At 38.1% G+C, this 57,671-nt stretch carries 48 protein-coding genes and 1 pseudogene (2 of these 49 cut by a window edge); 8 read left to right on the forward strand and 41 right to left on the reverse strand.

The genetic code is table 11. From position 1 onward, the window contains the following. Window positions 1-858 carry the 3' portion of a sucrose-6-phosphate hydrolase gene (locus tag HMPREF1514_RS05820; RefSeq protein ID WP_037597952.1) on the forward strand. It extends 597 nt beyond the left edge of the window, so 858 of the gene's 1,455 nt are visible here — the last part of the coding sequence; its start codon lies beyond the left edge, outside the window; its stop codon occupies window positions 856-858. Next, window positions 839-1,804 carry a LacI family DNA-binding transcriptional regulator gene (locus HMPREF1514_RS05825; protein WP_006268416.1) on the forward strand — a complete coding sequence of 322 codons (966 nt, stop codon included), beginning with the start codon at window positions 839-841 and terminating at the stop codon, window positions 1,802-1,804. The genes HMPREF1514_RS05820 and HMPREF1514_RS05825 overlap by 20 nt, the downstream gene beginning before the upstream one ends. Window positions 1,805-1,860: 56 nt before the next feature. Here HMPREF1514_RS05825 and HMPREF1514_RS05830 read toward each other — a convergent pair whose 3' ends face one another. The 15 genes from HMPREF1514_RS05830 to truA all read right to left on the reverse strand — a co-directional run bounded on the left by HMPREF1514_RS05830 (window position 1,861) and on the right by truA (window position 19,535). Then, window positions 1,861-2,697, reverse strand: a complete 837-nt coding sequence (locus HMPREF1514_RS05830; protein ID WP_037597953.1) for a Cof-type HAD-IIB family hydrolase — start codon at window positions 2,695-2,697, stop codon at window positions 1,861-1,863. Window positions 2,698-2,881: 184 nt separating this feature from the next. Then, window positions 2,882-3,805: an ATP-binding cassette domain-containing protein gene (locus HMPREF1514_RS05835; protein ID WP_003070566.1), complete on the reverse strand. Its 924-nt coding sequence runs from the start codon at window positions 3,803-3,805 to the stop codon at window positions 2,882-2,884. A 10-nt stretch (window positions 3,806-3,815) separates the two neighbouring features. Continuing rightward, complete coding sequence (locus HMPREF1514_RS05840) at window positions 3,816-4,883, reverse strand: ABC transporter ATP-binding protein (protein WP_006268109.1); 1,068 nt, start codon at window positions 4,881-4,883, stop codon at window positions 3,816-3,818. 8 nt (window positions 4,884-4,891) lie between these two features. Then, window positions 4,892-5,818, reverse strand: coding sequence for an oligopeptide ABC transporter permease OppC (gene oppC / locus HMPREF1514_RS05845; RefSeq protein ID WP_006270263.1), 927 nt, complete (start codon window positions 5,816-5,818; stop codon window positions 4,892-4,894). Beyond that, the gene (locus HMPREF1514_RS05850; RefSeq protein WP_037597954.1) at window positions 5,818-7,314 is read right to left on the reverse strand and encodes an ABC transporter permease; all 1,497 of its coding nucleotides are present in this window, start codon (window positions 7,312-7,314) and stop codon (window positions 5,818-5,820) included. Before HMPREF1514_RS05850 ends, oppC begins: the two co-directional genes overlap by 1 nt. 363 nt (window positions 7,315-7,677) lie before the next feature. Next, entirely contained in the window at window positions 7,678-9,657 is a 1,980-nt protein-coding gene (locus HMPREF1514_RS05855; protein WP_037597957.1) for a peptide ABC transporter substrate-binding protein, read from the reverse strand. A 195-nt stretch (window positions 9,658-9,852) separates the two neighbouring features. Next, the gene (locus tag HMPREF1514_RS05860; protein WP_003070579.1) at window positions 9,853-11,829 is read right to left on the reverse strand and encodes a peptide ABC transporter substrate-binding protein; all 1,977 of its coding nucleotides are present in this window, start codon (window positions 11,827-11,829) and stop codon (window positions 9,853-9,855) included. 158 nt (window positions 11,830-11,987) lie between these two features. Beyond that, a complete protein-coding gene (locus HMPREF1514_RS05865; RefSeq protein ID WP_037597959.1) occupies window positions 11,988-12,677 on the reverse strand; it encodes a B3/B4 domain-containing protein in 690 nt (229 codons plus the stop codon). A 162-nt stretch (window positions 12,678-12,839) separates the two neighbouring features. After that, entirely contained in the window at window positions 12,840-14,450 is a 1,611-nt protein-coding gene (locus HMPREF1514_RS05870; RefSeq protein ID WP_037597962.1) for a CTP synthase, read from the reverse strand. Window positions 14,451-14,693: 243 nt separating this feature from the next. Further along, window positions 14,694-15,281 (reverse strand): DNA-directed RNA polymerase subunit delta, encoded by a 588-nt coding sequence (gene rpoE, locus HMPREF1514_RS05875; RefSeq protein WP_003070583.1) that lies wholly within the window; start codon window positions 15,279-15,281, stop codon window positions 14,694-14,696. A gap of 235 nt (window positions 15,282-15,516) precedes the next feature. After that, window positions 15,517-16,800 carry a trigger factor gene (tig, locus tag HMPREF1514_RS05885; protein ID WP_037597966.1) on the reverse strand — a complete coding sequence of 428 codons (1,284 nt, stop codon included), beginning with the start codon at window positions 16,798-16,800 and terminating at the stop codon, window positions 15,517-15,519. A 120-nt stretch (window positions 16,801-16,920) separates the two neighbouring features. After that, window positions 16,921-17,484, reverse strand: coding sequence for a TIGR01440 family protein (locus tag HMPREF1514_RS05890; RefSeq protein WP_037598201.1), 564 nt, complete (start codon window positions 17,482-17,484; stop codon window positions 16,921-16,923). Between the two features lie 84 nt (window positions 17,485-17,568). After that, window positions 17,569-18,045: an ECF transporter S component gene (locus tag HMPREF1514_RS05895; RefSeq protein WP_037597969.1), complete on the reverse strand. Its 477-nt coding sequence runs from the start codon at window positions 18,043-18,045 to the stop codon at window positions 17,569-17,571. Further along, window positions 18,023-18,796 carry a bifunctional hydroxymethylpyrimidine kinase/phosphomethylpyrimidine kinase gene (locus tag HMPREF1514_RS05900; RefSeq protein WP_037597972.1) on the reverse strand — a complete coding sequence of 258 codons (774 nt, stop codon included), beginning with the start codon at window positions 18,794-18,796 and terminating at the stop codon, window positions 18,023-18,025. Before HMPREF1514_RS05900 ends, HMPREF1514_RS05895 begins: the two co-directional genes overlap by 23 nt. Beyond that, a complete protein-coding gene (gene truA, locus HMPREF1514_RS05905; RefSeq protein ID WP_003070588.1) occupies window positions 18,786-19,535 on the reverse strand; it encodes a tRNA pseudouridine(38-40) synthase TruA in 750 nt (249 codons plus the stop codon). Before truA ends, HMPREF1514_RS05900 begins: the two co-directional genes overlap by 11 nt. 110 nt (window positions 19,536-19,645) lie before the next feature. On the opposite strand from truA, the gene HMPREF1514_RS05910 reads away from it, so the two are divergent. Further along, window positions 19,646-20,131: an NUDIX hydrolase gene (locus HMPREF1514_RS05910; RefSeq protein WP_037597974.1), complete on the forward strand. Its 486-nt coding sequence runs from the start codon at window positions 19,646-19,648 to the stop codon at window positions 20,129-20,131. 31 nt (window positions 20,132-20,162) lie between these two features. Here HMPREF1514_RS05910 and dnaJ read toward each other — a convergent pair whose 3' ends face one another. The 20 genes from dnaJ to HMPREF1514_RS06010 form a co-directional block, all read right to left on the reverse strand. Further along, a complete protein-coding gene (dnaJ, locus tag HMPREF1514_RS05915) occupies window positions 20,163-21,296 on the reverse strand; it encodes a molecular chaperone DnaJ (protein ID WP_037597975.1) in 1,134 nt (377 codons plus the stop codon). 473 nt (window positions 21,297-21,769) lie between these two features. Then, window positions 21,770-23,593 (reverse strand): molecular chaperone DnaK, encoded by a 1,824-nt coding sequence (gene dnaK, locus HMPREF1514_RS05920; RefSeq protein WP_037597978.1) that lies wholly within the window; start codon window positions 23,591-23,593, stop codon window positions 21,770-21,772. 451 nt (window positions 23,594-24,044) lie between these two features. Then, window positions 24,045-24,581: a nucleotide exchange factor GrpE gene (gene grpE, locus HMPREF1514_RS05925; protein ID WP_037597979.1), complete on the reverse strand. Its 537-nt coding sequence runs from the start codon at window positions 24,579-24,581 to the stop codon at window positions 24,045-24,047. A 35-nt stretch (window positions 24,582-24,616) separates the two neighbouring features. After that, window positions 24,617-25,651: a heat-inducible transcriptional repressor HrcA gene (gene hrcA, locus HMPREF1514_RS05930; protein WP_037598203.1), complete on the reverse strand. Its 1,035-nt coding sequence runs from the start codon at window positions 25,649-25,651 to the stop codon at window positions 24,617-24,619. A 172-nt stretch (window positions 25,652-25,823) separates the two neighbouring features. After that, window positions 25,824-26,543: a transaldolase gene (locus tag HMPREF1514_RS05935; RefSeq protein WP_003070595.1), complete on the reverse strand. Its 720-nt coding sequence runs from the start codon at window positions 26,541-26,543 to the stop codon at window positions 25,824-25,826. Window positions 26,544-26,559: 16 nt separating this feature from the next. Beyond that, window positions 26,560-27,936, reverse strand: coding sequence for a PTS ascorbate transporter subunit IIC (locus HMPREF1514_RS05940; RefSeq protein WP_003070596.1), 1,377 nt, complete (start codon window positions 27,934-27,936; stop codon window positions 26,560-26,562). A gap of 19 nt (window positions 27,937-27,955) precedes the next feature. Then, entirely contained in the window at window positions 27,956-28,234 is a 279-nt protein-coding gene (locus tag HMPREF1514_RS05945) for a PTS sugar transporter subunit IIB (RefSeq protein WP_003035564.1), read from the reverse strand. After that, window positions 28,227-30,284, reverse strand: a complete 2,058-nt coding sequence (locus tag HMPREF1514_RS05950) for a BglG family transcription antiterminator (RefSeq protein WP_003035577.1) — start codon at window positions 30,282-30,284, stop codon at window positions 28,227-28,229. Before HMPREF1514_RS05950 ends, HMPREF1514_RS05945 begins: the two co-directional genes overlap by 8 nt. 205 nt (window positions 30,285-30,489) lie before the next feature. Beyond that, window positions 30,490-31,185, reverse strand: coding sequence for a histidine phosphatase family protein (locus HMPREF1514_RS05955; RefSeq protein WP_037597981.1), 696 nt, complete (start codon window positions 31,183-31,185; stop codon window positions 30,490-30,492). A gap of 135 nt (window positions 31,186-31,320) precedes the next feature. Further along, entirely contained in the window at window positions 31,321-32,016 is a 696-nt protein-coding gene (locus HMPREF1514_RS05960) for a histidine phosphatase family protein (protein ID WP_037597982.1), read from the reverse strand. Between the two features lie 46 nt (window positions 32,017-32,062). Beyond that, window positions 32,063-33,400: a PFL family protein gene (locus tag HMPREF1514_RS05965; RefSeq protein ID WP_037597985.1), complete on the reverse strand. Its 1,338-nt coding sequence runs from the start codon at window positions 33,398-33,400 to the stop codon at window positions 32,063-32,065. A gap of 13 nt (window positions 33,401-33,413) precedes the next feature. Beyond that, window positions 33,414-33,680 carry an ACT domain-containing protein gene (locus HMPREF1514_RS05970; RefSeq protein WP_003035507.1) on the reverse strand — a complete coding sequence of 89 codons (267 nt, stop codon included), beginning with the start codon at window positions 33,678-33,680 and terminating at the stop codon, window positions 33,414-33,416. Window positions 33,681-33,791: 111 nt separating this feature from the next. Further along, entirely contained in the window at window positions 33,792-34,796 is a 1,005-nt protein-coding gene (locus HMPREF1514_RS05975) for a LacI family DNA-binding transcriptional regulator (protein ID WP_037597987.1), read from the reverse strand. An 82-nt stretch (window positions 34,797-34,878) separates the two neighbouring features. Then, a complete protein-coding gene (locus tag HMPREF1514_RS05980; protein WP_037597988.1) occupies window positions 34,879-36,777 on the reverse strand; it encodes a heparinase II/III domain-containing protein in 1,899 nt (632 codons plus the stop codon). Between the two features lie 261 nt (window positions 36,778-37,038). Beyond that, a complete protein-coding gene (locus HMPREF1514_RS05985; RefSeq protein ID WP_003035584.1) occupies window positions 37,039-37,347 on the reverse strand; it encodes a preprotein translocase subunit YajC in 309 nt (102 codons plus the stop codon). Beyond that, a complete protein-coding gene (locus HMPREF1514_RS05990; RefSeq protein ID WP_003035586.1) occupies window positions 37,347-38,162 on the reverse strand; it encodes a PTS system mannose/fructose/sorbose family transporter subunit IID in 816 nt (271 codons plus the stop codon). Before HMPREF1514_RS05990 ends, HMPREF1514_RS05985 begins: the two co-directional genes overlap by 1 nt. Beyond that, window positions 38,149-38,928 carry a PTS mannose/fructose/sorbose/N-acetylgalactosamine transporter subunit IIC gene (locus HMPREF1514_RS05995; protein ID WP_003070605.1) on the reverse strand — a complete coding sequence of 260 codons (780 nt, stop codon included), beginning with the start codon at window positions 38,926-38,928 and terminating at the stop codon, window positions 38,149-38,151. Before HMPREF1514_RS05995 ends, HMPREF1514_RS05990 begins: the two co-directional genes overlap by 14 nt. A gap of 16 nt (window positions 38,929-38,944) precedes the next feature. Further along, the gene (locus tag HMPREF1514_RS06000) at window positions 38,945-39,436 is read right to left on the reverse strand and encodes a PTS sugar transporter subunit IIB (RefSeq protein ID WP_025271640.1); all 492 of its coding nucleotides are present in this window, start codon (window positions 39,434-39,436) and stop codon (window positions 38,945-38,947) included. A gap of 10 nt (window positions 39,437-39,446) precedes the next feature. Then, window positions 39,447-40,637 carry a glycoside hydrolase family 88 protein gene (locus HMPREF1514_RS06005; protein WP_037598206.1) on the reverse strand — a complete coding sequence of 397 codons (1,191 nt, stop codon included), beginning with the start codon at window positions 40,635-40,637 and terminating at the stop codon, window positions 39,447-39,449. A 13-nt stretch (window positions 40,638-40,650) separates the two neighbouring features. Next, window positions 40,651-41,085, reverse strand: coding sequence for a PTS sugar transporter subunit IIA (locus tag HMPREF1514_RS06010; RefSeq protein WP_003035587.1), 435 nt, complete (start codon window positions 41,083-41,085; stop codon window positions 40,651-40,653). A 289-nt stretch (window positions 41,086-41,374) separates the two neighbouring features. Between HMPREF1514_RS06010 and HMPREF1514_RS06015 the strand changes: the two genes are divergently transcribed. From HMPREF1514_RS06015 to HMPREF1514_RS06030, 4 genes are read left to right on the forward strand one after another with little or no spacing between them, the layout of a single operon-like run. Then, a complete protein-coding gene (locus HMPREF1514_RS06015) occupies window positions 41,375-42,190 on the forward strand; it encodes a gluconate 5-dehydrogenase (protein ID WP_003035431.1) in 816 nt (271 codons plus the stop codon). A 15-nt stretch (window positions 42,191-42,205) separates the two neighbouring features. Further along, on the forward strand, window positions 42,206-42,847 hold the full coding sequence (locus tag HMPREF1514_RS06020; protein WP_009569354.1) for an RpiB/LacA/LacB family sugar-phosphate isomerase: 642 nt from the start codon (window positions 42,206-42,208) through the stop codon (window positions 42,845-42,847). 31 nt (window positions 42,848-42,878) lie between these two features. Then, window positions 42,879-43,880, forward strand: a complete 1,002-nt coding sequence (locus tag HMPREF1514_RS06025) for a sugar kinase (RefSeq protein ID WP_037597994.1) — start codon at window positions 42,879-42,881, stop codon at window positions 43,878-43,880. Between the two features lie 9 nt (window positions 43,881-43,889). Further along, the gene (locus HMPREF1514_RS06030) at window positions 43,890-44,519 is read left to right on the forward strand and encodes a bifunctional 4-hydroxy-2-oxoglutarate aldolase/2-dehydro-3-deoxy-phosphogluconate aldolase (RefSeq protein ID WP_037597998.1); all 630 of its coding nucleotides are present in this window, start codon (window positions 43,890-43,892) and stop codon (window positions 44,517-44,519) included. Between the two features lie 151 nt (window positions 44,520-44,670). On the opposite strand, the gene HMPREF1514_RS06035 is transcribed toward HMPREF1514_RS06030, so the two are convergent. Together HMPREF1514_RS06035 and HMPREF1514_RS06040 are read right to left on the reverse strand one after the other, a co-directional pair. Continuing rightward, window positions 44,671-46,698 (reverse strand): SpaA isopeptide-forming pilin-related protein, encoded by a 2,028-nt coding sequence (locus HMPREF1514_RS06035; RefSeq protein ID WP_037598000.1) that lies wholly within the window; start codon window positions 46,696-46,698, stop codon window positions 44,671-44,673. A 318-nt stretch (window positions 46,699-47,016) separates the two neighbouring features. Next, window positions 47,017-50,298 carry a polysaccharide lyase family 8 super-sandwich domain-containing protein gene (locus HMPREF1514_RS06040; RefSeq protein WP_037598003.1) on the reverse strand — a complete coding sequence of 1,094 codons (3,282 nt, stop codon included), beginning with the start codon at window positions 50,296-50,298 and terminating at the stop codon, window positions 47,017-47,019. A gap of 275 nt (window positions 50,299-50,573) precedes the next feature. On the opposite strand from HMPREF1514_RS06040, the gene HMPREF1514_RS06045 reads away from it, so the two are divergent. Beyond that, window positions 50,574-53,783, forward strand: a complete 3,210-nt coding sequence (locus HMPREF1514_RS06045) for an LPXTG-anchored zinc carboxypeptidase (RefSeq protein ID WP_037598005.1) — start codon at window positions 50,574-50,576, stop codon at window positions 53,781-53,783. Between the two features lie 62 nt (window positions 53,784-53,845). On the opposite strand, the gene HMPREF1514_RS06050 is transcribed toward HMPREF1514_RS06045, so the two are convergent. From HMPREF1514_RS06050 to wecB, 4 genes and pseudogenes are all read right to left on the reverse strand, one after another. After that, entirely contained in the window at window positions 53,846-54,949 is a 1,104-nt protein-coding gene (locus HMPREF1514_RS06050) for a glycosyl hydrolase family 8 (RefSeq protein ID WP_003070614.1), read from the reverse strand. An 8-nt stretch (window positions 54,950-54,957) separates the two neighbouring features. Further along, complete coding sequence (locus tag HMPREF1514_RS06055; RefSeq protein WP_037598007.1) at window positions 54,958-56,268, reverse strand: glycosyltransferase family 2 protein; 1,311 nt, start codon at window positions 56,266-56,268, stop codon at window positions 54,958-54,960. 143 nt (window positions 56,269-56,411) lie between these two features. Further along, a complete protein-coding gene (locus tag HMPREF1514_RS06060; protein ID WP_037598008.1) occupies window positions 56,412-57,200 on the reverse strand; it encodes a hypothetical protein in 789 nt (262 codons plus the stop codon). A 1-nt stretch (window position 57,201) separates the two neighbouring features. Then, a pseudogene (gene wecB / locus HMPREF1514_RS06065) lies at window positions 57,202-57,671 on the reverse strand (non-hydrolyzing UDP-N-acetylglucosamine 2-epimerase); it runs 662 nt beyond the window's last position.

Consider the following 57,671-nt stretch of genomic DNA (forward strand, 5'->3'; position numbering starts at 1 on the left):
AACGACTATATAAACTGGGAAGAAGTCGGCGATTTAGACTTTGAAAATGACAATACAGCCTATATGATGGAATGCCCCAATCTTGTCTTTATTGATGAAACACCTGTTTTGCTCTACTGCCCTCAAGGTTTATCAAAAGAAGTTGCTCCTTACGACAATATTTTCCCAAACATGTATAAGATAGGTCAATCGTTTGACACAGCAAAGACAGCAATTGTCGATCCTAGTCCTCTGCAAAATTTAGATTATGGATTTGATTGCTATGCCACCCAAGCTTTCAATGCTCCAGATGGCCGTGTCTTAGCAGTCAGCTGGTTAGGTTTGCCGGATATTGCTTACCCATCTGATCGTTTTGATCATCAAGGAATTTTCTCGCTTGTCAAGGAATTAACACTAAAAAAAGGAAAACTCTATCAATATCCTGTTCAAGCAATCCAAAACCTGCGGAAAGAGAATAAAGTATTCACCAACCAAGCAAAAACAAAAAATAGCTATGAACTGGAATTAGAATTTGCAAGTGATTCACAAACTGAAATCGTCCTCTTTGCAGATCAAAAACACAAAGGCCTCCGTATTCGCTTCGACATCAAAAATGGTCAAGTAACAATTGACCGTAGTGAAGTTGGCGAACAATATGCTCTTGAATTTGGGACAGTTCGCCGCTGTATGATTGAAAACCAAACTACAACTGCCTCAATTTTCATTGATAAGTCAGTTTTTGAAATTTTTATTAACAAAGGAGAGAAAGTATTTTCAGGTCGCATTTTCCCACATAATGACCAAAACGGCATTTTTATCACTGAAGGAAATCCAACCGGAACTTACTATGAATTAGATTATGGTCGCAAAACTAACTGATGTAGCAAAACTAGCAGGGGTCAGCCCCACAACTGTTTCCCGTGTGATTAACAGAAAAGGCTACCTCTCAGAAAAAACAATCACAAAAGTAACCGAAGCTATGCGAGAATTAGGCTACAAGCCTAATAATCTCGCTCGCAGCTTACAAGGAAAATCCGCTAAATTAATTGGACTGATTTTTCCAAATATTAGTCATATATTTTATGCTGAACTCATTGATAAATTAGAACACGAGTTATTTAATAGAGGTTACAAAACAATTATCTGCAACAGCGAACACAATTCAAGCAAAGAAAAAGAGTATCTGGAGATGCTAGAAGCCAATCAAGTCGATGGCATTATCTCTGGCAGCCATAACTTGGGAATTTCGGATTATGACCGCGTAACAGCCCCTATTATCTCTTTTGACCGCAACTTGTCTCCTTCTATCCCTGTTGTATCTTCTGACAACTATGCTGGTGGGACCCTAGCCGCAGAAACATTGGTCAAATCTGGAGCTAAAAAGATCATTATGATTACCGGAAATGATAATTCCAATTCACCAACAGGTCTCCGCCATGCAGGCTTTGCCTCTGTCCTACCAACCGCTCCTATTATCAATGTATCTAGTGACTTCTCACCCATTCGCAAAGAAATGGAAATCAAAAATATCTTAAAAGATAAGAAGCCTGATGCTATTTTTGCTTCAGATGATTTAACTGCCATTTTAATCATGAAAGTCGCTCAAGAACTGGGGATCAACATCCCAGAGGAACTAAAAGTTATTGGTTATGACGGAACTTATTTTGTGGAAAATTACTATCCACAGCTCGCCACTATTCAGCAACCATTAAAAGATATAGCTTGCTTACTGGTCGATTTATTGCTGCGAAAAATTGAAGGAGAAAAAGTTCCAACAACGGGCTACTTCTTACCTGTTCACCTTTCTTCAGGAAAAAGCATTTAACACTGTAAAATAATGAAAACCCACTTAATTTCTCCATACTTAAGTGGGCTTAGCGTTTATTCCTTATTCTTATATTTTTCTTCAAAAAGAAATTCATCAATTGCCTGCGCACAGCCATCATGATCATTATCAGCTACGATGACATCCGCCAATCCTTTAATACTCTCATTAGCATTTCCCATAGCAATGCCCAAGCCTGCTTCACGAATCATACTTTCATCGTTATCTGCGTCACCAACAGCAATGATCTGTTCCATAGGAAGTTGCAAATATTGAGCCAGGTGAGCTAAACCTTGCCCTTTTTCAACACCCCGCGCTGTTAGTTCAAGACCACTTACTTCTGATTTTATCATGGCAATATCCTCAGATAACAAAACCTCATACGATTGATCTCGTTCATCAGCTGTTAAATGATAGATGTTGATCTTACCAAAATTTTCTCTTTCCTTTGCTAACAAATCACAGATATTATCTACTAATACCGCTGTTTCGTCATACAGTTCAGTATAAATTTCCATATAGTAGTTCGCAATGTTCTCAAAATTAGAGCGCTGAAGATAGCCTTGTCCATTGATCATACCGACCACCATTAAATCGTGAGCTTCTGCCAACGCCTTCACTTTATCCACCACAACAGCAGGTAATGTTTGCTCCGCTAAAGTTTGCTTCATTTCCAAATCATAAATCAATGCACCACTAGCAAGAACGGCATAGCGAATCCCTTGCAAATCTTTTTTATAAAGACCTAGTTCTGACAGAGAGCGCCCTGTTGAAAGTGCAACTTGTTTTCCAGCTGCATGCACTCTGTCAATAGCTGCAATACTACTTTTAGCAATCGTCTTTTGACTGGTCAAAAGCGTTCCATCCATGTCAAATGCAATCAATTGATACATAACATTTCTCCTTTTTTTACTAAAATTAGTATAGCATAAAAGCTCAAAAATAGTAAAAAAGCTTAAAACCATGTTATCAAAAATGTTGGTTTTAAGCTTTTTTATTGTCGTTCATTCCTTAATTTTAACTAGAGACTAAGTTCTTATTTAACCTCTTTAATTGTCAACAAAGTTGAAGATCTATTTACAATTCTTTTTTATACTTTTCAACTTCTGCTTTATTAGCCCAGACAAAGTGTCCTGGACGAATTTCAACCATTTCTGGCTTATCTACTGAATAATCATGTTGAGCAGCATCATAAACCTTCAATACTTTCTTCCGCTCCAATATTGGGTCTGGAATTGGAACAGCAGATAGCAATGACTGCGTATAAGGATGGATTGGATTATTGAAGAGTTCTTCTGTTTCAGCCACTTCTACAATCACACCCTTATAAATAACAGCAATACGGTCTGAGATAAAACGTACAACTGATAAATCATGGGCAATGAAAAGATAAGTCAAGCCTAGATCTTTTTGGAATTTCTTAAGAAGATTCAAAACTTGTGCGCGCACAGAGACGTCAAGTGCTGAAATCGGCTCATCTGCAATCACAAAATCTGGCTCCATAACAAGCGCACGAGCAATCCCAATCCGTTGACGCTGACCACCAGAAAATTCATGCGGATAGCGGGTCAAATGCTCTGACAACAACCCCACCTCATGAATAATATCTTTCACCTTTTTCTGACGTTCTTCTTCATCTTTAAACAGATGGAAATTATACAGACCCTCTGAAATAATATAATCAACTGTCGCACGTTCATTCAAACTAGCAGCAGGGTCTTGGAAAATCATTTGAATCTTGCGAATCACTTCTGATTCTTCCTCTTTTGATTTCTTACCATTGATTCTCTTTCCATCAAAGAAGATATCTCCTTTGCTAGTATCGTTCAAACCAATAATGGCACGACCGATTGTTGTCTTACCAGAGCCGGATTCTCCTACAAGTGAAAACGTTTCTCCTTTATTGATAAAGAAATTAGCATTTTTTACAGCAACAAATTTCTTGCTTCCTTCACCGAAGGAAATTTCCAAATCTTTAACTTCTACTAATTTTTCAGGCATTTCCTTCCTCCTAAGCATCTAAATGAGCAAAGCCCATTTTTGAGCTAATTTTTTCATGTAAATCATCAATAACAGCAGGTTTATTCACTTTTGGAGCATTTTCATGAAGCAACCACGTTTTTGCCCAATGTGTATCTGATACATAGATTTGAGGTGGTTTTTCCTCAAAATCAATTTCCATCGCATAATCTGAACGAAGAGCGAAAGCATCTCCTTGCAAGTGTGAATAAAGAGACGGCGGTGTGCCAGGAATAGAGTAAAGCTCTCCTTTATCATCTGCCAACTGTGGCAAGCTTGATAACAAGCTCCAAGTATAAGGATGACGTGGATCATAAAAGACGTCTTCTACTGTACCATACTCGACGATTTCTCCAGCATACATAACGGCAACTTTATCCGCAATACTTGCTACCACTCCAAGGTCGTGGGTGATAAAAATAGTAGTGAATTGATACTCTTGTTGCAATGATTTCAACAAATCAATGATTTGTGCTTGAATGGTAACATCAAGCGCTGTTGTAGGTTCATCACAGATTAGGATATCAGGACGACAAGCAAGCGCAATGGCAATAACGATCCGTTGACGCATTCCTCCTGAATATTGGAAAGGATACTCACTAAAACGCTTTTCAGCATCAGGAATACCGACTTTATTCATATAGTCAATAGCCATTTCCTTCGCTTCTTTTGCCGTTTTCTTTTGATGTTTTACAATAACTTCTGTAATCTGGCTACCAATCGTGTTAATTGGGTCTAAACTTGTCATTGGGTCTTGGAAAATAGTCGCAATTTTAACACCACGAATAGGTTCCCAATCTTTATTGGATTTCAATTTTGTCAAATCTTGTCCACGATAGTTAATCGATCCTTGCGCTACTCGACCATTATCCTCTAACATTCCAGTAAAAGTCTTTGTTAAAACAGATTTACCAGAACCTGACTCTCCTACGAGAGCAAGAACTTCACCTTCGATGAGGTCAAGTGATACACCACGAATGGCGGTTAAGACTTTATCACGAACGTCAAATTCCACGACAATATCGCGGGCAGTCAATATTACATTTTTTTCTTGTGTCATATTTACTCCTATCTATGTGTACGTGGATCACTAGCATCCGCTAAGTTCTGACCGACAACGAATAGGGAAAGGGAAACCAAAATCAACGTTGTTAATGGAATCCAGAAAAGATATGCATTTGTTGTAACATTTTGTGAATAATCCGAAATCAAACGCCCTAAACTTGGCACCGTCACAGGAAGTCCCAAACCAAAGAAAGACAGAAAGGCTTCGTATGAAATGAAACTTGGAAGTAATTGTGAAGCAGTTGTCACAATCACAGAAACCAACTGTGGCATAATATTTTTTACAATGATTTTAACAGTCGGTGTTCCCAAAGTGCGACTGGCAAGGTTATACTCTAAATCACGATAACGTAGAATTTGGATACGAATATTGTAAGCAATCCCAATCCAACCAGTGATGGTCATAGCAAAAATCAAATTCCAGAAACCTGCACCAATTGAGTAAGTCAAGACAATGACAATCAAAAGCGGTGGAATGTTAGAAATGATATTATAAATCTCAATCATCACACGATCGACAGTCTTTGAAATTCCCCAGATACCACCAATAACAATACCAATCACAAGGTTAATCATGGTTGCAATAACTGAAATAAGAATAGAGTTACGTGCTCCAAACCACACTCCGTCAAAGAGGGATTTTCCGTTACTATCTGTACCAAACCAATATTGGGCATTCGGTTTGATATAACGAGCACTAAAATCATTTACTTTACTTACATCATTAAAATCGAAATTTGAAAAAATCGGATAGATGAAACTCATCAAAACAATTGCAACAAGAATACCCAACATAGCAATTGTTGATTTTTTCCTTAAGAATTGACGCATAACAGATTTCCAGTAAGAATAAGCTGGCGCATCAATTATTTCAGAGGCAAAATCATCGCGTTTTACAAATGTGAACTTACTTTTATCAATTGTAGCCATTATTTACCTCCTTTTGATGTTAATTTAATACGTGGGTCAAGCATGGTCATCAGAATATCACCCAATAGAAGAGCGAAAATAGAAAGACATGTAAAGATAAATACAAGACCAACGACCATAGAATTATTAGATGCTTTAACAGAGTCAATCAGCATTTTACCCATTCCAGGGAAAGCAAAGATTGTTTCGGTCAAAGTCGCACCTGTGATAACTCCGATAATAGCACCAGGTATACTGGATACAAGTGGTACCATGGCGTTTTTAAAAATATGTTTATTTGAAATTTCTTGTTCAGAGAGACCTTTTGCCCGTGCAAAACGAACAAAGTCTTGTGATTGCAGGTCAATCATATAACGACGAATCCAAACAGCTGTCCAAGGCGCACTCAAAAGCCCAAGAATAACTGCCGGAAGAACATAGGAACGCCAATCTCCCGCTCCCAAAATAGGGAAGGAATCCGGCAATCCAAGAGCCGAACCAATCAACCGAATGATATAAACCAAAGCGATGGTTGGCAATGACATCAAGAATGTCAAGGCTCCTGTTGAAATACTATCAAACAATGTATTCTTAAAGCGAGCCATGTAAGATCCAAGCGGAACAGCAATTAAGTAAGATAAAGCCAGACCAATCAAACCAACAATTGAAGAACTTACAATCATTGATGGATATTGGTAGTTACTTTCTGTTGCCGTATATGGATCATCTTTTCCATAATTGGCAACATCACGCGCATCGGCTTGTTTTGGAGATTTATAAGTTCTTGTATAAATGTTGACAGACGAAGTTTTCTTACCTGTCGGGAATTGAACTTCAGAAGTTTTCGTTTGTCCTTGCCCTTGCGAAATAACTTGTAAAACAGGAAGATTCGCATAAGTTGGATAAGAAATACCTAGATTTAATCTCACAAAATTCTGATGAACAAACGGAAATTGCCCATTAAAGTACAATAAATACTTATGTTTCGTTCCAGAACCAACAACAGACCAACCAATAGCAGGATCATTTTCAATACGAAGATAACGCTTCAAGTTTGGATTAGAAGCATCTTTCACAGCACCTGTATGGTCAATTTGAATCAAATTGCCATAGAAACCAAGAACGCGTTCATAAACTGGAACCTCTCGAGTTGCATAAAATTGCTTACTTTCTTTGAATTGCTGCAATTTCCAACCACGCCCCAACTTTTTGATGTAAGCTTCATAGATTTTTTTATTTGCATTACTAGGTTCTACTGTTACAGAAGGATTCTCTTTACTAGCTTTTTCTTGTAATTCCTTCGTATCATAGTAGTCAATGTAACCCATACGCTCAAAAATTGTATTTTCATAATTAGTCTTTTTATCAGGAGTTGTAGCTATTTTATTATAGTTCGGATCCTGCTTGAAAATCAACTTTCTTGGCACCATAGTATAGATAATGGTGTAAGTCAATGTTGTTACCATGAAAATAGATACTAAAGAGCGTAAGATACGCATAAAAATATATTTCTTCATTTACCGTTTCCTTTAAAATCCCAAAAGAACTTTCTCCCCTGTTAGAGAAAGTTCTGATGAGAAGTTTATTTTACATGATCTGCTAATTCTTTGGTATTTACTGATTTAGCATGAGTCACATCAGATATTCTACTTCAATCACTATGATTAAGTTATTAAACCTAACCTGTCAGTCAAGACCGAAGGAAGGGATAGAAAAATGTCACGCGTTACGACAAATACCTATTTTCGATTTTAGAATACCTTCAATTTTAAACTGATTGTTTAAAATTATACCACAATTCTAGTCAATTGTAAAATCAATTGTCAGAATATTTTTATCATAAATGAACCCTTTTTGTTTTTCTGTTAAATTTTTTTCAATTATTTAACATGATCTGCAAGTTCTTCTTGAGCTTTTTTATTAGATTTTGATCGCTCTTTATTCCATTTAGTCATAGCTTTCTTGTACTGATCTTGTGTAACAGGCTCATCTTGGAGTTCAAGATATTTATATAGAATGATTTCACTATTCCCTTTGTTTCCTGACCAAGCAAATGAATTAGTAAATGGCACTGTGCGAGAAAGAATTGGGCGACCCGTTAGCGTTGTTGTTGGAATAACTAATGCATTATCAGTCAACCAAGCTTGGGCTGCCGCATATTTTTCATAGCGTGCATTCGTATTAGTGGTTTCTTTTTCAGCCTCGTTCAACAGCTTTTCATATTCGTTCATACCGACTTGTGCTGCTGCAGCGTTATTCGTACCTGCATCAAATCCTAGATAAGTCTTTGTGCTTTCACCGCTTGAAGGTTTGATGATATCAAGATAGGTAGATGGATCTTGGAAGTCTGGACTCCAACCAACATTATCAGAAAGATCCCAATCTTCTGCAGCTGCAGATTCAGCAAAGTAAGTGATATTATTTACATCGTCTTTAGACATTTGTTGAATGTCAATCACAACATTTTCTTTGCCAAGATTTTTTTCAATCGATTGTTTCAATGATTGTACACGTTGAACTTTATTCGTTGCCGTTTGGTCAACTGGCATGTCAATGTGGATTGGGAATTGAACACCGTCTGCTTGAAGCGCTGCTTTCGCTTTGGCTAATTTTTCCTTGGCTTTCGTTGGATTGTAAAGACCGTCTTGCGCATCATTTAAGTTGACATCTTTCCAACTTTCATCGTAGCTGACTAATTTTTCTTTGACCAATTCTCCAAAGTTCTTATCATCTGTTTGAACAAAAGTTGGTGGTACAAAGAGATTACGAAGCATCTTTGTCGCACCATCTTTCCCATTTACTTGTGACGCATAAGCTGTGCGGTCAAATGCAAATGTAATTGCTTGACGGAAATCTTTATTTAATAATGCTTTCTTAGTAGATGTCTTTTGAGCATCTGTTGTCTTTGATGTATGATTGTAAGATTGACGATCGATGTTTGTAGCCACTAGATAAGTGGTTGCATCTTGTGGAGTATAAACGATGTTGTTTTTGTATTTCTTGCTGACGGAAGCATAACTTGGACTAGTTGGAAATACTTTTGCATTGGTAAATGAACCGTCACTAAATCCTTTAGCAAGTTTATCTTGGTCTTGACCATCATAGTAAGACAATTTGATGTTATCAATGTGTACATTTTTCTTATCCCAATAGTTTGGATTTTTAGCCAATTCAACAGATGATTTTGCAGTGATAGATTTTAGCAAGTATGGTCCATTATAAAGAAGACTAGATGGGTCTGTTGCTTGTGCAAATTTATTTCCTTTTGATTTCAAAAATTCTGCATTAACTGGCGCTAAAACGCCCATTGTTGTTTTTGAGTTCCAAAAGCTTTCTGGTCGATTCAGAGTATATTGAACCGTATAATCATCAACCGCTTTGATACCGACAGAAGAGAAATCTTTATTTTCACCCTTCATGTAAGCATCCAGGCCTTTGATTGAATCTTGTACCAAATAAATAGCATCGGATTTCTTATCTGCAGCGTGTTTCAAACCAGTCACAAAGTCTTGCGCTTTGACTTCGGCATACTCTTCACCTTCGGATGTATACCATTTGACACCTTTACGAAGTTTATAAGTGTAAGTCAAGCCATCTTTGGAAACCGTCCAATCCTTTGCCACAGAAGGGATTAAATTTCCGTAACGGTCATTTTCTAAGAGTCCATCGATGACATTACTTGTAATATTTGAAGTAGAAGCCTTCCCAGTTGTCAAATAATCCAAATTATCTGGATCTTGCTCATAAACATATGAAAATGTTTTGTTGCTAGAACTTGTTTTAGAACCAGAACAAGCCGTTAAGGCTCCTGCTGCAAGTAGGCTAACAGCCGCTAAAGCAATGATTTTACTTTTCTTCATGAATATTCCTCCCAAATTCATTATTTTTATACATTCTAGCACACAAACAGTAAAAAGTAAATAGAATTTTCTAAATTTTACGACATATTTTGAAAGCTGATTTAATAAGGTTTATATTAATCTATTAACCTTTAGAAATTAAAAAAGCAGGTTTTCCTCACCTTTTAGTGAGTTTTACCTGCTTTTATCATTGTATTATTTTACATGATCAGCTAATTCATCTTGAGCTTTTTTATTAGACTCGGCTTTTTCTTTTTGCCATTTCTTCTTAGCTGCTTCATAGTCCTTCTTCGTGACAGCATCTTTACCGACTTTAATGTATTTATAGTAGGTTGAGCTACCTTTACTACCTGTTTGCGCAAATGCACCTGAGAACGGTTGAATGCGCGACACAAAAGTTCCGGCACCTGTTGAAGCCATTGTTGGCAAGACAAGCGAACTGTCTGTTAACCAAGCTTGTGCTGCTGCATATTTTTCATAACGTTTTGCAATGTCTGTTGTTTCTGCACCTGCTTCATCGACTAATTTATTATATTCGTCCAATCCAACTGCTTTAGCACCGGCATTTTCACTACCAGAGTCAAAACCAAACCAAGTCTTCGTATTGTCAGAAGCCGTTGATTTCAAAATATCAAGATAAGTAGATGGATCTTGATAATCAGGACTCCAACCAACAGCACCTGAAATATCCCAGTCTTCTCCAGCTGCATTTGGAGCATAGTAAGTGACGTTATTAAAGTCGTCTTCTGACATCATATTCAAGTCCATGACAACATTTTCTTTGCCGAGTACTTTTTCAACAGATTGTTTTAAAGACTGCATCCGAGCAACGTAGTTCTTAGAAGTTTCTACAACAGGAACGTCTAAGTGAATTGGGAATTTCACACCTTGAGCTTGCAAAGCTTCTTTTGCTTTTGCAAATTTTGCTTTTGCTTTTGTTGGATTGTACAAGCCATTTTGTGAATCAGCTAGTTTGACACCCTTCCAGTCATCGCCATAGCTTGCTAATTTTTCTTCTACAACATCACTAAATGATTTTTCACCAACTTGAACAAAATTAGATGGTACAAACATATTACGGATTGCTGTGGCAGCACCATCTTTACCATTTACTTGTGCTGCATAAGATTCGCGGTCAAGTGCAAAGTTCAAAGCTTGACGGAAGTCTTTGTTCAACAATGCCTTTTTCGTTGAATTTTTTTCTTCATCTGTTTTCTTAGCCGTATGGTTGTAAGATTGACGGTCAATATTAAGGGCTAAAGCAGCCGTTCCAGAGCCTGCTTCTGCTGTATAGATATTGTCCTTGAATTGTTTTTCAAAAGTTGCAAAGTTTGAACTTGTTGGGAAGAGGCGTGCGTATGAGTATGCCCCATCTTTGAAATTACGAGCCAATGAGTCCTGGTCTTGACCATCATAGTAAGCAAGTTTAATGCTATCAACTTTTACTTTATCTTTATCCCAATAATGTTTGTTTTTAACATATTCTACCGCAGATTTTGCTGTGATAGCTTTCATCAAGAATGGTCCATTATAAAGGATTGAGTTAGGGTCTGTTGATTGGCCAAATTTATTTCCTTTAGATTTCAAAAATTCTGCATTGATTGGCCACATAATGGCAGAGGTTGTCTTAGAATTCCAATATGGTTCTGGCTTGTTCAATGTATACTGAACAGTATAGTCATCAACCGCTTTCACACCTACCGTTGAAAAGTCTTTTGTTTGACCATTCACGTAAGCATCTAAACCTTTAATTGAGTTTTGAACCAAATAAAGAGCCTCAGATTTTTTATCGGCAGCATGTTTCAGTCCAGTTACAAAATCTTGCGCCTTGACTTCAGCATACTCTTCACCTTCTGATGTGTACCATTTGGCACCCTTACGAAGTTTATAAGTATAGGTTAAACCATCTTTTGATACAGTCCATGACTTAGCCATTGATGGTACAAGATTTCCATATTTGTCATTTTCTAACAATCCGTCAACTCCATTTGTCACAAGATCGCTAGTGGTTGCTTTTCCTGATGTTACATAATCCAAAGTTTCTGGATCACCAGAATACACATAACCAAATTTTGTTTCAGCTGAGTTCGATTTCGAACCCGAGCAAGCTGTTAAAAAACCAGCAGTTAGTAGGGCTACCCCTGCTACTGCAATAATTTTACTTTTTTTCATAGGTACCTCCGAAAACTATGATATATTCTAATTATACTATATCTTACTAAAAAGTAAAGAATTTTCAAACAAATCTTTTACTAAAAAATGTGATTGTATTCCAAATGCCTTCAAAAAATAGATTTGCTTCTCGTATCTTATCAGTGAATACACTGTTTTTATGTCTTTTTCTCTGAACAAATGACATACGTTTCAAACTCCAGATTCGGCATACATTCTGCTAAATCGTTCTCAATGCGCTTCAGTGCTTCTAAACGCATTTCAACAGATGTATGAGCATTTCCTTGAATGATAAAAATAGCATTCTTTGTCTCGTCATCAAATTTATAGTTTTCTCCGTCACGAACATCTAGCCATGCTAAAATTCCTTTTTGATCACGATAAACATAATCAGTCTGTGAAACGTGTTTTTCCGTAGATAAAATAGGTAGAAAAACATCTTCTTTTTGACTAACCGTAAATTCAATTTGCCCCGCTATTTTATCCAAATCATGCCCACCGATGGCTAATAAAGAATGTAAAGATTCAACATTATAAATATCAATAATACTATTAATATTCGGGAAGGAGCCACGATGTCGAATATTCCGAATAAGCGCCAAAACGGTAGGAGGATTCTTCTTGACACTACGTCCGACACTTTGCAACAAATCCTTGTAGCCTTGAATGACTGGAGTATCAGACACCTCATCGATATCGCAATTCAATGCCCACTTTTCCATCTCTTTTTGCTTTTTCAAAAATGAAGCAGGTAAAGGTGCATGTGGGTCTACATTTTTAGCGATGCCAATAACCACATTTTTAATCCCAAGCATTGCAAGACTTTCATTCAGTATAAATTTCATCATGATCCACCTCCGGTTCATTATTTATTGAGCTCATCAACTATTCAAATTGTATCATTTTTAGGAGAAAATTTCTTACTTTAGTTTTAAAATGCTGTCTTTCATTCATATTAACAAATTTTTCTCCTATGAGAAATGCTAAAAAGACTGGAATTGCTTCCAATCTTATTTCTCACTATTTTCAACTGCTGCTGTAACAAAAGCTGTATAAAGTCCTTCTGGGCGATTAGGACGGCTAGATAATTCTGGGTGGTATTGACAAGCCACAAAGAATTTATTTTCTGGAATTTCAACAATTTCCACCAAGCGATTGTCCGGTGAAACTCCTGAGAATACAAAACCGGCATCTTCAAATTGTTGACGGAATTCATTATTAAATTCGTAACGGTGGCGGTGGCGACGCTGAACAACTTCTTGATTATCATAAGCTGCAGCTGCTTTGGATCCACGTTTTAGTTTAGACGGATAAAGTCCTAAGCGAAGTGTCCCTCCCATATCTTCCACATCAATCTGATCACGCATCAAATCAATAACAGGATGTTGCGTATCAGGGTTCAATTCTGAAGAATTAGCGTCATTAAATCCTAGCACATGGCGAGCAAATTCGACACAAGTCAACTGCATGCCGAGGCAAATTCCAAGCATTGGCACATCATTTTCACGAGCATATTGAATCGTCGCAATCTTTCCTTCCGTTCCACGATGACCAAATCCACCCGGCACAATAATCCCGTCCGCATCATTCAGCAACTCGGCGACATTTTCAGTTGTGACATCATTCGCATTGATCCAGCTCAGTTTAATTTCTGCATCATTGGCGTAACCAGAATGTTTGAGAGCTTCCACAACAGAAATGTAAGCATCTGGTAATTCCACATATTTCCCAACCAGCGCAATTTTTACTTGTTTCTTCAAGTTCATGACTTTATCAACCATAGCAGACCAATCCGTCATATCTGCTTCTGGCACATCCAACTTCAAGTGATCACAAACGATTTGGTCCATGTTTTGCGCTTGCAGATTCAATGGAATCTGGTACAAATGTTCCACATCTAGCGACTCAATCACTGCTTCTGGTGCTACATCACAAAATTGTGCCAATTTGTTCTTAATATTTTGGCCAGCCGGTTTTTCAGTACGAATAACAAGCATGTTCGGTTGAATTCCAAGACCACGCAATTCTTTTACAGAATGCTGAGTGGGCTTCGTTTTCATTTCCCCAGCAGCTTTCAGATAAGGAAGCAATGTCGTGTGGATATACATCACATTATCTGCACCAACATCTGCCTTCATTTGACGAAGTGCTTCTAAGAATGGCAAACTTTCAATATCTCCTACAGTACCACCAACCTCAGTAATGATAACATCTGAATCGGTTGTCGTTGCAGCGCGTTTAATTTTTTCTTTTAGAGCATCTGTAATGTGTGGAATGACTTGAACAGTTGCTCCAAGGTACTCACCTTTACGTTCTTTACGAAGAACTTCGCTATAAATCTTACCTGTTGTCACATTTGAATATTTATTTAAGTTGATATCAATAAAGCGTTCATAATGCCCGAGGTCTAAGTCAGTTTCTGCACCATCATCCGTCACAAATACTTCACCGTGTTGATAAGGGCTCATCGTTCCTGGGTCAATATTGATATATGGATCAAACTTTTGAATGGTTACCTTAAGACCACGATTTTTCAAAAGACGACCAAGACTTGCTGCCACAATCCCTTTACCGATCGAACTAACTACACCACCTGTAACAAAAATATATTTTGTTGCCATACATTCTCCTTATCTAAGATACAAAACTCATTTAGAAAACACACGAAAATGGGAAACGACTATTCATAAATCAACCTTTGCTTTTTCGATGTTTTCAGGCGTGTTCACTTCTAATAGCAAAAACAAAAACAGCTCCCTAGAGCTAGGGAGCTTTTGACTTCTTAAAAGAAGTGCCCGATATTATAATATCGCAGAATAAATTTTTTGTCAAATAAGAACAGAAGCAAACGTTAGCGGACTTAACTATTCTTCATCCTCTGAATCCACCTCATCATCTGAATAGTCTTCATCCTCTTCATTGAGTTCGACTTCTTCACCTAAATCATCAGGTGCAATTTCATTGATTTCAGCATCATACGCTTCTACTTCACTCTTTTCGTCGTCCGGATTATCCTCGTCATAATTAAGGGCAGGATCTGCTTCATATGAGTCTTCATCTTCTGGATCATCGTCATTGTAATCAATGGCATTTTCATCTCCGTCCATAAAGGCATTCACACGTTTTTTCTTCCGTTTCTTAGGAGTTTCTTCATCGTTATCTTCAAGGGCGATAATTTCCTCATCCACCTCGTCAATCGCATACCATGAACGCAAGCCCCATTTGTTATCTCCTAGAGGAATGAAACTGCCGTCTACATTTAACTCTGTATAAAAAAGCGGCAAGGCTTCACGAATATCACTATTTGATTTTTCAAGGTAATTTTGAATTTCATTGACAAGGTCATTAAAATACATTTCATGATTGCGACCACGTGTCTCTAAAATAGCACGCGCCACTTCAATCATAGAAAGTTCACTTTTTTCTTGTCCAGCAAATACTTCTAATTCCAAAATTGATCTCCTTTTAAGGTTTAAGAGCTTTTTTAGACTTGCTCTTAAAAATTAATTTGTTGAATTTTCGCTACTTTTTATTGTACGATAAAAATCTTCTTTCGTCAAAAAGAATTTTATTTTCCAATCAAGAAAATCACTCTTTTTCATCAAAATGACTTCTACTTTTATATAAAAGAAGCAAAAAGGCAATTCAGTCGAATCTCCGACTGAATTTGCCTTATGTATCATTAGATTATTTTACTTTTGCAGTACTTGTAATCAATTCAACGGCTTTTTTAATAACAATATCATGTTTCAACATATCTGTTGAAAGAAGTTGACGAACACGCTCCACTTCCATGTTGTAGTCAGTTGCAAGTGAAGAAATTTCTGCTTCGATGTCTTCATCGCTCGCTTCAAATCCTTCTGCTTTTGCAACAGCTTCAATCACAAGATTAGTCTTAGTACGTTTTTCAGCGTCAGCTTCATGTTGTTTATGAAGATCTTCTTGAGTTGTACCAGTGATTTGGAAGTACATGTCTGGTGAAATACCTTGACGTTGCATGTTCCCAAGAAATTCATTTACAGAGCGATGAACTTCTTCATGAACCATTTCCTCTGGCAATTCAACGATTTCTGCATTTTCTACTGCAAGGTCAAGTGCCGCAGATTCAACTGCATCATCAAACGCAATTTCTTTTGATTCAGCCAATTCTTTGCGGTATTTTTCTTTTAATTCATCCAGTGTTTCAACATCTTCATCAATATCTTTGGCAAGTTCGTCATCTACTTCTGGAACTTCTTTTTCTTTGACTTCATGAATCGTAGTTACAAATTTAGCATCTTTACCTGCAAGATCTGTTGCTTGATAGTCTTCTGGGAATGTCACGTTTACTTCTACTGTTTCACCAGCAGCATGTCCAACTAATTGGTCTTCAAAACCTGGAATGAATTGACCGCTTCCAAGTTCAAGTGAGAAGTTATCTCCTTTACCACCATCAAATTCAACGCCGTCAACTGTTCCAACAAAATCAATCACAACTGTATCACCATTAGCAGCCTTATCTTCTTTCAATACAAGTTCTGCTAAATTATTGCGTTCGCGTTCAATTCTTGCATCTACATCTGCATCAGATACTTCTTTAGAGACATCAACAGATACTTCTAAGTTTTTATACTCACCTAATTTTACTTCGGGTTTTGTAACCACTTCCGCAGTAATGGTCCAATCTTGACCTTTTTCCATAGACGCCACATCAAATTGTGGTTGAGCAACAACTTCGATCTCTGCTTCTTTAACAGCAGCTTCATAAGCAGCTGGGAGAAGAGCATTTAATGTATCTTGGTAAAGAGCTTCTTCACCAAATCTTTGATTAAACACTGGACGAGGAAGATGACCTTTACGGAAACCTGGTACATTCAGATTTTTCTTAACTGAGTTAAATACACGATCCAATTCTGGCTTGATTTGTTCTTGACTAATTGTAAATGTCAAAACTCCGCGATTTGTTTCTTTGCTTTCAAATGATACAGACATTCTGTCATTTCTCCTTAAAATTTATTGAATACAATCAATTATACCATAAATACACGTTATTTCACAAATTTTCTAATGAAAAATTTAACGATTTTTCCGTCCATTTGCTGATTTTGCTCTTTATGCTTTCCGAATTTTATCCTTTTTGTAAGCAGCTCGCGCTCCACCGATTAGCTTTGGACGACTGGCAAGCGCAGTCACATGCGCTTCTCCGAGTTCTCTCAAAATTGGTCGTACCGGAATTTGGACGTGCTTAATATGCATACCAATTGCTGTATCTCCGATATCCATCCCTGCTTGAGCCGTAATAAATTCCACTTCAACTGGGTTGTTCATATATTTAAAAGCTGCTAATTGACCACTTCCACCAGCATGAAGAGTTGGCAACACATTGACAATTTCCAGATTTTGTTTCTGCGCCAATTCTTTCTCCACGACCAAAGCACGATTGACATGTTCACATCCCTGAACTGCCAAGTAAATTCCACGAAGTGACAACATATCCAACATAGTTTTGACAATAGCCTCTCCCACTTCTTGACTGGAATTTTTTCCAATATGCCCTCCAATCACCTCACTGGAAGACAAGCCCAGTACAAAAATATCACCTGAAGATAGTGCTGATTTCTCTAAAACATCTGCTAAAATGGTTTGAGTTTGTTTTTTCAATTCTTGTAAATTCATCATTTTACCTCGTTTCATTTTGTCATAAATACTTCTGAATATATTTACAAATAGAGCTTTTAGAAGCCCAAGAGGACACCGCCCTTATTTGTTTGACTTTTTCAAAACATCTGTCAACAGTTTATTCAAAATAGATCCGACAATTATCCCTAAGGTATTTTGGCAAAAGTTAGGAAATATTTCTGGAAAAGCCGCTCCCCAACCATGCATGATAGTGGAAGCAACAGCATAACCTCCTACCATAACAAACGTAGCCAACACCAAACCGAGATAACGACTTCTTCCTTTAAAACCTGCAAAATATCCTTGTAAACTATGAAAAATCAAGCTAAAGAACATCCACTGTGGATAACCCGAAAGCAAATCAATGAGAAACCCAGCTAAACCACCGACGATTGCTCCTTCTTTTCTGCCAAAATAAAAGGCAGTAAAAAAAATGCCTGCATCGAGGAACGTTAAAATCCCCGTTGGTGTTGGAATTTTTAAATAGTAGCCCAAAACAACTGTCAACGCAGCAATCATGGACAAAAGGACAAGTTTATATGTCTGATTTTTTTTCATATTGAACAACCCCATATTGATCTGAATGTTGGATGGCTTGATAAACAAATTTTTTTGAAATTTGAACAGCTTCAACAATTGATTTTCCTAGTAATAGTTGACTGGCAATGCTAGAAGCAAAGGTACAGCCAGCGCCCGTGTTATTGTTGTCTAAAACAGATGATTCCAGAAATTGAAACTGCTCTCCATTATAAAAAACATCAACTGCTTTTTGAGAATCTAGACGATTCCCTCCTTTGATAACAACGGATTTAGCACCTAAGAAATGGAAAATTCTAGCCGCTTCTTTTACATCCTCCAGTGTTCGCAACTCTTTTTGAGCCAATAGTTCGGCTTCTGGTAAATTAGGCGTGATAATACTTGCATAAGGGAAAAATTTAATCAGTTCCTCTCGAAGTGCTGAGACCTCGACATCATGAGTTTCCTTGCAAACCAAGACAGGATCTAATACGACAGGAATGCCTGCATGAGCTTTCACAAAATCCAAGGCCAAATCTGCTATTTCAACATTTGGTAAGAGTCCTAGTTTGATGGCTGAGAAAGGCACATTCTTGAGAGAATGAAGCTGCTGAGAAAAAACAGTAGAATCAACAGGAATGACTTCAAAACCTTGCTCTGTCATGGCTGTCAGGCAAGTCACTGCCACAAAACCATGTAGTTGATTGACTGTATAAGTGGCTAAATCAGCGTGCAATCCGCCACCGCTAAAGATATCATTCCCTGAAATTGCCAGAATAAGATTATTCCTCATATCGTATCTCCTTTAGATAAAGTCCGTTTGGTGCTGCTGTTGGTCCAGCCAAATGACGATTTTTCTCTGTTAAAATTCTATCAATTTGCTCAACTGGCATTCGTTTATTTCCAATTTTCAATAAAGTACCGACCATATTGCGAATTTGCTTATACAAGAAGCCATTGCCAGAGAAAGTAAAAATCAGAAAGTTGCGTTTCTCATCAAAGTCTAAGTATGCTTTTGTAATCGTCCGAACTTTATTTTCCACACTAGTCCCTGAAGCTGTAAAACCCGTAAAATCATGAGTTCCTTCTAACTTTTCAATAGCTTCTTCAATCAAACTCAAATCAAGCGGATAAGGGTAATGGGTTGCATAATGGCGCATCATAGGATTTTTAGGACGCCCGATATCCACTATAAATTCATAGGTCTTGCTGTGTTTACAATATCTTGAATGAAAATCTTCATTCACCTCTTCTACGCTAATAAAATCAATGTCTTCTGGTGTCTGCGTATCAAGTGCGAAACGTAGTTTTTCTTCATCCCTTTTTTGTGGTAAATTAAAATGAATTACCTGCCCCAAAGCATGAACGCCACTGTCTGTGCGTCCAGCTCCATGAACGATGACAGGCTTTCCTCTATTGATTTTAGTTAAAGTCTTTTCAATCTCTTCTTGAACGCTGCGAGCATGAGGTTGCCGCTGAAAACCAGCAAAGTCATGACCATCGTAAGAAATAATCGCTTTATATCGTGTCATGTGTTTATTGTAACAAGAAATAAATTGGAAAACAAGAAACTAAAAACCCAACTGTCCGGGGACAGATTTTCATTAAAAATATGCTACACTAGAATACGGAGGAAAGATAAATGACTGATATTACTTTTTGCGAAAAGAAATTTCGATTTCGTTACAAAGCTGCTGCCGTCATTATTGAAGAAGGCGCGCTTGCTTTTATGACCAATCCAAACGAGGATTATTTTTATCCTTTAGGTGGAGCTGTTCAGCTAGGAGAAACATCAGAAGAAGCTGTTCTTCGAGAAATTAAGGAAGAAACTGGACAGGACTACGAAATCGATCGATTGCTGTTCATTCACGAAAATTTTTTCCAACAAAGTTCTGGCAAATTAGCCGGTCTGAATTGCCATGAAATTTCCTTTTATTACTTGATGAAGTCAAAAGGCCAGCAGTTCCCAAGCTTTTCTGCTGCCGAAACAGTTGAATGGATTCCACTAGATCGAATGGATGAGTATCAAGCCTACCCAAATTTTCTAGCAAAACTTGTTTCCACACAACCAACTGGTATCAAGCGCGTCATCACCAAAGATGAAAAACACACATTTTTATCCTTATAATATAAAAGAGCAGCGTCAAACTGCTCTTTTCTTATTGCTCAAAGGCATCTTTCATTTTATCAAAGAAACCTTTTTTCTTTGGATTGATTTTCATATCACCAGCTTCTGCGAACTCTTTCAGCGCTGCTTTTTGTTTGTCGTTAAGTCCTGTCGGTGTTACAACATTGACTGTGACATACTGGTCTCCCATGCTGCCGCCACGAAGGCTCGGTGCTCCCTTTCCACGCAGGCGGAAGCGTTTGCCAGTTTGTGTTCCTTCTGGAATGGTTAATTCCACATCACCGTGAACGGTTGGTATTTCCACGCTGTCACCTAAAGCTGCTTGAACGAAATTGAGATTGAGCTTATAATAAATGGTTGATCCATCCCGTTCAAACTTGTCACTTGATTCCACCTGAACGACGACATACAAATCACCATAAGGTCCACCATTGAAACCAGCTTCACCTTGCCCAGATAAGCGAACTTGTTGACCAGTTTCAACACCTGCTGGAATTTTAACATGAACACTATGGGCTTGCTTTTCATGCCCTGTTCCGTGACAAGTTTGGCAAGAGTCTTTGATTTCTTGTCCACGCCCATGACAGACATCACAGGTCACCTGACGGCGCATCATTCCAAGAGGTGTTTGTGTATCCACATTGATCACGCCTGCCCCATGACAGCGGCTACAAGTGACTGGATTGGTTCCTGGTTTCGCACCAGAGCCATGACAAGTATGACAGGTCGCCTCACGATTGTATTTAATTTCTTTGTCTGTGCCAAAAATGGCTTCTTCAAACTTAAGGTTGACTCGATATTGCAGATCATCTCCTTGACGAGGTGCGTTTGGATTGCGACTTGCACCGCCTCCACCAAAGAAGCTAGAGAAAATATCTTCAAAGCCACCAAAGCTAGAACCATCAAAGCCACCGAAACCGCCAGCTCCACCACCGAAGCCTCCATTAGCACCCGCAGCACCATATTGGTCATAGGCTGCCCGTTTTTGCTCATCACTTAAGGTTTCATAGGCCTCTTGGACTTCCTTGTATTTCTCTTCAGCACCCGGTTCTTTATTGATGTCTGGGTGATATTTTTTTGATAATTTCCGATAGGCTTTCTTGATCTCATCCTGAGATGCATTCTTAGAGACACCTAGACGGTCATAATATTCTGTATTGTTCATTTAAGATACCAAGACCGTAAAATTCGACTGAAAAATAGGAAATCAAGCGACGGAGCGATGCTCCTAGGCTGATTTCTCTTTTTTCTGAGAATTTAGGTCGGGTTCAGTTCCTTTCTAACTTAGTATAAGAAAGAACCGGAAGTTTCCATTCCAATTTCTTTCTTACCGAAAAACAGAGGCTGGCTTACAACCTCTGGATTTCTTCCTATCATTACGACGTTCGAGTTTTAAAAATCAAACTAGTAATGCTGAATTGAGTTTTGGCTAAAAACATCGGAAAAAAGATAAGCCATCTTTTGTGCACCGCACAAGGCGATGGCTTCCTATTTTTCTTTCGTTTTCTTAACGCCTCAACATCTTATTGAATCGAGCACGCCCTAACCTCTTGGTGAAAAAGATAAATCTTTCTAGAAACTAAAGTTTCTGCATCAGATTTCCTATTTTCACTGTGAGGTTTTAACGGGCTTTGCATCTTATTTTTCAGTAAACTCTCCGTCTACGATGTCATCGCCTGCGTTTCCTGTTGCTTGTGCGCCTTCTGCTCCTGCTTGAGCTTGTTGGGCTGCAGCCGCTTGTTCATAGAGTTTCACTGCCAATGCTTGAGCTTTTTCGTTGAGATCTTCCAATTTCGCCTTCATGTCGTCCAAGTTATTGTCTTCTTGGGCTTTCTTAAGTTCATCAAGAGCAGCTTGGGCAGCGTCACGCTCTGCGTCGAAGCCTTTACCTTCTGTTTCCTTGATTGTCTTTTCAGTCGCAAAGATAGCTTGGTCAACTTCGTTACGAAGGTCAACTTCTTCCTTACGTTTCTTATCTGCTTCAGCGTTTGCTTCTGCATCCTTCATCATGCGGTCAATTTCTTCGTCAGTTAAACCGCTGTTAGATTGGATGACAATGTGTTGTTCTTTTTGAGTTCCAAGGTCTTTGGCTTTAACAGACACGATACCGTTCTTATCAATGTCAAACGTTACTTCGATTTGAGGGATTCCGCGAGGAGCAGCTGGGATATCTGTCAATTGGAAACGTCCAAGAGTCTTGTTATCTGCTGCCATTGGGCGTTCCCCTTGAAGAACGTGGATATCAACAGCTGGTTGGTTGTCTGCTGCAGTTGAGAAGACTTGTGATTTAGATGTTGGAATCGTTGTGTTGCGGTCAATCAGTTTAGTGAAGACACCACCCATTGTTTCAATACCAAGTGACAATGGTGTTACGTCAAGAAGGACAACGTCTTTGACATCACCAGTGATGACGCCACCTTGGATAGCTGCACCCATGGCAACAACTTCGTCAGGGTTCACTGATTTGTTTGGTTCTTTACCAGTTTCAGCCTTAACAGCTTCCACAACGGCAGGGATACGAGTTGATCCACCAACTAGGATAACTTCATCGATTTCTGACAGAGAAAGTCCAGCGTCAGATAGAGCACGACGAACAGGACCTTTTGTACGGTCTACAAGATCACGTGTTAAATCATCAAATTTAGCACGAGTCAGGGTCATTTCCAAGTGGAGCGGTCCAGCTTCACCAGCTGTGATAAATGGCAGGCTGATTTGCGTTGAAGTCACACCTGAAAGATCCTTCTTTGCTTTTTCAGCTGCGTCTTTCAAACGTTGAAGCGCCATCTTGTCAGTTGATAAGTCAATGCCGTTTTCTTTCTTAAACTCAGCTACCATATGGTCAATAATCTTTTGGTCAAAGTCGTCACCACCGAGTTTGTTGTCCCCTGCAGTTGCTAATACGTCGAAGACACCATCACCCAATTCAAGGATAGAGACGTCAAATGTACCACCACCAAGGTCGAATACCAAGATTTTTTCTTCTTTTTCAGTCTTGTCCAAACCGTAAGCAAGAGCTGCAGCTGTTGGTTCGTTGACAATCCGTTCTACTTCAAGACCAGCGATTTTACCAGCGTCTTTGGTCGCTTGACGTTGTGCATCGTTAAAGTAAGCTGGCACAGTGATAACTGCCTTAGTTACTTTTTCGCCAAGATAATCTTCTGCATAACCTTTCAAGTATTGCAGAATCATGGCTGAAATTTCTTGTGGAGTGTACTCTTTTCCGTTAGCAGAAACTTTTTCAGAAGTTCCCATTTTTGATTTGATAGAAATCACTGTATCTGGGTTTGTCACTGCTTGACGTTTTGCGGCATCACCAACGATGATTTCACCATTTTTAAATGATACGACAGACGGAGTTGTGCGATTTCCTTCTGGATTTGCGATAATTTTGCTTTCAGTTCCTTCAAGAACTGCAACTGCTGAGTTTGTTGTACCTAAGTCAATACCGATAATTTTAGACATAATAATGATACCAAGAACGCCGACAATGCGACTGAAAATTAGGGAACCAACGAAGCATTCGATGAATGCCAGGCGGTTTATCTATTTTCCGAGCATTTCGTTCGGGTTCAAATCCTTTCTTATTTCCTATTTTTACTTTAATTTTCTTTTTGATACTCTTCTTAGGTGGCGACGCCGTCAGAGCTTGACTTCGTCAATCTCTTTGACTAAACTTTGAGCCTAAAGTCTCAAAGTTTGCGTAAGTAGCGCCACGACAAAGAGTATCGTCTTTGGTTCGCTTCGCTCATCAGAAGCAAAGCTAAACGAATGTTTTCTTCCTTCATAGTTTATTGTCGTTTCGGACAAATTTTACGCAGTAGCTGATTGGCAGTTCACTTCGCAAACGCTCGTGACCAGCCTAATCACCCTTGCGGGGGTGCGTCAACGAAATCACAGATTTCTGACTTACCGCCTAATTATAAACAACCACCATTGCTGGTCTTAAGATGCGGTCATGGAGTTTGTAGCCTTTTTGGAAGACTTGGGCAATGGTATCTGCTGGATGCTCGTCATCTGCTGGAACTGTTTGGATGGCCATGTGATAGTTATGGTCAAATGCTCCGTCCGCTACGATTTCTTCAATTCCTTCTTCTTTGAGAGCATGAATCAAGCTTTCCTGCACCATCTCTAAGCCTTTTTTGACATCATCTGTCAGACTTTCGACAGCCAGAGCTCGCTCTAAATTGTCCAACGAAGGCAAGATAGCTTTTGCCAAATCCTGACTGCGGTATCTTTGCAGCTGCTGGCGTTCTTCATTAGCACGGCGCTGAATATTTTGCATTTCAGCGTGAGCACGGAGATATTTGTTTTCAAAATCTTCTGCCCGCTCATTGGCTAGTTCTAATTCTGTTTTTTCAGGACTTACTGATTCAGCTTGATCAGCTGTTTCTACAGCTTCCTCTTTTACTTCCACATCTTCTGGATGTTCTTCTTGTTTATGTTTTGCCACAAGGCACCTCCTTTTTAGGAATATTTATACTATAATTAATGGACTTCATAGTGATTACTACTCAGATATCGATAAAAATCAGTCAATTTCATGGTCAGCACACGGTTGACAACATTCATCTGGCTGACCAGCCGTTGGTAATCAAGATTAACCGGACCAACAACTGCCAGCACCCCAAAACCTCGATAAGGAATGAGGAATTTGCTGGAAATTAGAGTCAAATCAGCCAAACAGCTTTCTCTGCTGTCTGCCACGCGCACACTTTGCATCTGATCTTCAGCTAAACTATCTCGAAGCTCAAAAGCTACTTTTTGGGGCTGATCAAAGAACTGATAACTCTCTAAATCTGCAAAATCTAATAATCTTACCTTCCCAGACACAATGACATTTTCTTTGAAAATATCACTAAAGATATGCTCGAAAAGATCCAGAACATTATCGGTCGTTGTAAAATAACGCTGGATAATCTGAGGAATCTCTGTTCGGATTTTATAGTGAATATCAAGAACTGTTTGTCCTAAAAAACGATCTTGAATCAATTCTTTCAGCTGAATCAAATCACCTCGTAGGAAATTACGGGGGATCACGAACTGGCTGGTAATCGTATTGGACTCATCTAAAGTGAAAACTGCTAAAGCTGTATGTTGGCTGAGAATCACGATGTCAAAAGCAGTCAAGCGTTGTTGACTTGGCTCTACATCAAGTGCTGCCACTGTACATCCGCTCAACATTGAAAGAACATCTGCTGCCTGTTGAAGAACATCCTCTAACTTGAAGAATTCACGATCAAATGCCTTTATCACTTCATAGAGTTCATTTTCAGCAAGACGATCAAAGGAAAGGGAGTGTTTGACAAAGTATTGAAAACCTGCAACACTAGGCTTACGTCCACTTGATGTGTGTGCTTTTTCTAAAAGGCCTTGTTTTTCAAGAATAGCCATATCATTACGAATCGTCGCACTGCTTGATTTGATTGACTCTTGTAGCGCTTTGGATCCGACTGGCTCGTGGGTCTTGGTAAAGATATCAATAATCAAATTCAAAATCTCATTTTGACGCTCCGTGACCACGGCATCACCTCCAATCAAGATTCCAATCACAATTAGCACTCAACCTACTCGAGTGCTAACTCATGATTCTATTATACACTCTTCCACACCAAAGTCAAGATAAAAACTCAAAAAATTAGCACTCTTTTTACAAGAGTGCTAAAAATCAGACTTAAGATGAAGTATTTGCACATCATTCTTCTATTATCTTAAACCCTAAGCTAGTGCTATCACGGAGAAACATCTGAACAGTTTCCAATGAATACTCATATAGATCTTTGCCATTGAGAGATAATTTTTGAATCAAATCTGGTGTACAAGTGATAATATCTACACCTAACTCATCTGCTTGATAAATATTGTATGCTTCTCGTGGACTCGCCCACAGCAATTCCACACTAGATTTTTGATGACATAAAGTCAAAGATTCTTTCATAATCGGTATCGGATCCACACCTGTATCAGCTATCCGCCCCGCAAAGACAGACACGATTGACGGCAGTCCTGCCTTTAAAACTGGCACAATTTCCTTGACTTGTTCTACAGTAAACACCGCTGTCACATTAACTTTAATTCCTTTAGATGTTAATCGATCAATGAGAGGAAGAGTTGATTCACCTCGAGAATTGATGACCGGAATTTTCACATAGACATTTTCACCGAGAGAAGCTAAGAATTCCGCTTCTTTCTCCATGATTTCCATCTCGTCTGAAAACACCTCAAATGACACTGGAAATTCTGTAATTTTTGTCAACACTTCTTTGGCAAATTCTACATAACTTGTAATGCCCGCTTTTTTCATTAGACTAGGATTGGTCGTAAAACCTGATACTAACCCAGACTCTAAATCCTTTAACATCTTATCCAATACCGCACCATCTGAGTAAACTTTAATAGATAATGTTTTAACCATATTTTTCTCCTTAATGTTATTCTTCAGAAATATTATTTAAAGCTGTATTTCCCTTTGTAATGATGGATGGTAACAGTAAAACCACGACTAAAACCGCTACAATCAGATAAACACCGATTTGTCCAATGGAATTTCCAACATTACCCAGCAAAATTCCAAATACGCCAAAGTCAAAATCGCCAAACGTTGTATTTGCAAAACCCAATTTTCCTAAAACGGGTAAGAGCGTTGCAGGAAGAAAGGCTAGAAACAAACCATTTACAAAAGATCCCAAAATAGCTCCACGTCGCCCCCCTGTTGCATTTCCGAATATTCCAGCAGTTGCTCCACAGAAAAAGTGAGGCACCATACCAGGAACAATCAAAACACCACCAATTGCTCCTAACACGAACATACCAAGCAAACCTCCAAGGAAACTAAAAGCAAAACCGAGAATAACAGCCGTCGGAGCATAAGGAAAGAATACAGCACAATCCACAGCAGGAACAGCATTCGGAATCAATTTCATTGCGATACCTTGGAAAGCTGGAATCAAATCTGCCAAAATCATCCGAACACCAGCATAAACGATAGCGACACCAACTGCGAATGTCAAACCGCCTACAATAGCAAAGATGAACGGATTTTTTCCTGCTGCTAATTCTGTTACAGTTTTAGGATTATTGATGAGACAGGCTACAACTGCAATGAGGTAAAATACGACCATCACCAAGCCTGTCGAAATGGTTGTATTTCTCAAAAAACTCCACTTCTCAGAGATATGCAATTCTTCCGTACTGGGACTGTTTTTGCCAACTTTAGAACCAATCCAAGCTGACAGATAGTAACCCAGACTACCAAAATGTCCCATAGCAATCTCATCTCCATCGGTGACTTTCAGAGTATACTTTTGCCCAATAGCTGGCGAAATTGCAGACCAGGCCCCAAGAATAAAGCCGCCAACCGCAACTAAAGCCATTCCTTTAAAGCCAATCGCTCCCAATACTGCAGACAAAAGACAAGCCATAAAGAAACTATGGTGTCCTGTTAAAAAGATATATTTGAATCGCGTGAAACGTGCAAACAAAATATTTAAAACCAAGCCAACAATCAAGATAGACATGGTTTCAACACCTAAAATCTTCTGAGCTACCGAAGTTACAGCTTCATTATTTGGTACAACCCCTGTAATGCCAAAGCCTTGGTCAATCAAAGTAGCCAAAGGAGCTAGGTTTTGTTGGATAACAGTCGCTCCAGCAGCTAACATCAAATACCCTAGAATAGGTCCTAATGTTCCTGTCAACACCTTGTGACTCGGAGTGCGCAAAGCGACTAAGCCAACGAAGGCAATCAGCCCCATCAAAAACGCAGGTTCGCTCAAAATATTTTGTAAAAAAGTCAGTACTCCATTCATCATAAAACCTCCATTCTTATTAAGGATTCATTTCTTCTAAAACTGGAACCAAATCTGCTTCAATCTTCTTACGATTTGTGTAGCTTTTGACAATACAGACTTTGGTTTCTACTGGAAAAATATCTTTAAATTCTTTAACTGTTACGTAAAGATCGGCACCTTTTCCGACTGCAGCATTTGAGTCACAAGACTCTACCTCCACTTCGATACCCAAATCTTTAGCTATTGCTTCCACCTTTAAACGTAGTAAAAGACTGCTGCCGATACCATTTCCACAAACTGTTACAATTTTAATCATAGCTTTCTCCTTTCTCAATTGCTTCTGTGATGATGCATAGTATTTCATCAATTGTTTCCGCCCTAATTAAGCTCCCTACTACTCCTTCATCATCCAAAATCATTGCCAGCTCCTGTAACGACTTCAAATGAGAAGTCGAATCAACTGCAGCCAAGACAAAAATTAGTTGAACTTGCTTTTCCTCATCTCCTTCATCTGTTATATCAAAATCCACAGGTTGTTTGAGTTGCAATAAACTAATTCCCAATTTATCAACTCCGTATTCAGGCGATGCATGTGGAACAGCAACCCTTGGTGCCAGTACAATATATGGTCCCATTTGCTCCACCGAATCAATCATCCCTTCCACATAAGATTGGTGGATATAACCTTGTTCCAGCAATGGAGCAGATGCCACTTGAATCGCTTTCTTCCAATCAGGCACACACTCTATCTGCCTTATTAATTTTCTTTCCAGTAAATCTACCAAACCATATCCTCCTAGTTCTTGTTTTTCTTGATTACCCATGATGTAAGTCGATAATTCTCTGCGAAGCTTACTCATATCCTTGATCTCTGCATGCCTATGGATAATCTGCAATAATTCTTCAACAGAAATTCCCATTTCATCTATATTAAAGTCGGTACAAACTTGTTTTTTCAACATGATTTTCTCCATTGAATTCATCAAAGGTTTTAACAAATAAAGTGGCTTATTCGTTTCAAAATAAATTGTTGAAAAAATCATGTCGTAAGTAGAAACACCAATTTCTTTCACCTGTTTTAGCTGGTGCACCTCTCGAAATACCATTTTAGGAAATAGCTGCTTTAACTCCGACTGAAGAATCAAAGAAGAACTAACACCATTTGGACAAATGGTTAGAGCAGTCAACTTCGCACTCTGATTTGATGTCCCAATCTGCTCCAGATACCCACCAAAATGAATGGTGAAATAAGCAATTTCATCATTGCTAATCGTCTTTTTCAAATATTTTTCCAAAGGGCTCAAACTTCGCCTTACAAGATGAAAGAGTGAATTGAAATCCTTTAGAATCTGCTCTTTTAAAGGATTATTCAATGGAATATCAAACAAAAGTCGATAAAAAGCCGGATAAAGATGAGCATATAAATCTTTTCTAAATTGAATGGAATCTCTAAATTCAATCCCTGTATAAGCTTTTACTTGATTGATAATCCGATCCATAATGAAAATCATTAACGGGTCTGGATTGTCTATCAAATCTCCTTGAATACATCCTGCTAACCGACTCATGATAAAATAACGTTTCTGCTCTAGCAAAGGATAAGAAACCACCAACTCTTTCACAAGTCTCCCTATGGAAGATTGTTCCATTTTCGATAAATATGGAGGTCCAATGACAGTCTGTTCTTCCCATTGTTGGCTAGCCAAAACCGCTAATAAGTAGCTCACTGCTTTGGTTTTTTCAAAAATAAAAACCAAATGATATTGACAGCCCAAATCATATAAGAAGTTATAAATCTCTTCAACATTTATTTGAAGCTGGCATTCATCCAGCACATATTTGATGACCCAACTGCCACTAGCTTTGGCTAAAATATTTTCTACCACTTGCTCAAGTAGAAGCATACGCTTTGTGTCGGTTGCACGTATAATGTAACCTTCTTGTCGAGTATAGACAAGTTGCCCCCCATATTTCTTTGCCTGCAATCTCGCTTTTTTTAAATCAGATAAAACCGAATTTTTACTCATCTGAAGTAAGCATTGCAAATGAGTATTAGAGACAAAATCAGTATTCAATAGAATATAAAGTATGATCATATCCAATCGCTCTTCAAAGAACAAATATTCACCTGAGTCTAATGACATCCGGGAAAATAGATCATTGAGAGAAATATCTGGCATTTGAATATACGATTCTTCTATTTGTATCCGTGGTAAACCCACACTAAACAATATATCATTGATTTTACGTATATCCGTCAGCACCATTTTTCTATTGGATTTTAGGAGAACAGCTAATTCTAATATAGAGGCATTCGGATAGCTAGAAAAGATTTGAAATTTTTCAATGAGCTCATTTGATAACACGATGATACCTCCTACAATTTTAGTATAATATAAAAAGTATCCGCTTTCAATTCAGATTCAGCCCAATTTATTACCCAGGTCATTAGCTTCGAATTGTGCTTTGGTCGAGAAATATATGAAAAAGCAGGGAAATTTCCCTGCTTTTTCATATACAAATTCTATCTAAACTCCCTTGATTTGTTCATATCAGTTGATTTTGAACACTTTATTTTGCTGACTGTTCTGCTAGTTCTTTTGCCCCCACTGTGCGATAAGACATATCACCAACATATTCAACTGTAAAGCGACCCTCTTCGTACTCAACAACCGTCACACTACCATTATCTAAACCATGCGGTCTTGTTTGGTCAATGAGATATACAAAAGTTCCAATAGTCATACCGTGGCTAGCAATCAAGGCATTGCCACCACCAGAGGCTTCTATTTCTTTTGCAATGTCTGAAAATCCTGTCCAAATACGATTGCTCAATTTTTCCCAACTTTCAGCCCAACCAGCAGTATCCACTTCCACCAGACCTTCGGCCAGCTCAGGATAACTCAATTGATGAACATGCTCTACATTAAAAACACGCGGCATCACTCCCATGAACAATTCGCCATCATAGGCTCCATCAAAACTGCCAAAACACCATTCGCGAAGTCGTTTATCTGTGCGATAAGGAATGCGTCCTGTTAAACCGAGTTCCTCTAGCAGAATCCCCATGGTTTGAATCGTCCGCCCACTATCACTAGAAAAAGCTTTTGCAAATTGAATCCCAGACTTGCGAAGTCCAATCCCTAGCTCACGAATTCCACGTTCTCCCACAGCGGTCAAAGGTGTATCAGACCAGCCTTGTGCCCGACCGATTGTATTAAACATGGTTTTCCCATGGCGAACAATGTATAATCTTGTTTTTGCCATATTTTACCTCCGTTTTTCTCACTATATTATATCATTTTTTGCAGAAAATCGTTTGAGAGATGAAAGAAAAATCAGGAGTAAGATAAAAGTCACAATTTGTAAACATCAACTTTTCTTACATTCCTGTTTTTATAATTATTTTTGTTTTTCCAGTATCTTAGCACCCACTTGGCGATAAGACATGTCTCCTAATGTTTGAATGGTAAATTTCCCATTTTCATATTCCACAACTGTTACACTACCATTTTGCACGCCAGGATTTTTGGTAATCGCTTCATCAATCAGATACGCAAAAGCACCGATTGTCATACTATGACTGACGACAAGAGCATTGCCCCCGCCAGAAGCTTCTACATCTTTAGCAATCGCTGTAAACCCATCCAGAATCCGACTGCTCAATTGTTCCCAAGGTTCAGCCCAACCAGCTGTATCGACTTCAACCAAGCCATTCGCCAACTCAGGTAGACTCAGCTCCTTATAGTCATCTGTATTAAGAACTCGTGGAATCACGCCATAAAAAAGCTCACCACCATAGGCTCCATCAAAACTTCCGAAACACCACTCACGAATCCGTTTGTCAAAAGTATAAGGAATGTTGCCTGTTAAGCCGAGTTCTTCAAGGACAATCCCCATGGTCTGAATCGTTCGACCGGAGTCACTGGAAAAAGCTTTAGAAAATTTCAACCCCGACTCTCGCAGACCAATTCCTAATTCATGGATGCCACGTTCCCCTTCAGCCGTAAGTGGCGTATCACTCCATCCTTGCGCCCGACCAATTGTATTAAACATCGTTTTTCCATGACGAATAATGTATAATTTCGTTTTTGTCATTTTAATCTCCTTTTCAAAAGAAAAGGCCTGTCATACAGACCACATTTTAATTTTTAAAACTATGAATTGGTGCTGGAATTTGTCCACCACGCGCGATAAAATCAACAGATGACGCCTGATTAACTTTCATGACCGGAGCCGTTCCTAAAAGACCGCCAAATTCAATCATGTCCCCTTCTTTTCCTTTAGGAATAATCCGCACCGCTGTCGTTTTCTGATTGATAACGCCAATTGCCGCTTCATCGGCAATCATAGCTGCAATGGTTTCAGCAGGTGTTGCCGCAGGAATCGCAATCATATCCAAGCCTACTGAGCAGATAGCAGTCATGGCTTCTAATTTTTCTAGATTGAGAGATCCATTTTGAACTGCTGCAATCATCCCCTCGTCTTCTGAAACTGGAATGAAAGCACCAGACAAACCGCCGACTTGATTGCAAGCCATTACGCCACCTTTTTTGACTTGGTCATTAAGCAAAGCCAAAGCTGCCGTCGTTCCATGCGTACCGACCGTTTCCAATCCCATTTCTTCCAAAACACGAGCGACAGAATCCCCAACAGCTGGCGTTGGTGCCAAACTTAAATCAACAATTCCAAATTTCACACCTAGGCGCTCTGAAGCCATTTGACCGACCAATTGACCGATACGAGTGATTTTAAAGGCTGTTTTCTTAACCGTTTCTGCCACCACATCAAAGCTCTCACCACGGACTTTTTCCAGCGCACGCTTGACAACACCAGGACCAGAAACCCCAACATTGATGACTACATCCGCTTCACCGACACCGTGAAAAGCTCCTGCCATGAAAGGATTGTCCTCAACAGCATTCGCAAAAACAACTAATTTCGCAGCTCCCATATCAGAAAGTTCAGCCGTTTCCTTGATGACACGTCCCATGTCTGCCACCGCCGTCATGTTAATGCCTGACTTGGTGGAACCAATATTGACAGAGGAGCAAACCTTATCAGTCTCCGCTAAAGCTCGCGGAATGGAACGGATAAGGATTTCATCTCCTTTTTGATAACCCTTTTGCACCAGAGCAGAAAAACCACCGATAAAGTCAACACCGATTTCTTTTGCTGCTCGATCCAGCGCCTTTGCCAGTGGCACATAATCCTCACTATCGGTCGCTGCCCCAATTAGGGAAATAGGCGTGACAGAAACGCGCTTGTTGACAATGGGAATCCCTAGCTCAGCAGCGATTTCATCTCCGACAGCTACCAAATTTCTAGCTTTACTGGTAATCTTCTGATAGATTTTTTCCGCCGCTCGCTCAATATCCGTATTAATACAGTCGAGAAGTGAAATGCCCATAGTGATAGTCCGAATATCAAAATTCTGCTCCTCAATCATGGCAATCGTTTCAGTAACCTGCTTTATATCCATTTTTTCACCTCTGTTAGATATTGTACATGGCATCAAAAATTGCTGCACTTTGAATATTGATTTTAATATTGAGAGTTTTGCCAAAGGCTTCAAACTCCTCGCGCAAAACAGTGAAATCTTTCTTTTCATCACTAGAAACGACTGCCATCATCGTGAAAAATTCATCTAAAACCGTTTGTGAAATATCATCAATATTCAAACCAAGCTCTGCAATCTTGCTAGACACTCCTGCCACAATCCCCGTTCTATCCTTGCCAACAACCGTAATAATCGCTTTCATTCTTTGCTCCAATCAACATACTTTTTCCTATTGTAGCATAAGTAAAGGAAATTTGCATAAACTGAAAGAGAAAAATCCGAATTTTAATCCTCAAACCTTGCTTAATCGTTATCAATTGATTGTCGATTCTTTCCAATGAACACTACAATCCAGCACTTGCTGCTTTTCTTCCTGATGACGACCTTCAATCTGATCAATCAGAATTTTCGTTGCTTGCTGCCCTTCTTCAAAAGCTGGTTGGACAATTGTCGTGATGCTTGGTGAAGATAAGCTCGTCCATTCTGTATTATCAAAACCAATCAAGCCCACATTTGGTATATCAAAATCCAAATCTTTCATAACGGTAAACACCAGTGGTAAAGCCCAGCAATTTGGTGCAAAAACTAAGGTTTTCTCTCCTGAATTGACTTCTTTTTGCAAAAATTCTTTCATTTTACCTAAGTCAGTGTGCTCATCCTCAATAATCAAACTTGTATATTCTAAGTTGGAATCTGCCAAAGCATCCATAAAGCCACTAGCTCGTTCAATCCGTGTACTCAATCGGCTAATATCTGCCGTGATGAGAATATATTTTTCATAACCTTTTGCAACACAAGCCTGTGTCACATCATAGACTGCATCGTAATTATTCGTTCTGACCCAACTTGTCCGATGTTCATACAATTGACTATCAAAAAAGACCATTCGCTTCTTTTTTTCCTCAATAATGCGAGAATATTTTCTAAAGTTTGAAGTCGGCTGAATAATGAAACCATCCACTCCTAACAAAAGCATACTTTCGATATATTTGTCTTCACTTTCTTGGTTGTAATTGCTATTTCCAATCATAACCTGATAACCATTTTGATGTGCAATATCCTCAATTCCTTTGACAATCTGATTTGAAAAACTATTGGTAATGTCACCAATCAAAACGCCAATCAATTTGGTTCGCTTGGAGTTGAGGCTGCGCGCTACAATGCTAGGCTTATAATTAGTCTCTTCAATAACCTTTTTGATTTTCTCTCTGGTTTCCTGAGACATTTTTTCATATTTACCATTTAAGTAAAAGGAAACAGTCGTTTTTGAGGTCTGAGCAATTTCTGCAATATCTTTTATGGTCAATTTTTTTGCCAATTTAAGGTCCCTCCTAAGCACTCATATTATAACATATTTTATCACAAAACGATGGCTTCAAATCCCATAAAATCAGACTTTTCTAACTTTTTAGTCTGATTTTTGTACAAGTTTTTTTGTCATAGATAACACATTTTCCTCTCATTTTAATACCATTGACCACACATAATTTTTCTCCTTTGTAAATATCATCATTTAACACTAAGATCAGTTTATTTGTGCAGTCATTTTCTATTTCAAGTGCAAGTGCATTAGGAAGTTGACCGCCATCTGTTTGATACACTTTATGATACTTGACAGTAAATGATTGATCCGCAATCAGAGTAGCATCAATGATTCGATCTGAAAATTTCTGTATTTTGACCAATTTATGACTTTCTTCCAGTTCATTGTATTTCTTCGAAATAAATGTTTTTTCTAACACCAGCGGAATCTCGCTCCAAATCTTAAGGTCATTGACTTGACTTGGACTGTAGATAACTTGACTATCTAGTATAAATTGAGTTCGTAACTTATGATCTCCGGCACATCTAATATCGTCTATTACAAGCCAAACACCTTCTTCCAACATGATGATTTTCCGAGTATGCAAGTAAGAAGATGGATTTGAAGCCAGATAACTCCCCTCTACATAGTGAATAGCTGCGTTCTCTTGATATCCGCAAAACAAAGATTGTGGATAATTTTCGTAATCCCAAGAACCAGATACTATTTCAGGCGGTGTCTCATCAAGGATACATCCGGTGTGACTCCAAGCACTTTTTAGAACAGAACGTTCTCCTGTCTCTCTGTAGGTATAGCGACCAGAATCCACAAAAATTAGCTTGCCTTGATCCTGTAGGCAAAAGCTATTTTGATCACTGTGAGCATGGGCGCTGCCCATCGGTCCATTTTTGAAAAAGAAATGGCTCCGAGGCGTCTGAATACAAACCTGACCAGAATCCTTGAAAAAAGCAGTTCTTGTTCCTTGTTTTTGATCTTTTAATGTTGCTAAACGATTAGCACCTTTTCTCCCAACCAACAGCAAACTATATGGATCTAAGTATGAATTTTTTAATGAGAGTAATTGTTCATCTTCTAAAACGAGAGCAGATAAATTCAGAATATCCCACGTATCTGTACAGTCGCTATCACCAAAAGCAATCGTCTTTCCATCCAAGCCTGTCATCATCTGAATGTAGGTAGCCATTTTCCCTAACAAAGTCGCATACTTGTGCTTCAACTCTGGTAGCAAGATACACAATTCTAACAGAGCTTTATAAACTTCTACATGATACAAAATAGACTGCTCAAACTGGGTTCCATCTTCTAAAATTTGAATTTGTACCTGTTGCTGTAATTCTTCTATTGCAAACAGATATTCTTCTTCAATATCGAGCTGTTCTGAAAAGAAATGATAGATGGCAATCATTGGAATGGTCTGCAAAATCCCCCAATTACTGAGTGTATACTTATCACGATAACACCTTCTCATAAAATGAATCTGAGTTTCAAGAGAGCGGTAAATGATTTGCAACTCCTTTTCTTCCAGCAAATCCAATTCCAGTAAAAACAGCAAAATTTTCAACCAAGTAAAACAGCGAATCCCTGTATCTAAGGTTCTAGTCGTCAAAGATTGCGGAGAAAATTCCTGTACTTGCTCTATCCAATCAAAAATGAAAAACTTCAATTTTTGAATATATCGCATGTCTCCCTCGACCAAGTAACCAATAACAAAGTTCAGTAAATACTCCTGCCGATTGAGCATGTACGTCCACTCTGGATCTTCTTCAAATAGCACTTCCCAATTCATCGGCTGAATCTGATGTTTTCTCGGGCACGGCTCCATATCCCAATTTCCATCAAACAAAAAATAATGGCTAAACATTCGTTCAAGGGAGTGCTGAATGCGGCTATATTCTTCCTTTTGATAGCGAAGAATATAATGTCGATAATACTCTATATCAAAATCTTCAAAAAAAATAGTTCGTTCTTGTTTCATATTTCCTTACCTAAAAAATGGTTGATACAGTTCTGCTTCTCTAGAAATCTGCCTTTTATCCTACCCTACAAAGCAGATTAGGTTCTCTCCATTCGCTTTTTAAGCTTGGAAGAGAACCTAATCTGTCATCTAGTTGTTGATTTATTATACAGTATGCTTTGAGGTTAGAGATTTTTATCTCCAATCCATCATAAATAAAGCAAGCAGCATTCGTGTTACTAGATTATCAATTCAAATACCATATAATGCTACACCTTACCATTAATCAGAGGTTGGAAACTTCTGTCCTTGTTCCTTTGTCTTTCCCATTATGCTTTCTTTTTCCACATAAATCGTTACATTCTTAGCAATTTGCAAGGTCACCAACTCATCTTGAATGGAAATAATTTTACCATGAATTCCAGACAGTAATAGAACTTCATCACCAGCTGTTAAAGAAGCTAGATAAGTTTTTCGTTGCTCCATCTGTTCTTGAAGCATTTTTTGCTGACGGAAATGACTGATGCTTGACAGTATAATCGGAGTTCCTGCCAAAACAATCAATATTCCATAAAGTAAAGTCGTATTCATTATGCTAAAATCTTAAGCCAGCTGCCAATAATACCAATGATAACTGTCAAAATAACTAGTTTGTAGGTTGTCCATTTCTTTTCTTTGATCAAATAGTAAACCAAAAGAGTAAAGAGAGCTGGCAGAAGCGCTGGTGCTACTTTATCAAGCATACCTTGAATGCTCACGATGCTTTGATTTGTACCTGCTTTTACTTTTCCAGCGGCAAATGTAATAGGCACTGTCATCTTAACAGAAGTAGCTGCTAGACCTGCAATAACTGTCACACCAATGATATTAGCAATCCGCGAAATAGTCGCCATTTGCTCACTCAGTTTGTCAATGACAGTTGTTCCCAACTTATAGCCATACAAACCAGTAGATAATTTAATCCCTGTCAAAATGGTATTCATAGCCAAGAAAAACAAGATTGGACCAATAATCAAACCATCTTTCGCAAAAGAAGCTGCGATTGTGGAGAAGAGTGGTGCCAAGCAGAATTGTGAAAGTGAATCTCCAATCCCGGCCAAAGGTCCCATCAATGCCATTTTAATGTTACGTGTTTCTTCTGTGGGACGATCATTTTCTAACATGACTAAGTGTAAACTCGTAATAAAGGGTAGAAAGTGAGGATTCGTATTGTAAAATTCACAATTTTCTTCTAATGCTTTGTAAAGACCTTCTTGATTATCACCATAGTGTTTTTTCAAAGCAGGATACATAACATTTGCATACCCTAGCCCTTGATAATTGCTGTAGTTAAAGCCATTTTGTAAAAAGAATGCCCGCAAAGATGTTTTGAGATAATCATTCTTGTTTAATTTAGATCCAGTCATCGTGTGCTTCCTCCTCTACCACATGATCTGCTGTTTTTGGTTTGTTGTAAAATTCGATTAAAGCAAAGATTGTACCTACAATAGCAATACCGATTGTCGGAATTTTTAGATAAGCCGCACAAACATAACCTAGTAATACAAACGGGATCAATTCTTTCTTAGCCATGACAGATAAGATCATTGCAAACCCAATAGCCGGAAGCATTTTACCAGCAACCGTTAAACCAGAAAGTAATACTGGCGGAATGTAGCCTACTAATTTCAGCAAAGTATCCATTGACAGAGCACCCAAGCATCCCAAAGCAAAGCCAATCACAGCAAACAACCAAATCGTCGCATTCAACGTAATTTTGAATTTCTTCATATCACGATTTTTCAAATGCTTCATAGCTGTTTCTGGAGCACCTGCACGTACCGTATATGCAAAAGTTTGTACAAATTGAATTGCAACGGCAATTGGAGTAGATAGAGCAAGTGCTGCTTCTGGCGTAACTTTTCCTGCACTTGTAATCGCCATCAACGTTCCAAAAATACCAGGTCCGATTGGATTTGGCGGAACCGTTCCTCCAGCACCAACACCAAATCCCATATAAGCCAATTCACCAATCGCTCCCATTGTTAAAGCAGTTGGCAGGTCTCCTAAAATAATCCCTACGCCAAATGACAAAACAATACATCTGTTCGTATAAATCCCTAACAGCATTCCACTAAAACAGAACGCTGTCCATAAACCAATTAAAATCGCTTGAAATAAATTAATTGACATCATGAATCTCCTTTTTTTAAATATAATCCAATATATTTACTTCTACAGCTCCATCATTACCACTTGGAGTTGTTTTTGTATTAAAAGTTACCTGATAAGACTGACTCAGTTCCTTAATCGCTGCCTTATCCTCTTCTCCAAGGAAAATAGAACGTGTAACCTGTTCTTTTCCTTCTGCATTGTGAATATTTCCAATATTGATTTCCTTAATTGGAACACCACCTTTTACCAAAGTTAGTGCATCTTTCATATCTTTCAAAACAATAAATATCGTTTGAGCAGGATTTGCTTTGTGAATAATATCAATAACTTTTTGCAACGAGAAGAAGCGCATGGCAATAGAATCTGGTACAACCGCCTTCATCAATGTTTGTTGAATCTTATCAGTACTCACTTCGTCATTTGCCACGATAACTGTATTGCAGCCTAGATATTTCACCCATAACTGTCCTTGACCATGAATCAATCGTTCATCCACACGGGTCATAATAATATTTGGTGTTGTCATCTCTCTCCTCCTACCAATATAAATTCCAATCTTTATAGAAACGTATTAGAGCTTCCAAGTAATAATAATCGCCCCATATATTGCCTTCATCTACTCCTTTGCCAGAATGCCATGAGTACACTCCATGAAGAAGCGTCGTTCCTCCAGGCTTGTACTGATCACTAGCATAATCTTCTATCAGAGAGCGAAGCATAGCGTGCATCGCATGTTTGTAAATGTCTTTATCTTCATCTACTTCCGGCAAGTATTTCAGCATCTCATGAATCCCACAGACCGCAATAGCTGTCGCAGAAGAATCACGAGACTGTTCACTACCATCACTAAAGATTAAATCCCAATAGGAAACATGATCTTTTGGCAGGCGATTCAAGAAATAATTCGTTACACCTTTGAATAAATCAAAACAAGATTCATCTTTCAAATGGCGATAAGTCAATGGAATACCATACACACCCCAAGATTGTCCTCTTGCCCAGCAAGAATCATCGCTATAACCTTGTCTTGTTACACCTTTTAGAGGGTGACCTGTTTCAGGATCGAAGTAAAATGTGTGAAAAGATGAGGCATCATCACGAATGACATTATTGACAGAGGCATAAAAATGTTTTTCTGCAATCTCATAATATTTTTGCTCACCTGTTTCTTGATACGCAAAGAATAGCAACTGAATATTGAGCAAACAATCAATAATCAAACGATAATGTTCTTTCTTACCTAACTCACCCCAAGCCTGAATAAAGCCTCCTTTTTCTTGATAGCGTTCAATCAGCTTATCTGCTGCTTTTAAGGCAGCCTCTTTAGCATTTTGGTCACCGTCCAACTTATATTCACTCATGCACGATGGAGTATAAAGAAAGCCTAAGTCATGGTGATCTAGTTCTACTCTTTTATTGACCCGTTCCAAGAAAGACAAGACATTTTTATGAGCTATTTCTTTAAATTTTTCATCATGACTGTATTCATAAGCCAGCCACAGTTCTCCCGTCCAAAAACCATTGGTCCATTCTGTATTATCCATAATTGGATAAACATTATCAAAGGTTGCGGGAGTCGGGAAGTCTTCCTTAAAATAATCAAGATTAATCTCTAACTGCCGAATGACTTTCTCAATTGCCTGTTCTACTTCATTTTTTGTCAAAAGCGGAACTTCTACAAATCGTTCAGGAGTGTTAATTTCTTCAATCGTAACTTTTTTAATCATTCCTTTTACCTTTTTAAATTCCTGACTCAAAATCTTCTTCTATTACTTCTGAATCATCTGAAAACAACTCTCTGCCATTGACAACACCGCCATGTGCTGCTGCAACTGCTTTTTTAGCAACTTCATCAAATGAAAGTGTCATTCTCGCAAAAACGGTTTCCAGCAACATAGCTAAATTCAAGCCTGACAAAACATTCATTTGCAAATCTGGTCTATTTCCCATTATCGTGGATGCCACCTTAAACGGCGTTCCACCTAATAAATCACACAAGACTAAGACCTCTTCGTCGCTTGTAATAGCAGCTAGAATTTTTTCTTTTAGTTCATTTGCAGACATGCCTTCCACAAAATCAATAGCATCTACTTTCTCTTGCTCGCCCGCAATCAATTTCAAAGAACTATGAATCCCTGTAGCGAAATTTCCATGTCCTATAACTATGATTTTCATACATTCTCCTCTCTTTTAAGTTTACCGGTTTACTTACATTTTCCATTGTAGCCTATTGTTTTTTACTTGTCAATACTTTTTTCAAAAAAATATTAGCGCTTACATCTCTTTTGAAATCTATATTTCTTTTTAACATTTAGTAGATTATCTTCAAAAATCCGAAAAGCAGATTTTTACAAAGGTTCCACTACTAAATATCAAAAAAACATTTTTTATCGTTGACAAAACCGGTTTACTAGAATATAATCTTGTTAGAATGAAATCTTATTAAACTGAAAGGAAATAAAATATGACAGAAAAAATTTTCTCCATAGAACAATTTTCTCTAAAGGGAAAAATCGCCCTTATCACTGGAGCTTCCTACGGAATAGGCTTTGCCATTGCCAAAGCCTACGCTGAAGCAGGGGCCACTATTGTTTTTAATGACATCAACCAAGAATTAGTTGACCGAGGTTTAACTGCTTATCATGAAGCAGGAATCTCAGCACATGGTTATGTTTGCGATGTTACTGATGAAGCTGGTATCCAAGCAATGGTTGAGCAAGTTGAGCGAGAAGTCGGCATTATTGATATTTTGGTCAACAATGCAGGCATCATTCGAAGAGTTCCTATGTGCGAAATGAGTGCAGCTGATTTTCGCAAGGTGATTGATATTGACTTAAACGCACCGTTTATTGTTTCCAAAGCCGTCATTCCTTCGATGATTAAAAAAGGACACGGAAAAATCATCAACATTTGCTCCATGATGAGCGAGCTCGGTCGCGAAACAGTTAGTGCTTACGCCGCTGCTAAAGGTGGACTCAAAATGCTAACGCGTAACATCGCTTCAGAATACGGCAGTGCTAATATTCAGTGTAATGGTATTGGTCCTGGCTATATCGCCACTCCTCAAACAGCACCATTACGCGAATTACAAGAAGATGGCTCACGCCATCCATTTGACCAATTTATCATCGCTAAAACACCTGCGGCACGCTGGGGAAATCCAGAAGACCTCATGGGACCAGCTGTTTTTCTCGCTAGTGATGCTAGCGACTTTGTCAATGGACATATTCTCTACGTTGACGGTGGTATCCTAGCTTATATCGGAAAACAACCAGAATAGAAAGAAGGACTAAAAATGAAAATTGCTTTAATTAACGAAAATAGTCAAGCTGCTAAAAACCACATTATTTATGATGCCTTAAAAGAAACAACTGACAAAAAAGGATATGAACTATACAACTACGGTATGTATGGAAAAGAAGGCGAAAGCCAATTAACTTATGTTCAAAATGGTTTACTAGCAGCCATTCTCTTAAATACAAAAGCTGCTGACTTTGTCATCACCGGTTGCGGTACTGGTGAAGGAGCAATGGTTGCTTTAAATAGTTTTCCTGGTGTGGTCTGTGGCTTGGCTGTCGAACCAACAGACGCCTACCTCTTCTCTCAAATAAATGGTGGCAATGCTCTTTCAATCCCTTATGCAAAAGGCTTTGGCTGGGGTGCAGAATTAAATCTAAAATTGATATTTGAACGACTTTTTGCTGAAGAAGTTGGCGGTGGCTATCCAAAGGAAAGAGCAATTCCTGAACAACGAAATGCTCGTATTTTAAACGAGGTTAAAAAGATTACCCATAACGACCTGCTAAGCGTTCTAAAAAACATCGACCAAGATTTCTTGAGAGAAACAATTGCAGGAGAACATTTCCAAGAATACTTCTTTGCGAACTGCCAAGATAATGAAATCGCAGCTTACTTAAAAGGACTTCTTGATGCATAAATCCATTTTGCAACCCGAAAGGAATTGACACATGACGAAATTATTGCTATTTGGTGAGCCACTGATTCGAATTACGCCTGTAGACGTTGCTTCTCTTGGTGACCAAGTGGTCAGCACAACTTATTTTGGCGGATCGGAAGTCAATATCGCCTGTAATTTACAGGCCTTAGGAATTTGCACAAAACTTTTTACAGGATTGCCAGATAATGAAATTGGCAATCGATTCCTAACGTTTTTGAAACAGCATGACATCGACACTAGCACTATTTTCCGACTTGGTGACCGACTTGGGATTTATTATCTGGAAAATGGATTTGGTTGCCGCCAAAGTGAAGTTTTTTATGACCGTAAGCATACCAGTATCAGTCAGATTCGTCCTGAAATGCTGGATATGGACTGCTTGTTTAAAGGAATCAGCTATTTTCATTTCAGTGGCATCACAGTTGCCATTGATGAGCAAGTCCGCGAAGTGCTACTATGTCTTTTGAAAGAAGCAAAGCAAAGGAACATCACCATTTCTATGGATCTCAACTTGCGCACTAAAATGATTTCTGTCTTAGAAGCCAAATATGAATTTTCAAAATTCGCTCGCTATGCCGACTATTGCTTTGGAATCGATCCAATTATGGCAGATGAAACAGATCTTGACATGTTTCCAAAAGAAACAGCAAGTTTGGCGGAGATTGAAAATCGCATGCGTCATTTAAAAGAAATCTATTCCTTTAAAGCCATTTTTCATACGTTCCGCTCCACTGATGCACAAGATAAAAATGTCTATCAGGCTTATGCACTCAGTGATACATTTGAGCAATCTGTCCAGCTAAAAACTGCTGTCTATCAACGCGTTGGAAGTGGAGATGCTTTTGTTTCTGGCGCACTCTATCAATTACTCATGCAAGCTTCTTTAAAAGATACACTTGACTTTGCTGTTGCTAGTGCAACCATGAAGTGTACTCTTGCTGGCGACAGTATGAGCAAATCTGCTACAGCCATTGAAAAATTGCTAACAACCACCAAAGATATTATTCGTTAGGAGAATAGCATGACTAAGTCAGATATCATTATTGAATTAAAAACACAAAAAATTATCGTTGTTGTTCGTGGAAAGACAAAAGAAGAAGGCCTCAAAGCATCTATCGCCTGTATCAAAGGTGGTATCAAAGCTATTGAAGTTGCTTATACCAATCAATACGCTGGCGAAATTATAAAAGAGCTAAACCACCTATATCAAGATGATGCCAGTGTTTGTATCGGAGCTGGAACTGTACTGGATGCTGTAACCGCAAGAGATGCAATGCTAGCAGGTGCTCATTATATTGTTTCTCCTTCTTTCAACTCTGAAACTGCAAGAATCTGTAATCTCTACAGTATTCCCTATATTCCGGGTTGTATGACCTTAACAGAAATCACCACAGCACTGGAAGCTGGCAGTGAAATCATCAAACTCTTTCCAGGAAGTGCTCTAAGTCCAAAATATATCTCTGCCGTTAAAGCACCGATTCCTCAAGTAGCTATCATGGTGACAGGTGGCGTCAATTTGGATAATGTTTCAGATTGGTTTTCTGCTGGTGCGGACGCCATTGGTATTGGTGGAGAATTTAACAAACTTGCCAGCCAAGGTAATTACGAAGCGATCACAACAATTGCTAAACAATATACCGCACTGAAGTAAAAAATCTAGTCCTTTTCTATTAAAAAAAGAAAAACAAGAAATCTATTATTGAAAAATACAAGCTAAACAGGCTAGGATTTTCCTAGCCTGTTTTAACTATCTTACACTATCAAAAGCACCTATAAAGGACGATTTGTCAAACCAGATAACCCTACCTATTTTTTCGTTTTGCTAAGTAGATACTCCCGTTAAGAACTACCAACCCTACAACAATCAAGGCACCCATAACTGTCGTTCCTGTCCTTGGTAAAATCTTTTGTTTTGGTGCTGGCGGTTGAGATGGATCATACAGATTTTTCAATACAAAACCTGATGCTGTATCTCCACTAATCTCTGAGCGATAAGAAGCAACAACCTCTTCAGTGATGGTATAATGAATTTCTTTTCCATTTTTATATTTTGGTTTATTGGTAAATTCTGCACGCCATTTACCGTTTTCATTTGGTTTAATCGTTTGAGATTCTATCTTTTCCCCGTCAGCCAGCAAATTCACTGTAATATGATTTGGACGTTTTCCAGCTTGATTATCTTTGTCATCCCAATGTTTCACAACCGAGATATTCGTTCTTGCCTCATCAAACTGATCTGTAATATTTAATCTATCATTTTTGACAGTTGCCGTATTATTCTTAGCTTTAAGGATATTCACTTGTCCAGCTGTTGTTACCTCAAAAACAATGTCACTGACAGCTTTGTAGCCATTAGGAGCCGTTTCCTCATGAAAAGTATAAATTCCAGGATCTAAACTTAATTCATGTGTTTTTCCTAACTCTGATGTCCAAGAAGCAACGACCTCTCTCTGTGTTCCTTCTCCTTTGTAAACATGAAGTTTGGTACCTGAAATCATTTTACCATTTGGATTTAGCTTGCTGATTTTTATCTTCTTGTTCCCTACTTTTTGATTGACAATCGTTCTCAAAACAGTTTGTTCTGTTCCAAAATCAGAAGGGGAAATCTTGAACTTTTCATCCCTTTTTTTATAACCATCTGGTGCCTTGCTCTCTTTCAAGGTGTATTCATCTTTCAAAAGATGTGACAATTCTCCCATACCATTGGCATCCGTTGTAATAGTCCCAACCACTTCTTTCGTACGATTGCGAATCACTTGAAACTCAGCATTTGAAAGAGGCTGACCGTTAGCATCAACTTTTTTAACCTTAATCGTGAAGTTTTGTCCATCAGCCTTCCCATTGGCTTTTACATATCGTGTCTCAACTTCTGTAGTTCTATCTACAGTATTGTCAGCTGTTAATTTGACCTTATTTATAAAAGCATCTCCAATCTTCGGCTCACCATTCAATTTAACTTTATAATTGATATAGTAACCCTCATTTGAAGCAATGTCACCAATTTTGACAGTAGCTTTTCGCTTATTTACTATAATATTAGCCTTCAATTTAGCTGTCACATCTTCTGCTTGCTGCAATTCCCATTCGGAAGTTGTCGAATTATAAAGCCATACTCCCTTGATAATCTTGACAGAATCGGCTTCAATAACACCATTCCCCACAAACTCATCTTCAATAACAGCATTTTTAAAGGTTTCTTGTGTTCGGTTTATCGCTACATCATAGCCCAATCTCTCTGGATCATTGGTCAAAGGCCATCCGCCCTTTACAATTGCAAATTTTTCTGCTTCACCTGCACCAACAAAACCAGGTTTCCCTGCATTCGTTATCTTACCATCAATTTTAAATTCTAAATCAACTTTTCCGTTGACTTTATGCTCGCGATGATCAAAACGAACATGAAAATCAAATGTCCCTTTAATATCCGAATGTTTTTCAACATAATCCGTATAAGTAAGAACAATTTTTTTATTTGTTGCATCAATATTTGCTACTGCAACAATATCTCCCTGACTGCTTACAATATTGAAACTTTTATTAGGCGAGTTATAAACAAGCTGTTTAGGGAAATCAATTGTAGTCGTATCACCAGCTGCTACCGTATTATTTGGTAACGAGAAAGTTGCACTAACCTTAAAATCCTGCCATTTTTTAAGGTCACCTTGGAGAGGATTTCCGTCACTATCCGTCACCTTCATTGAAGTGATGACGTTTGGAATCGTCTTAGCATGAATTACTTGCTTCACCGTTATGTGAAAACTAAAAAGGAGAGCTAGCAGAAATAGTGCACCTCTGATAATCTTATTTGTTCTTCTTTTTATTTTAAACATTTTATCCTCCTATCAATAGATTATATTTATCATTTTTTAGAGATCATCCTTATTTATTATACCATATAATAAATAAATTTAGGAAATGATATACCTGTTTACACAACTACAAAGTATAGTTGTCAAATTTACAAAAATCTTATTTTAAGATACTATATGTTGTGATTAGGATAAAGTGCTATATAGTTCCCTGAATTTAAAACGAGTAACGAACATATAATTCTATGTAAAAATTCTATTTTTTTATTATCATGACTATGAATGAAGTAAAAACAAAAAGCCGAAAATCAAATCAATTGATTTTCAGCTTTTGGAGATTTATTTCAGCCGAAGAACAACGTAACCACTTCCCACCAATAATATGCCCAAAAGGGGTAAAACAGTAGCTCCTTCTCCCGTTTGAGGAAGAGTTTTCTTTTTTCCTTTAGGAAGTGCTGTCTCAGTCTCACTTTCTTTCATTTTCTTTCCCTTATTTTTTGATGAATTTTCATCAGTTGGTTTTGCTATTGCTAATTCTTTAAAGACCTCGTCTTTACTAGCAGAGCTTTTTGTTTCTGGATTATAGTACGAAACTTTGTATTCATTGTCTTCTTTTCTAATAGTGTACAATCCTCGTTTTCTTACTTGGAATCGGTCTGAAATAGTCGAAACAGAATCATCATATTTCACAATGCCCCAAACTTGTTGTTGAGCATCATAAACAGCTTGCAATTTATCATTATTTTTAAGGAGAGCGCCTTCCAAATCTTTCACCATTTGATTAAAGGTGGTACGATCTACATTGGGAATCATCATATAACTATAGCTATCACCATCTCCCTTATGAGTCTGACTAATGGTAATAAAGGTATTCTGCACTTTCGCATCGGATTGAGAAGCATTGATATCTTTCCAAGTCCCTTCTTGAATCCTCTTCATCATTGTAATGTCTGTCTTTTTAAAGAAGAAATAACCGATATTTTTATTTTTGTCGTTTGACTCTAGAAAGACACTCTTCGTCGCATTATACGGATTTTCTTTGTCCGCTAAACCTTCTTCTTTATCATTAACATATACTTTGTAAGGACTTTCTGGGTTTTCTTTTCTTTGCTCAATGGTGGTTGAGACTGTATCATTTGAACGGTTTTGAATGGCACTTCCAAGAAAAGCTATGTTACCATTTAACATAAACCAACTCTTATGTGCTGTCAATGTTTTGTTCCAATTTGTAAAATCCATAGCTGCTGTCGCATTTTTTTCATCTAGCTTGTTTGTCCCTACAAAACCAGATGGCAGCACGCCTTGACCAGAATCATCTTCTCTAGGAGCAGACGTTTCGGTCGTTCCTGGCAATTTATACGGATTAACAGTCGCCCAATAATGATTACTATAATGGCTCAAATCTCCATTATAAAGATAGAACATGCCATCTCCTGTATACCAACCTTTTCTGTTTTCCTTGTTCATTCCTTCATAATTTTTGGTTCGGCTGGAGAACATAGACAAGCCGAAGCCAAAATCTTTTTCAGCATGATACAAAGCTAATTTATCCATTGCATTAAAAGCTGATAAGTAACTCTCTCTTGAGATTGTTGCTACAGAGGCATCATTTAACAGATTTTCCATCAGGCTAATATCACGATATGTTTTCAAATTGTTAAATACATTATAGAACGTATCGGATTGGATAATCGTCTTAATAATTGATTTCAATTTTTGTTTTGTTGCTTCATCTGACATTTCTGCAATTCGATGAATGCCTCGAAGTACTTCAACTGCTGCCACATGATCTTCACTATTAGCACGACTAATAGAACGTCCGCGACTCAAATCCATTAGCTCTCCATGAACGATCAAAGGCAAGAATGATTTGTCAATCCAATGATACATGGTCTTCATTTTTTCTGTTGCTATAGGAGTTGAAGTTTTTTGAATAATCGGCAACAATTGAGAAAGCCCATCAATTAAAACATTGCCATAAGCTCCTGTATAAGCAACATTGGTATGATCGATATAAGAGCCGTCTGGATAGAAGCCTTCACCACTATTTACCAAAGTGAAAACTTGCTCAATGGAACGAATCGTAGCAGCAACTTCTTGCGTATCTTTGCGCAACAGGCCTGCAATGATTTTTACACGTCCCATATCTACTAAGTTACCACCTAAGGCTTTAAATGGCGTAGTTGTTTTCCGGAAATACTCTGGATCTGGTACGAATTTTTCAATAACATCAGTATACGTTTTTATTTCATCATTTGAAAAATATTCCTGCATCAAAGACAGTGTATTGTTAATGGCTCTTGGTGTACCAATCTCGTAGTCCCACCAATTTCCAACGATATTTTTAGAGCTATTGTATACATTTTTATGAAGCCATTCCATAGCCTCTCGAACAGTACGGATAACATTGGCATCTTGATAATAGCTAGAGTGAGGATTCGTGATCTGCTTTGCCATTTCTTCTAACTTGCGATAAGTTGCTGTCAAGTTAGAAGAAGTTTCATAGTTTGCTAATTTTTCCCATAAGTAAGTTCGATTTTCTTTGGATGAGATTGTTTTCAAGTTTTCTGTTACTTTGTCCTCTAATTCTTTGTTAAAAGTAGACATGTATGGATCTTTTGGATTGAAATAGCGATTACCTGCAATAATATCATTCCAGTCTTCCAACAGTTGACTATATTGATCTTTAGCAGACCTCGTTACCGTTAAAGGAATTGTCTTTACGACTTTGCCGTCTTTTTCAACTTTAATATTCGTCAGACCTTCTTTTAGTGGTTCAACAATTCCATTTTTTACAGAGGCTATTGTACTATTTTCTATTGAATAATTATATTCCACTTTGTTTAAAACATATTTTTTCCCTAATGGAAGATCAATCTTATCTTCTATTCCCTTTTCTGTTTCCTGCGGTTTTTCTTCCACCTTATTTCCATTTTCTACTAATTCAACATCTTTAAAAGAAACTGAGCCCGTTCCTTTATCATAAAACAACTCTATTTTAATTTTTTTAGCAGCTGAAAGGGGAACATAATCTTTTTCCAACACTTTCCAATCGGTTGTTCCTGATATTTTTTCAGAATACCAAAGATTCTTCTGAGTCCCCTCTCCTTCAATGATACGAACATAAGCTGCACCAGTTTTATTTTCTGCTTTGATTTTAAAACGGAGTTTGTATTTTTTGCTGGCATCAACAGTTAGCTCCTGATGCACAACTGCTCGAAAAGGTTCCGAACTAGACAGCATAACAGCTTGATCAATCACTTCTATCTTTCTAGAAGGAGTATTGTCTTTGTAATTGTTGTCTATCCAAGCTGTCCAACCAATAGCCTTTGTCCCTGTCCAATAACCTTGCTTATCTTCTAACTGACTAAAATCTCCATTTTTCAAAAGATTATAAGTAGCTTGATTTACCATGCTCTGTTGGTTTGTCTCTTCTGTAATTTTCTCTATCTGAGTATCTGCTTGTGAAGTTACTCCAGAGTTCTGAGATGGATTAATTGTTGCTTCATCTGCTCTAACAATCGTCGAAGCATTCACCAATAAGATTCCAGATAAAAGCACAGATGAAATGGAAATAAGCAACTTTTTCGATACAAAATGATTTCTAATTTCTGAATTCATATTCAACTCCTATACATATAAATTTCAATCATTGAGAGGATTATTCAGTACATCTCTTTTTGTTAGTAAACCGGTTTATATAAAGCATATCATTTTTACTGTTTTTTGTAAACGTTTTCTGTTACATTCATCATAATTTTTTGTTTCCACTCATATTCATTACATATCTATTGTTTTATACATATTTCTGTTTTTTATCTATATTTTTCCTTGAAATCGTTTACATTTCCTGGTATACTACCTTTGTATACTTCAAATAATAAAGGAGGTTTCTTATGAAAAATTCATATAAGAAACGGTTGTACACAAATGTTCTCAGCTTATCAGCTGCCGTTCTTGTTGCAGTTTTAACGCAAGGAAATGCTGCTGCAGATACGCAAGATAGCACGGAGAAGCCTATTACTAACAAGACAGAAACAGTAGTTCCTGCCGAAAAGGCAAGTACGGAAACAAATGCAACTAGAGCGAATGTAACGCCAGATTCTTCATCAACTGGAGTTCAGCTTCCCACAACAACCCATCAAGAAGAAGCACAGAAATCGGAAAACACTCCTTCAATAGACAGCCCAACTTCTACTACAAACGAATCCGGAATAGAGACGCCTGCAACACCTGCAAAAACAGAAACACGAGCAGCTGGAACAGAAGAAAAGAAGGTCCAATTAACTGATAGTACAGTCCATATGTCTGAAAAAGCTACAATTACTGATACTGTGCAGGAACAGGGAGCTCAAGCTGGTAAGATTACCTGGAAATTAGATAACAAGCCGATTAGTGAGTGGAAAACTTGGAAGATGGCTGATGGAACCTTCTCAGGCGACCCATTTGTCACTGTAGAGGAAAAAGCTGATGGAAATGACCTCAAAGTTTCCCTTAAATTTAATGAGCTATTTGGTCAAGACTTAAGCCTGCGGACACCAAATAATATCCGCAGAACTTATCGGCAATTTATCGGAAACCATGAACTCGTTGGAACAAACGAAAAATCCGGTCTGACGATTCGAAAAACACTTGTTTTCCGACCGTATGAAAACTTCCATACTCACGAAGAAATGTTAGCTGCTATTGAAAAAAGTCGACAAGAAGCTAAAAATGATCGGCTTGTTAAAATCGAAAACATTGGTACCAGCGCTCAAGGACGTCCAGTTAAACTCGGTATCATCAGTTCTGATCAAAAAAGCATTGACGACTATCTCAATACAACTAATCGACTCGCTCTCACTAAACCAGCTGAAATGTTAGCAGCTCTGAAAAATGGTACGCTGGACTATAAACTTCCAGTCCTTATCAACAATACCCACGCCGATGAACAACCTGCTATCGATATCATCACTGGACTCTTCAATACTTTTGCGACCAAAGATCAAATTTCTTTCCAAACCACTGATGCCAACGGCAATGCTAAGACTGTCACACTCAGTGTCAAAGAACTCCTCAAGAAATTCATTTTCCTCTTTGACTTTACTGAAAATCCTGACGGAGATGTTGCCAATACCCGTGCCCTAGCTAACGGAATCGATCCAAACCGCGATACTAGCTATCAGGCCAACCCAGAAACCCGGACTGTTGCTGGACTCATCAACAAATGGAATCCAATTGCACTTTACGACATCCACGGCTTTGTCAAGGACTTCCTGATTGAGCCAGCTACTCCACCGCACGATCCAAACTTTGAATATGACCTTTTGTCAAAAAATATGTTGGAAAATGCCCACCACATGGGCCGTGCCGGTGTTGCCAATTCCAAGTATGACCACTACATCATTCCTAAACTAGACTGGGGCGATGGCTGGGATGACTCCTTCTCTGGCTACACTGGTGTCTATGCTATGTACCACGGAATATTAGGACATACCGTTGAAATCCCTGAGGGCAATCAAGAATCCTATAAAGCTGGTTATCACGCTGTCCTTGGAGGTATCTCTTACCTGTCCCAAGATCCTGATAAACTCATGGAAATGCGCCTCAACTTCTATCTCCGTGGCATCAACAAGGTTGAAGATCCAAAAGCTGAAAATGAATTAGTTGGACCAGACGGTAAAGTAGTCGGTCGTATCAAACATGGACAAAAGAAATTCTTCCCTGATTACTATGTCATTCCAATGGAACTTGACAAATCCAATGACTCTCAACAAGCCTTTAATATGATTGAATACTTCAAGAGAAATGGGGTTGTCATTCAAGAATTGAAGGAAGATACTGGCGGTTATAAGAAAGGCGATTTAGTTGTTGACATGGCGCAAGCCAAACGTGGCTATGCCAATCATATCCTCTACAAGGGTTCCAACGAATCTGCTTGGGCTGCTATGTATGCAGAACTGCTGGTTAATTTCCCAGATATGAGAGGCTTTAAGGCTGTAGCTGTCTTCAAAGATAAACTCTTTGACGGTAAACTCGGTGAAGTAACTGCTCTTCGTGCTACTCGAACCAGTGAAATTGACCACAAAGCACCGTATTATGTCATTGCCAATACTTCAGAAAGTGCCGTTCGCGCTGTCAATCGTACAATCCGAGACGGTAAGAAAGTTTATTTGACAGATGACGGCTATATCGTAGATACTCCTACTTTTGCCAACCTGCTGAACAACTTTGCAATTTATGGAGATGCACTGTATAAAGTTCCTCAAGGTCAAGCCTTAAAAGCTTTAAAAGTTTATGCACCGCCTCATCAATATTATTGGGCTGGTGTAGATACTCCTGCTCATACTGCTCTTGCTTTGAAGAATTTGGGATTTGATATTGTCAATACCCCTGAAGAAGCTGATGTGATTGTTCTAGAAAGCGATAATTTTGACAAGTCTCTTCTCGGTTTGAAACCGACAATCATAGTTGGGGGCACTGCTATGCAACGCCTTGAAAAACTCGGTGTCCTTAGTGGCTTTGATGCGGAACATTTCAAAGGTGGTAGTGATTACGAAGGCCTGATGAAAGCTATCATTGATGATGCAGATCCGCTAACCAGTGGTTACAATAAGAATGGCCTCTTCTATTCTAATTCTGGAAACTGGATTGCCAAGGTTCCTGCCAATTTCAAGACTTTGGCAACAATTGCAGGTGGCGACTACTACATTGCTGGTTGGTGGCCAGGAAATGAAAACTTAGCTAATAAAATTGTTGCGATTTCCGGCAGCTATAAAGACCAACCTATGTTCATCTATGCTGGAAATCCAACTAATCGTCTGCATACTATTCATTTCTACCGTTGGGTATCCAATGCTATCTTTGGCAGTCAATTAGCTCAACTGAAGGATCTTGAGAAAGAACAAAAACCTTCTACTGAAGTTGTTGAGATCATCAATCAAAAACCTCAGGCAGCTCAAGCTACAACCCTACGCTACACTCCTCAACCTCAAATGATGAGCACTGCTAAAAAAGCTCAACTTCCTCAAACTGGAAATAAAGAAAGCCAAAGCAATCTCATCATTGCTAGCATGTTCATTCTTGTCAGTGGCTACTTGCTCCATTTAAAGAAAAAAGAAGAATAAGTATCTTCTTTTATAACTATAACTTAAAACTTCCTCGGATTTAATATTCGAGGAAGTTTATTTTATAAAGCATCTAGCGCAACAAGAGTAATCATTGCTGCTTCATAATAATTTTCTTTTGACAAATCTTGCATAAAGATATATTTGTTCTGCTGAACCAGTTTGCGATATGCCGAATTTCGATTAGCCGCATAAAAAATTGGAGCACCAAAGCTGGCAGATTGATAATTATTTAGCGCTTTTCCTTTCAAAGTATAGCCTGCATAAAGAATCTCTTGTTTCATAAAGAAATTCATCATTTTATCTAAAATCTTCTGACTTTGTTTATCCTGACTTTGCGCTAAATTATAAGGTAAACGACAAGCATTGTAATAATAATCACCGTCATATTTAGAAGCGACCGACTTTTTCTCAACTGCACGAACCGTATTTGCCTCCACCCAAAGAAAATCTGGAAGTAGACCTGTTTTTGTTTTAGCACTCATCATTTCCAATTTAGATAGCATGTTTGATCTGATATTTAACCATTGCCTATTACCTGTCAACTTGTAAAAAGCTTGGAATTGAGCTGGAAGAACATCTGATGTTCGCATTAAACGATAGTATTTTGAGTCTGAAGTTGCCCAATTTCCAACCGTCAGCACTCCTGTTGTACTGTTATAATTATAAGTCAAAATATCCTTCAAAATTGCCTTGGCCTGCGCATTATAAACGGCAGCCTTTTGTGGCCATAGTTTAGCTGCTTGAATCAAAGCATATGCAATATAAAGATCGCCATCAGTTGCATTATTAGTTTCAGCTTTAACGATGCCATTCTTAACCGTTTGCCGCCATGACATCAGCTGCGTATTTTTTATACGATGTGCCAAATAATAATTGTACAAACGTTCAAAATCTTTCAGGCTAGCATTCCTTTGTTTTGCAGCTTCAACAGCAATCACCATTCCATAGCCTTGTGATTCAGACAAGACAACATCTTTTTTCTTATTGTTGGTTGTTTTTACATAAGCTTGATCTTTTTGTCGAACAACATAACCTTTTAACCATTGTTGAGAAATCTGACTTTTTAAATGACCTGTACTATTTATTCTGACATAAGTAAAAATCGCAGTTAATGTCAATAAAATACCAACTAGCCAAACATATCTTAAATTTGTTCTTTTCACGTTTCCTCCTATCCTGCAAATCGCTTTGTTTTAACCCATTTGGTTCCATCACGGTGGAAGAGTTTGTCCAATGTAACAGAAGTTACAGCATCAATTGAAACAATAATAAATAACTGCGAGTAAGTAAAATAAGATACCAATGCTAACCAAATCTGCTTAGAAGTTGCTTGACCAAATTGGGAAGCAAGAGAGATATTGATTTGTAAGAGATACAGCATAATCATCAAAAGCCAATTAAACAACATCAATTGCGCAATGTAAATATTACTTGAATCAAATGTAAAAGGAATATGAACACTTGGGACAAATAGATGAACAATAATAGCAATCACATTTGACAAAAGGACAATATCCGATAAAATAATCGCTGCATTAAACCAGAAGAAGACACAAGAATAGTAGGCCACCTCTAATTTCACGCGCCAATTGCTCTTGTCAAACAAATGCTTGAAATTTGAAATAACAACTTCATAATTTCCTTTAGCCCAACGTTTCCGCTGCATATAATAGCTTTTAACTGTCTCTGGTTCTTGTTGGAAAGCTTCAGAATTATAAGCCAAAGCAATCAATTTCCCACTTTGCATAATTTTAAAAGAAATATCAGTATCTTCTGTCAAGGCGCCATTTCGCCACCCACCAATACTTTTTACAAATTCCGTATTGATGATAAAATTTGTACCAGGAATACGACCAATTTTAAACATATGCCACATACCAACATGCTGAATTCGTTGCGTCACGACAATCTCTTGATTGATACAACGTGTTAAGAAATTTTGATTAGCATTTCGTGTCTTGTTTCGACCAAAAGAGGCCACATGGCGTTCAGGATCTTCCAACACTTTTTTAACAAGAAAATAAAGAGCATTTTTCTCTGGCATAGCATCCGCGTCATAAACACAGATATAATCGCCCTTAGCTATTTTCAAAGCGTCATTTAACACACCCGCTTTCCCTCCGGTCCCTTTTCGATCGGTAATGGTAATATCTCTTGTAGCGTACTCTGACATCGCCTTTACGTTTAACATTTCTTGATAAGTATCATCTTCACAATTATCTGCAAATAAAAGCAATTCAACTTTATCATGAGGATAATTCATATCCAAAATAGCCCTTGCGGTTTGCGCAATGACCACATCTTCATTATGAGCTGGTACGACGATCGTGACCTTTGGATAATACTTTAAAGGACTAACATCTACTTTAAAATCACTATGTTTCAACCAAAAATGAACACCAGAACTCAAGGTTACTAGACTCCAAATTAAGGACAACCAAATGGATACCAAGGTTATAATCATAATCAACTGACTAATCATGGTTCACCGCCTTAAAGTTTTTATTTACTCTATTGTAAATGACTAAATAGCAAATAAATAATACAACGAAGCATAAAGTAAAAAAGATACTAATTGCTAATGCTACCCCGAAAAAAATATTGGTGATTGTCACAAATTTCCTCCTAATATTCTACAATAATGTCTGTTTCAAGTTGTCTGTCCAGATTTTTAACAAAATCATCAAAGTTTAAAAACTTTTCACAATTTTCTGAATCAATCAACAGATAGCCTGATTTATACTGCACTTCGTGCACACTTTTACTAGTTTTAAAGCGAAGCAAAGACAATTTAGCAAGCATATTGTGCTGGAATATCTCTGCTGGAGATTGCGCTTCTCCCGAACATAAAATGAGAAAATTCCCATTTGAAAGATAATAAACAGCACCTGTTCCCTGCATACATTTCTTTAAAGTCACATAGATCCGCACCAACATCCAACGGAATTCTTTAGGATAAATTTGTTGAAAATAATCATTATGTGCCCAATGAACTAATAAAGCTTGTAAACTTTCTTCTCGTCCATCTTGAATAGCTTGTAAATGATGTTGATACATTTCCCTTACTTGCTCAGTATAATCCTTGACAATAGAAAGATAGGTTCGTCGGTGAACATTGACTTGTTGTGATATGCTTAAAATAAGCGGAAAGGTAATCAATAGTAGAAAACATTGATTTGTTGGTATATACACAACACCTGCAACCAAAAAAATTGTTGCCAATACACTGCTAAAGATCAGTAACCAAGTGAGCAGCATATCTGGTAAAAGAAATACACTCAAAACCGCAAGAACTATCAAAATAATTTCAATATTTAAAATACTGCTCGCAAAATAGAAACTATAACTAACAATTGCCAAGATAATCAAGATAAGTAAAGCAATTGTCCATTCCAGTTCTCTTTTTCGATACATCTTATTCTCCTATCACAAAATTTTCTGGTCTTTCTGCACGACCAAAGTAATACGCAATCGCTTCTACAATCCGCTCAGAAGCTCTACCATCACCGTATGGATTGCTAGCCTGAGACATTTGATGATAAACAGTCTCATCTGTCAACAATGTCTCCATAGCCTCGCGAATATTCTCACTTTCTGTTCCAACTAACTTCAATGTCCCAGCAGTCACGCCTTCTGGTCTCTCTGTCGTATCACGCAATACAAGCACCGGTTTTCCTAAAGAAGGGGATTCCTCTTGGACACCTCCAGAATCAGACATAATGAAATAACTTCTCGCTGCAATATTATGAAAATCCACAACATCTAACGGTTCAATCAAATGAATCTGAGGATGATTACTCAAAATTGCCTATGCAACTTCTTGTACAGCTGGGCTTAAATGAACAGGATAGACGACCTCAACATCATCATATGCTTCAACCACTT

The sequence above is a fragment of the Streptococcus sp. AS20 genome (genome assembly GCF_000524255.1).
Lineage (GTDB): Bacteria > Bacillota > Bacilli > Lactobacillales > Streptococcaceae > Streptococcus > Streptococcus constellatus.

Coding starts and splice junctions, on each gene's coding strand:
- HMPREF1514_RS05825 (WP_006268416.1), top strand. CDS start 839: ATGGTCGCAAAACTAACTGATGTAGCAAAACTAGCAGGGGTCAGCCCC.
- HMPREF1514_RS05830 (WP_037597953.1), bottom strand. CDS start 2,697: ATGTATCAATTGATTGCATTTGACATGGATGGAACGCTTTTGACCAGT.
- HMPREF1514_RS05835 (WP_003070566.1), bottom strand. CDS start 3,805: ATGCCTGAAAAATTAGTAGAAGTTAAAGATTTGGAAATTTCCTTCGGT.
- HMPREF1514_RS05840 (WP_006268109.1), bottom strand. CDS start 4,883: ATGACACAAGAAAAAAATGTAATATTGACTGCCCGCGATATTGTCGTG.
- oppC (WP_006270263.1), bottom strand. CDS start 5,818: ATGGCTACAATTGATAAAAGTAAGTTCACATTTGTAAAACGCGATGAT.
- HMPREF1514_RS05850 (WP_037597954.1), bottom strand. CDS start 7,314: ATGAAGAAATATATTTTTATGCGTATCTTACGCTCTTTAGTATCTATT.
- HMPREF1514_RS05855 (WP_037597957.1), bottom strand. CDS start 9,657: ATGAAGAAAAGTAAAATCATTGCTTTAGCGGCTGTTAGCCTACTTGCA.
- HMPREF1514_RS05860 (WP_003070579.1), bottom strand. CDS start 11,829: ATGAAAAAAAGTAAAATTATTGCAGTAGCAGGGGTAGCCCTACTAACT.
- HMPREF1514_RS05865 (WP_037597959.1), bottom strand. CDS start 12,677: ATGATGAAATTTATACTGAATGAAAGTCTTGCAATGCTTGGGATTAAA.
- HMPREF1514_RS05870 (WP_037597962.1), bottom strand. CDS start 14,450: ATGGCAACAAAATATATTTTTGTTACAGGTGGTGTAGTTAGTTCGATC.
- tig (WP_037597966.1), bottom strand. CDS start 16,800: ATGTCTGTATCATTTGAAAGCAAAGAAACAAATCGCGGAGTTTTGACA.
- HMPREF1514_RS05890 (WP_037598201.1), bottom strand. CDS start 17,484: ATGAATTTACAAGAATTGAAAAAACAAACTCAAACCATTTTAGCAGAT.
- HMPREF1514_RS05895 (WP_037597969.1), bottom strand. CDS start 18,045: ATGAAAAAAAATCAGACATATAAACTTGTCCTTTTGTCCATGATTGCT.
- HMPREF1514_RS05900 (WP_037597972.1), bottom strand. CDS start 18,796: ATGAGGAATAATCTTATTCTGGCAATTTCAGGGAATGATATCTTTAGC.
- truA (WP_003070588.1), bottom strand. CDS start 19,535: ATGACACGATATAAAGCGATTATTTCTTACGATGGTCATGACTTTGCT.
- HMPREF1514_RS05910 (WP_037597974.1), top strand. CDS start 19,646: ATGACTGATATTACTTTTTGCGAAAAGAAATTTCGATTTCGTTACAAA.
- dnaJ (WP_037597975.1), bottom strand. CDS start 21,296: ATGAACAATACAGAATATTATGACCGTCTAGGTGTCTCTAAGAATGCA.
- dnaK (WP_037597978.1), bottom strand. CDS start 23,593: ATGTCTAAAATTATCGGTATTGACTTAGGTACAACAAACTCAGCAGTT.
- HMPREF1514_RS05935 (WP_003070595.1), bottom strand. CDS start 26,543: ATGGTTAAAACATTATCTATTAAAGTTTACTCAGATGGTGCGGTATTG.
- HMPREF1514_RS05940 (WP_003070596.1), bottom strand. CDS start 27,936: ATGAATGGAGTACTGACTTTTTTACAAAATATTTTGAGCGAACCTGCG.
- HMPREF1514_RS05945 (WP_003035564.1), bottom strand. CDS start 28,234: ATGATTAAAATTGTAACAGTTTGTGGAAATGGTATCGGCAGCAGTCTT.
- HMPREF1514_RS05955 (WP_037597981.1), bottom strand. CDS start 31,185: ATGGCAAAAACAAGATTATACATTGTTCGCCATGGGAAAACCATGTTT.
- HMPREF1514_RS05960 (WP_037597982.1), bottom strand. CDS start 32,016: ATGACAAAAACGAAATTATACATTATTCGTCATGGAAAAACGATGTTT.
- HMPREF1514_RS05965 (WP_037597985.1), bottom strand. CDS start 33,400: ATGGATATAAAGCAGGTTACTGAAACGATTGCCATGATTGAGGAGCAG.
- HMPREF1514_RS05970 (WP_003035507.1), bottom strand. CDS start 33,680: ATGAAAGCGATTATTACGGTTGTTGGCAAGGATAGAACGGGGATTGTG.
- HMPREF1514_RS05980 (WP_037597988.1), bottom strand. CDS start 36,777: ATGAAACAAGAACGAACTATTTTTTTTGAAGATTTTGATATAGAGTAT.
- HMPREF1514_RS05985 (WP_003035584.1), bottom strand. CDS start 37,347: ATGAATACGACTTTACTTTATGGAATATTGATTGTTTTGGCAGGAACT.
- HMPREF1514_RS05990 (WP_003035586.1), bottom strand. CDS start 38,162: ATGACTGGATCTAAATTAAACAAGAATGATTATCTCAAAACATCTTTG.
- HMPREF1514_RS05995 (WP_003070605.1), bottom strand. CDS start 38,928: ATGTCAATTAATTTATTTCAAGCGATTTTAATTGGTTTATGGACAGCG.
- HMPREF1514_RS06000 (WP_025271640.1), bottom strand. CDS start 39,436: ATGACAACACCAAATATTATTATGACCCGTGTGGATGAACGATTGATT.
- HMPREF1514_RS06005 (WP_037598206.1), bottom strand. CDS start 40,637: ATGATTAAAAAAGTTACGATTGAAGAAATTAACACTCCTGAACGATTT.
- HMPREF1514_RS06010 (WP_003035587.1), bottom strand. CDS start 41,085: ATGAAAATCATAGTTATAGGACATGGAAATTTCGCTACAGGGATTCAT.
- HMPREF1514_RS06015 (WP_003035431.1), top strand. CDS start 41,375: ATGACAGAAAAAATTTTCTCCATAGAACAATTTTCTCTAAAGGGAAAA.
- HMPREF1514_RS06020 (WP_009569354.1), top strand. CDS start 42,206: ATGAAAATTGCTTTAATTAACGAAAATAGTCAAGCTGCTAAAAACCAC.
- HMPREF1514_RS06025 (WP_037597994.1), top strand. CDS start 42,879: ATGACGAAATTATTGCTATTTGGTGAGCCACTGATTCGAATTACGCCT.
- HMPREF1514_RS06030 (WP_037597998.1), top strand. CDS start 43,890: ATGACTAAGTCAGATATCATTATTGAATTAAAAACACAAAAAATTATC.
- HMPREF1514_RS06035 (WP_037598000.1), bottom strand. CDS start 46,698: ATGTTTAAAATAAAAAGAAGAACAAATAAGATTATCAGAGGTGCACTA.
- HMPREF1514_RS06040 (WP_037598003.1), bottom strand. CDS start 50,298: ATGAATTCAGAAATTAGAAATCATTTTGTATCGAAAAAGTTGCTTATT.
- HMPREF1514_RS06045 (WP_037598005.1), top strand. CDS start 50,574: ATGAAAAATTCATATAAGAAACGGTTGTACACAAATGTTCTCAGCTTA.
- HMPREF1514_RS06055 (WP_037598007.1), bottom strand. CDS start 56,268: ATGATTAGTCAGTTGATTATGATTATAACCTTGGTATCCATTTGGTTG.
- HMPREF1514_RS06060 (WP_037598008.1), bottom strand. CDS start 57,200: ATGTATCGAAAAAGAGAACTGGAATGGACAATTGCTTTACTTATCTTG.